Origin of the sequence: Candidatus Pelagibacter sp. HIMB1587 (assembly GCF_052047775.1) — a bacterium.
In the GTDB taxonomy this organism is placed as follows: domain Bacteria; phylum Pseudomonadota; class Alphaproteobacteria; order Pelagibacterales; family Pelagibacteraceae; genus Pelagibacter.
The window spans coordinates 183,388-240,274 of the sequence record NZ_JBNAJJ010000002.1 but is presented as its reverse complement, the minus strand read 5'-3'; the positions used below and the strand labels follow the sequence as shown (position 1 = coordinate 240,274).

Genomic DNA, 56,887 nt, shown 5'->3' with positions numbered 1-56,887 from the left:
GGTTGAAAAAACTTTATTTTTTTTTTCTCTATAATCTTTATCAATTAATTTTTCTTTACTTTTAAGAAAATTTTCCCAATCAATTTTATCTTTATTTGAAATTTTGTCGTTCAATTATGTTAAAATACTAACTAATTGCCAATTTGGATTTTGTGATGTTATGTCTCGTGAAAAAACCCAAGTATCATAAATTTTTTTAATTTTTTCTGGATCTCCAGAAATAATTTTTTTATCTTTATCCCTGATACAAGTAATTACTTCTCCAATAAAGTTTACTGTAACATTTAAAATATTGCCTGATTTTTTATGCTCTTTTATCTCAGCTTTATTAACACCAATAAAAGTGATTTCAGCATAGTGGCCCCTACTGTCTCTTTCTTTAAGTGCTTCACTAAATTGTTTGTATACTTCATTATCAAGTAAAGGCTTACTATTTGTAATTTTATTATCATTATCACTAAAATCAGTAATTATAGTTTCATAAGCTATTTTAGCACCCTTGATAAATTCTTTCTGAGCCTGTTCATCAAAAATATTGTTGGATTTCTTTTGTGGCTCGATTTTTATGTTTTTTAATACTTCTTTAAATTGCTCTGGTGCTTTACCCTCAAATCCAGTCCTTTTACCTAATATTCCCCTAAGTCTTAAGAAAATGAATCCTGCTATCATTGCAAGTAAAATTATATCGATATACTCAAAACTGTAATTCATGTGTTGATAGTAATTACTCTGTTGATTAATTTCAACTGGCAATTTAGATTAAAGACAAATGAACCCAATATTTTTAACAATTATCTTCGTTCCGGTAATTGAAATATATCTTCTAATAAAGATAGGATCTGAAATAGGAGCAATAACAACAATATTTCTAATTTTTATCACAGCTATATTAGGGATATATTATGCAAAATATGAAGGCCTAAATACCCTCAGATCTGGTTTCAACCAATTAAAACGTAACGAAACTCCTACTTATGAAATGTTATCTGGTGCAGCTATTGCTTTTGCGGCAGTCTTATTAATAATTCCCGGATTTGCTACTGACCTATTAGGCTTTTTGTTAATTTTCCCATTAACTAGAAAATTCATATTTAATGGTTTGTTTAAAAAATTTAATAATGTAAATACCAGAAAAAATGATTTTATTGATGGTGAATACGAAGATTTAGACGAAAAAGATGACAGATAAATTTAAAATTTTAGGAAAATACATTAAGGATATGTCGAGCGAAACAAGGGACGCTGAAACATACATATATGTAAGAGACAATATTTTAAAATATCAGCTTAATATTGATATTAAATCAAAACCTTTAAAAAATAAAATGGTTGAAGTAAACACCATTCTAAAATTTGAAGATAAAAATGAAACAAAACACAAATCTCATTTCGAAATGAACTATGCAACAATTTTAAAAATAGATGACACTGTCAGTGAAAAAAAAGAATTAGAAAAAATAATTTTGTGTGATGCACAGATAAAAATATACCCTGAACTTGAAAAATCTTTTTTAAGCATGTTACATAATTCCGGTTATCCTGATATTAAGTTTGAAAAAAAAATAGATTTTGAAAATCTTTACATGCAAAGATTTAATTAATAATAATTTTTTTTTAAATAATTTTTTAAATATTCTTTATGCTTAGATACCTCATCTTTTGAAGGGGTAATAATTTTTTTATAATATGAAATTTCTGAATTTAATTTATTTAATTCAGAACTTTGTTCATTTTTAAAGTTAAGAGTGGGCTCTTTTTGATCAATTAAATTTATATAAACCTTTGCTAAAAGATCACAATCAATTAAGGCCGTATGTTGAACTCTTCTAGAATTATCAATTCTATACCTTTTACACAATGCATCTAGACTTGATGATGACCCTGGAAATTTTAATCTGGCCAATTCAAGAGTATCTATTATTTTATTACTGATTTTGCTTTCTCCTATTAACGAAAGCTCATTATTTAAATGAGCAATATCAAATTCTGCATTATGAATAATTAAGTTTTTACCTTCAATAAAATTCAAAAAATCTTTTACTATTTCAGAAAATTTTTTTTGTTTAGATAAAAAATCATCAGAATACCCATGTACCTCAAATGCCTTATCAGAAACTTTTCTTTCAGGATTTAGATATGTATGAAACTTATTTACAGGTACCAAATCATCTAATTCAATACACCCTATTTCAACTATTCTATGACCGTCTTGAACTGATATTCCGGTTGTTTCTGTATCTAAAACAATTTCTTTCATTTATAAAATTTTATTTATAATTTTTATAATTTCATTCTTAACAGGTTTTTTTGTAAATGTGTTTTTAATTATAAAATGAGATATTTTCTTTTTATAGCTTGGGCTAAATTGAATTTTCTTAAAAATTTTTAAAAGTTTTAAATTATAGTTCGGCCTTTTTTTAATTTTTTTATCAATATTTTTTTTTTTAGAGTCAACAAAAACTAATAAATCTTTTTTATTAAAAAGTTTATTTTCAATTAGTAACGGAATATCTAAAATTACAATCTTTTTGTTTTTATTTTTCTTTAAAAAAACATTAAGTTTTTTTCTTATTTCTTTGTGAACAATTTTTATTATTTTATTTAAATTATTTTGATTGTTTAAAATCGCATTTGTAATTTCATTCTTATCTACAGGAAATCTACTTATGTATTTCGGTAATTTATTTTTTAATTTTAAAAAAATTTTTTTATCTTTTTTATAAATTTTTGCTACTTCAAGATCTGCACTAAATACTGGATATCCAAAATTATTTGCTACAAAAGTTTTTCCAGAACCAATATCACCAATTATACCTATTCTAATCATTATCTAATAATTTAAATATTTTTTCACTTACATCGGGCTCAACACCATGCCACAATCTAAATGCTTCAAACGCCTGATAAATAAACATTAATTTACCATTTTCTATTTGGTTTCCTAATTTTTTTCCTAATTTTAAAAAATTGGTTTCATTAGGATTATAAATAACGTCATAAAAAAACTTACCTTGACCAATATTAGAAGTGTTTAAATCGATGGTCTCATTATTTAAACCTAAACTAGTTGCATTTATAATCATATCAAAATCAGGCACCTCACCCCAACTTACAGTATTAATTTTGTTAAATTGCATTTTTAAATCTTCAGCTTTTTTACTAGTTCTGTTACTTATAGTTATTTCTGAAGCCTCCAATTTATTTAAAGCAACAATTAATGATGGAACTACTCCACCAGCTCCTAAAATTAAAATTTTTTTATCTTTAATCTCGTAGTTCAAACTATTTATAGCTTTCTGAAAACCACTTATATCTGTATTATGACCAACGAGGTCGCCATTATTAAAACAGATTGTATTTACTGATTGTGCCTGTTCTGCTTCCAAACTTAACTTGTCTAAAAAAGGAATCACTGTTTTTTTAAACGGAACAGTAACATTACAACCATTTATTTCTTGATTTTTAATTTTATGAATAAAATTTTCAATTTCGTTTTCTTCAAGTTTAATTTTTTCATAAACTGCATTAATATTATTTTGTTTTAACCAATGGTTATGTAGTTTTGGAGACAAGGAATGACCAATCGGGTTTCCAATTACAAAATATTTTTTCATTTTTGTAAACTTAAATATTCTTTGATTTTTTTTATAGGTAAACCCATTATTGTATCTTCATCTCCATCTATGCTGCTAAATAAATTTCTACCTTCCCCCTCGATTTGATAGACGTTGTAAGCGTAAAGATTTTCATCCGATATCTTAGATAAATATTCTGCTAATTCTGTTTCTGAAAAGTTTTTCATTGTTAATGTTGCTTTATCAGTATAGTTCCAAATCATTGAGCCATTTTTTGAGATACAGACAGAGCTTATTAAAAAGTGTCGTTTTCCGTTGAGTTTTCTTAAAATTCTCATTGCTTCTTCTCTGCTCTCAGGTTTTGAAATTAACTCTCCATTTAAATCAATAACACTATCTGCGCCCAGTACTATTTCGTTTTGCTTTTTTGCACTAATTTTGTTTGCTTTTAACTCAGCCAAATTTTTTGAAATTATTTCTGGAGTAGCCTTTTCTTTAAGTAAAGATAATTTTACAATATCTTCATCAACGTTTGATGGTTCGACAATATTTTGTATATTATTTTTATCTAAAATATCTTTCCTAACTTTACTTTTAGACGCTAGAATAATTTTATTTAGCATTGTTTGAATATATTTCGTGTATTTTAATTATAGAAGCAGCAGTTTCTTCAACAGATTTTCTAGTTACATCTATTAGCGGCCACTTATATTTTTGAAATGTTTTTTTTGCTTGTAGAACTTCTTTTTTTATACTCTCTAGGTTAGTATAATTTAAACTTTCTGTTTCTTTCAATGAATTCATTCGATTTTTTCTTAAGTCTGCAAGTCTCTCGGGCTCTGTGCTTAACCCAACAACGCAAGTTATTTGAGGATTTTGTTTTAGTTTTTCAGGTAAAGAGTTTTCATTTACCAAAGGAATATTTGAAGTTTTGAAGCCCTTGTTAGCAAGATAAATAGATGTTGGTGTTTTGCTAGTTCTGCTAACTCCAACTAGAATAATGTCAGATTTTTCAACTTCGCTTATTAAATTACCATCATCGTGATTCATAGTAAATTGAATTGCTTCAATTCTATCGTAGTATTCATCATTTAAAACGTGTTGTCCGCTTGGCTCATGAGAAGCCTTTTGATTTAAAATTTTAGAAAAATTTAAAATTAAATTACCTAATACTCCAAAACAAGGTATCTTCTTTTTTTCACTCTCATTAGCCAGGTATTTAGCAAGATTATTGTCAACAATGGTATATAAAATTATTGAACTTTTGTTTTTTTTTGCATCTTCTAAAATTTTTAAAATCTGATTTTCTGTTCTTGTAAATGAATAAGAATGAACTTTATATTCTATATTTAAAAATTGTGCCTTAAGAGCTAAGAAAATCCTATCTATAGTTTCTCCAGTCGAGTCAGAAATTAAATATATTTGATATGTATTACTCATAAATAAATTGTTAATAAACGTGTATTATTTTGATTAAATTATACAATTTTAAATTTCCCCAATAACATCTGTAAAACCTGATTTTTATTAACAATAATAATAAATAAGCTAAAACAATCCACAAAAATTGAAATAATCAAAAAAGCTTCATTTTAAACAATTTTAATCATCAAACTTGTTAGTAAATTGTGGGTATAATGTTTATAAAAAATAATCTTCTTTATTCACAAGATATAATAATACTACAATAATTTATAAGACTTTTATATGAAACCTTTAAACAAAGTAATTATTAACAAAGACACCTCATTTAATCCTTTATGGATAATGAGACAAGCAGGTCGATATTTACCTGAGTTTAGAGAAATAAGGAAAAAAAATCCTGATTTTATTAATTTATGTTTAAATGATGACTTATCAGCAGAAATAACATTACAACCATTAAAAAGATTTGATATTGACGCTGCAATAATCTTTTCAGATATTTTAATGTTACCTTACGGCCTAGGTCAAAAAGTAAAATTTGAGAAAAATTTTGGTCCCAAGTTAGAAAATCTAGATTTAAAAAAGATAGCTAAGTTGGATGAGATAGATTTTGTTCAAAAAATATATCCTGTTTATAAAGCAATTAAAAAAGTAAGCTCTGATTCAATTGTAGAAAATAAAAATACTATTGGGTTTGTCGGAGCACCTTGGACTCTTTTGGTTTATATGATTAATTTAAAATCTCCAAAAAAAGATTTGAATAAAAATTTTTTTAAAGATGAATTTTTAATAAATAGAATTTTATTACTTATAGAAAAATTTTTGAAAGTTCATATTAAAAATCAAATAGATAATGGAGCAAATGTTATTCAAATTTTTGATAGCTGGGCTGGTTTATTAGAAGAAAAAGATCTTCCAAATTATATTTACTCCCCTACTTTGAATTTAGTAGATTATGTTAAATCTTTAAAAGTACCAGTAATATGCTTTCCAAGAGAAATTAAAAATTACAAAGAATTTTGTGAAATTGTAAAACCTGACGCAATAAGCATTGATTACAATGTTGATCCAAAGAAAATACTAAAAGATGTTAAAATCCCCATACAGGGAGGTCTAGATCCTAAGGTTTTATTAACTGATTATGACAATTTGAAAAAAGAAACAAATAAGTATTTAGAAATTTTTAAAGATCATCCATATATATTTAATCTAGGGCATGGTATTCTTCCGGAAACCAATCCAGAAATGGTCGAAAATTTAATTAAAATAGTAAAAAATAGTTAAAATATGGATAAAAACCATCCACCAGTAAATTATGGAAAAACAGGCGTGCTCATAATTAATTTGGGCACACCAGATTCAACAAACTGGTTTGATATTAGGAAATATTTAAAAGAATTTTTGTCAGATAGAAGAGTGATCGAAGTAAATCCTATAATTTGGCAAATAATTTTAAATTTATTTATTCTAACTTTTAGACCTTCAAAAACCGCTAAGGCTTATAAAGAAATTTGGATGAAAAATGAAAACATGTCTCCACTTCTTTATTATACAAAAAAACAAAGTGAAAAAACCTCTCAGTCATTAAAAAAAGAAAATATCATTTTAGATTTTGCGATGAGGTATGGAAATCCAAGTATTAAAAAAAAGATACATAAATTACATGAGATGGGATGTGAAAATTTAGTAATACTACCTCTTTATCCTCAATATGCAGCAGCAACAACGGCAACAGTTTGTGATGAAGTTTATAGAACACTAATTAAAATGAGATGGCAACCTTCCCTAAAAATAATACCACATTATGAATCTAATCCATTATATATCGATGCACTAGTTAATTCGATTAATAAAAAAATTAATGAAATTAATTGGAAGCCAGATCTAATCATAGCCTCATACCACGGGATACCAAAAAAATATTTTGATAAAGGAGACCCTTATCATTGCTATTGTCATAAAACAACGAGACTTATTTCAGAAAAATTTAATTCTATAAAAATTAAGACTACTTTTCAGTCAAGATTTGGTCCACAAGAATGGTTGCAACCATATACTGATAAAACTCTAGAAAATTTACCCAGAGAGGGAACTAAGAATGTTCTAACAATTTGTCCAGGTTTTTCATCTGACTGTGTAGAAACATTAGAAGAAATATTAATTCAAGGAAAAGAAAGTTTTTTAAATGCTGGAGGATCAAATTTTGATATGGTTCCATGCTTAAATGACAATGACGATCATATATTCATGATAAAGTCTTTAATTGAAAACAATCTTTGATCAATGAATACATATTTACTATTTAAATCTCTACATTTAATAGCAGTCGTTTCTTGGATGGCTGGTCTCTTATATTTACCAAGAATTTTTGTTTATCATGTTGAGAATAAAGAAAAAAAAGAAGCCACTAATATATTTGAAGTAATGGAGAGAAAATTGTTTTTTTATATTATGCGTCCCGCAATGATATTTACTTGGTTGTTTGGATTGGTTTTGATTTATTTAAATGGAATAGAAATTTTTTTTCAGCTTTGGTTTCAAATAAAGATCGTTTTGATAGTTTTACTATCAGCCTATAATGACTTTTTAGGCAAATGTCTTGTTAGCATAAAAAATTCTACAAACACAAGATCTGCTAAATTTTTTAGAATTATTAATGAAATTCCAACTGTAATTTTAATTATTGTTGTATTTTTGGCTATTTTTAAGCCAATCTAGGGTTGAAATACTAAAATCAGTATATATATTAAACTTATTGATAAGTCCTTATCAAAAAATTAATCATGAACATTCAAGAATTAAAACTTAAATCATCTGAACAGCTTATCACTCAAGCAGAAGAACTTGGAATTGAGAATGCTAGCACATTAAGAAAACAAGAAATTCTTTTTGCTATACTTAAAAAAGTTGCAGAAAAAGAGGAAATTACTGGTGTAGGTGTTTTGCAGTTACTTCAAGATGGCTTTGGTTTTCTTAGAGCGATGGAGTCTAATTATCTTCCAGGCCCAGATGACATATATGTAAGTCCAAGTCAGATTAGAAAATTTGGTTTAAGAACCGGAGATACTGTTGAAGGGCCAGTGAGAGCCCCTAAAGAAGGTGAAAGATATTTTGCATTATTACAAGTTAGTAAAATAAATTTTGAGGAGCCAGAAAAGGCAAGACATAAAATTGCATTTGATAACTTAACCCCATTATATCCAGATAAGCAATTGGTAATGGAAATCGAAACAACTAAGGTAGAAAAAAAACCAGATCTTACTCCAAGATTAATTGATTTAGTTAGCCCAATTGGAAAAGGGCAAAGATCAATAATTATTTCACCACCAAAAGCTGGAAAGACTATGATTTTACAAAGTATTGCAAACTCAATAGCTAAAAATTATCCAGAGTGTTATTTGATAGTTTTATTAATAGATGAGCGTCCAGAGGAAGTTACAGACATGCAAAGGACTGTAAAAGGTGAAGTAATTAGCTCTACTTTTGATGAACCAGCACAAAGGCATGTGGCTGTTGCTGAAATGGTCATAGAAAAGGCTAAAAGATTAACAGAACATAAAAAAGACGTTGTAATTTTATTAGATTCTATAACAAGATTAGGAAGGGCTTATAACGCTGTAATACCAAGTTCAGGAAAAGTTTTAACAGGAGGTGTAGATGCAAACGCACTTCAGAGACCAAAAAGATTTTTTGGTGCTGCAAGGAACATCGAAGAAGGCGGCTCATTAACAATTATTTCTACAGCTTTAATCGATACGGGAAGTAGAATGGATGAGGTTATTTTTGAAGAATTTAAAGGAACAGGTAATAGTGAAACTGTTTTAGACAGAAAGATTGCTGATAAGAGAATTTATCCTGCGATTGACATAACAAAGTCGGGAACAAGAAGAGAAGAACTTTTATTTGATAAAAATGACCTTCAAAAGATGAATGTATTAAGAAGAATAATTGCTCCAATGGGTACTATGGATGCTATTGAATTTATTAATTCAAAATTAAAAGATACAAAAAATAATGCCGAGTTCTTTAATTCGATGAACAAGCCCGCTTAATTTTTAAATATATCCAAGTTCTTTCATTTCTAAACCAAGTTTATCTCTGATAAATTCTTGATCTTCACTGTTCAGATATTTCTCCCATTTGTTTTCTTTTCCTAAATTGAAAAAATTTACTTTATTTTCACCCGTATTATCCATTACGCTTTCATGAAAACCTACCTCAGTTTCTTTCTTCTTCATAACATCAAACGATGTAGAATTTATAATGTTGTTAATTTTTTTTTCATTGTAAGAAAAATCAATTAAGTTTGCTAAAAATTTTATTATTTTATTTATCTCATTTAAAGGATTTTTAATAAGATCTTCGTATTTAATTAGCAATAAATTTTGGTTCATGTTTGTCCATGATTTTAAATGATCGTTCCATGATCCTAAAATAGTAAAAATGTTGTTATCTTTTTTCATTTTCCCTAATGCACCAGTAACTGATTGTCGAGAAGTGATAAAATTTTTTGCTGTATTTTTGTCAATACTATAATGATTAGTGAATGAATTTATTAAGTTCCTTGGATCTCTAACAACATAAATCGTACCCAATGTATTGTTTTTATTTGTAAAAGCATGCTCGCCAATCTTACAATTAATGTGATGAGTTTTAAAAAACTTAACTTCTTTGTCTAAATTTATAAAGTTTTGTGATTCAATCCAATATTTTTTTATTTCATTTATATTATGAAAATCATTTGTAAAATTTTCGAAATATTTTTTATTTGGAAATTGTCGAATTTTTTTTAGTAAGTCGAAATCGAAATTACCATCATTAGAGTAAATCAATGAAGAAATTATTGATCTAACCCAAGTATTCCCACTTTTGGGATATGAAGCAATCCAAATTATCATAATTAAGTTTTACACAATTAGCCTTTTTGAAGATATAATATTTTTATGACAATCTATGCTTTATCTACTGGGCCGGGTATTTCAGGTATTGCCGTGATAAGAATTTCAGGACCAGAAACATCCAAAGTGATTGAAATATTAACAAACAAAAAATTACCTAAGCCAAGGATAGCATCGCTAAGAAAAATCAATAAAATCAATACTTCTGAGCTTATAGACGAAGGATTAATACTATGGTTTCCTGGACCTGAGAGCTACACAGGAGAAGATATGGCCGAAATACAAGTACATGGTAGCAAAGCTGTAATAGATGCCCTGCACTCCTCTATTTCTCAAATTGAAAATTGTAGATTGGCAGAACCAGGAGAATTTACAAAGCTTGCTTTTCAAAATGGAAAAATAAATTTGCTAAAAGCAGAGAGTATTGCTGATTTAATTTCATCTGAAACAGAAATTCAAAGACAACAAGCAATTAAAATTATGGACGGAAAGTCTGCTGATCTATTTAATTTTTTAAGAGAAAAGCTTTTAAAAATTTTGTCTCATGTTGAAGCTAAAATCGATTTTCCAGATGAAGATTTGCCAAAAAATATTTTGGATGAAATTAAAAATGATTCAAACGAAGTTATTAAAAAAATTGAAAAGATTTTAAATGATCAAAAAGTTGGAGAAAGAATTCGAGAAGGTTTTAAGATTGCAATTTTAGGACCCACTAATGCAGGTAAATCTAGTTTAATAAATCATTTGTCAAATAGAGATGTTGCGATTGTTTCTGAAATAGCTGGTACTACGAGAGATGTTATTGAAACTCATCTTAATATAGATGGTTATCCAGTAATAATATCTGACACCGCAGGAATAAGAGATTCTAAAGATGAGATAGAAAAAAAAGGTATTAAATTATCTTTAAATAGAGCTGAGGAAGCAGATTTAAAGCTTGTAGTGGTAGACGTAAAAAGGCCTGATTTTACTGATGTTTTGAAGGGTTTGTTAGATGAAAATGCAATTTTAGTTATAAACAAGTCTGATCTTTTAGAAAAAGAAATTGTTTCAGAAATAAAAAATATAAATCATGTTTTAATCTCAATTAAAGATAACAAAAATATTGATGAACTTATTTCAAAAATAAAAAATAATTTAAAAAATAAATTTATAACTAGTGATGATATTTTAATTACCAGAGAAAGACATAGACAACATTTAGAACAGTGTTTAGATCATTTAAATAATTTTAATCAAAAAAAAGAAATAGAAGATTTTGATAAAGCAGCAGAAGATTTAAGATTAGCTACTAGACATTTGGGAATGATAGTTGGAAAAGTTGATGTAGAGGAGATATTAGGTAGTATCTTCAACGATTTTTGTATCGGCAAGTAATCCCCTTTTTTCCTAGTTTTTAGACATTTTTTAACAAAAACTGTTGATAAATAATGCTTATTTACAAAAAATTAAGCCTGTCTTGTAAATTATGTATTCACATATAAATTCACCCCATGAAAAATGATTTGTTATTTGATGTAGTTGTAATTGGTGGAGGCCACGCTGGTTGTGAGGCAGCCGCAGCTTCTGCTCGACTAGGAGTTAACACTGCTCTATTCACCCACAAAATAGAAACTATTGGAGAGATGTCATGCAACCCAGCAATTGGTGGTTTGGGTAAAGGTCACTTAGTTCGAGAAATAGATGCACTAGATGGTGTTATGGGAGATGTTGCAGATAAGTCAGGTATACAATTTAGATTATTAAATAGAAGTAGAGGGCCAGCTGTTCGTGGACCAAGAACTCAATCAGATAGGGCATTATATCGTAAATTTATGCAAGAAAAACTGATAAACTACTGTAATTTAAGTATTTTTTCTGATCCTGTAATAAAGTTTATTTTTGATAATAATGCTATAAACGGTTTTGAAACAAAAGAAGGTAAAAAGGTTTCATGTAACAAGTTAATACTTACAACAGGAACTTTTTTAAATGGTTTGATACATATAGGTGAAGAAAGAATACCAGCAGGAAGGTATGATGAAAAACCTTCAACAGGTTTAAGTGAACAATTAGCAAAACATGATTTTAAAATTGGAAGATTAAAAACTGGAACACCTCCCAGGTTAGATGCAAGAACGATTAATTTTGAAAACCTTGAAGAACAATTTGCAGATGATGATCCTTATTATTTTTCTTTCCTGACTAAAAAAAATTTAAACAAACAAGTGTCATGTCGTATGACTTATACTAATGAGAAGGTACATAAAATTATAGAAAAAAATTTATCTAAAAGTGCAATGTACTCAGGTAATATAAAAGGAGTAGGTCCAAGATATTGTCCATCTATAGAAGATAAGATAGTAAAATTTGCAGATAAAATTCGTCATCAGATTTTTTTAGAGCCAGAAGGGCTTAATGACCACACAATTTACCCAAATGGGATCTCCACATCACTTCCAGCTGAAGTACAAGAAGAAATATGTAATAATATCAATGGTTTAGATAATGTTACTATTATAAGGCCAGGATATGCTATAGAATATGATTATATAGATCCACGTGAACTATTTTTGACTCTTGAAACAAAGAAGATCAGCAATCTTTATCTTGCTGGGCAGATTAACGGAACAACAGGATATGAAGAAGCAGCTGCGCAAGGCCTTATAGCTGGTATTAATGCAGCTTTATCCATTAAAAATTCTGAGCCTTTTATCCTTGATAGATCCGATGCCTATATTGGTGTAATGATTGATGATTTAGTTACCAAAGGAGTTGCGGAGCCATACCGTATGTTTACATCAAGAGCAGAATATCGATTAAGTTTGAGAGCAGATAATGCAGATCAAAGATTAACAGCTAAGGGAATAAAAATTGGGTTAATTGGAGAGGAAAGAAAAGCTTTATATTTGGATAAATTTGAAAAAATTGAAAAAATTAATTTAAAAATGAATAAATCTAGTATTTCACCATCTAAAGCAGAAAAATTTGGGATTAAAATAGCAAAAGACGGAATATTGAGGACTTCAAATGAAGTGCTAACTCAAAAAGACGTAAATATGAGTAAAATTAGAGAAATATGGCCTGAAATACCCTATTTTAGTAAAGAAATTGATGAACAAGTAGAAATTAATGCTCATTACAGGGGATATTTAAAAAAGCAAAAAGCAGATATTTTAGCATTTAAGAGAGATGAGAACTTAATTATTCCAGATAAAATTAATTATGATCGGCTTTCGGGTTTGTCTAATGAGGTTAAAGCTAAATTTAAAAAAATAAAGCCTAAAACTATGGGACAAGCTTTAAGAATTGATGGAATAACCCCAGCAGCTGTATATATTTTGTTGTCACACGTAAAAAGAAAGTCTATTAAGCATATAGCTTAATGGATCAAGAAATTTTAAATTCTTACTCTAGACTTAATGATCTAAATGTTTCACGTGAAACATTTTTAGACTTTGAAAACTATATATCTCTGATTCTGGAAAAAAATAAAAAAATCAACATAATTGGTCAAAATACAGCATCAAAAAATGCAATAATTGAGCGACATATTATAGATTCAGCGCAAATTATTGATTTTGTTGATTTAAATTGCAGTACAACTACAGATTTAGGCTCTGGAGCTGGTTTACCAGGAATTATAGTGGCAATTATACTAAAAAATATGAAAAATAAAATGAATGTGCATCTTTATGAAAAAAGCTACCATAAAAGCCATTTTTTGAAAGAAGTTTCAGAAAAATTAAATTTAAATACAAAAGTTTTTCAAAAAAATATTTTTGAGATAAAAAATTTAGAGACAGGAACAATTATGTCGAGAGCATTTAAACCTATGCCTGTTGTTTTAGATTTAGTTTATGAAAATTTTTCGAAATATAAAAATTTAATTTTCTTTATGGGTAAAAGTGGAAAAAAAATTTTTGAAAATTCAAAAAAAAAATGGAATTTGGAATACATAGAAAAGAAAAGTTTAACAAGTAAGGATTCATTTTTGATAAATATAAAAAAAATTAAAAAAAAAATTAAAAGGGAAATTGAAAAAAATTAAATGCAAATTATTTCAGTCATAAATCAAAAGGGTGGGGTAGGAAAAACTACAACAGTAATAAATCTTGCAGCTGGACTATCACAACATAATAAAAAAATTTTAGTTATTGATCTAGATCCCCAGGGAAATGCAACTACAGGACTTGGATTATCTAATATGGATATCTCAAGTGATACAATTTATGGAGTATTGAATGGAACTAAAGAAATTTATCAAGTAATCAAGAAGACCCAGTTCGAAAATTTAGATTTGATAACTTCTAATGTAGACTTATCAGGTCTAGAGGTTGAAACAGCTGATGATACAAACAGAGCTTTTATTTTAAAGCGTAAATTAGCCGCTTATTTAAAAGATTCTAGAGGATCATATGATTATATACTTATAGACTGCCCACCTTCACTTAGCCTGTTGACTGTTATGGCCCTTGTATGCTCAGGCTCACTTTTGGTCCCCTTGCAGACAGAATTTTTTGCTCTTGAAGGTCTAACGCAGCTTATGAAGACAATTGAAAGAATAAAAGTAAGTTTAAACCCGGAATTAAAAATAAGGGGCATACTTTTAACAATGTATGACAAAAGAAATAAATTATCTTCACAAGTTGAAAAAGAAGCAAGAGATTATTTTAGTGAAAAAGTTTACTCAACAGTAATACCAAGGAATGTTAGATTATCAGAAGCACCTTCACACGGAATGCCAGTTTTAATTTATGATAAATCATGCCCAGGTAGTAAATCTTATTTTAGTTTCACAGATGAATTTATAAATCAAGAAACATCAATAGGGAGTGCTGCTTAATGGACAAAATTAAAAAAGGTTTAGGAAGAGGTTTGTCCTCATTGATTGGTGAATCAAAAGTGGAACCCCAAACTAATCAATTGCAAGTAAGCGATCTTGTTCCAAATAAGTATCAGCCAAGAAAAATATTTGATGAAAATAATTTAATTGATCTGACAAATTCAATTAAAGAAAGGGGAATGATACAACCAATCATTGTTCGAAAATCAAATGATAGTAAAGGAAAATTTGAAATAATAGCGGGTGAGCGGAGATGGCTTGCAGCTCAAAAAGCAGGTCTTCATAATGTACCTGTTGTTATTACCGAAGCTGATGATTTAAAATCTTTAGAATTTGCAATTGTTGAAAATGTTCAAAGACATGATCTGAATCCTCTTGAAGAGGCTCAAGGTTATAAAAGATTAATTAATGAGTTTTACTATGATCAAGAAAAAGTATCAAAATTTATAGGAAAAAGCAGAAGTCATATTACAAATTCTTTAAGGCTTCTAACTCTTCCTAATGATGTGATCAAATTAATTGAAACTCAAAAATTAACTGCTGGTCATGCTAAGATTTTAGTTGGTCTTGAAAATGCTAGTTTTGTTGCATCAAAAATTCTTGAAAAAAAATTATCAGTAAGGCAAGCAGAGAATTTTGTTAAAATTTTTAAAAACAAAAAACAAAAGCCAAATAATTCTAAGGACACAAATATAATTGCTCTTGAACTATCTATTTCAAATAAAATAGGTTTAAATGTGGATATACAAAATAATAAAAGAAATAAGGGAAAAATAAGTTTTGAGTATAAAGATTTAGATCAGTTAAATAAAATAATTGATATAATTAAATCTAATTATTAGTTTTCGAACCAGATTGTGCTAATAAAAAATCAGTAAGTAAATTTAGTGAATTGTTAAAGTTTTTTTTAATTATTAATTCTAATTCATTGATTTTATAAATTAATAATTTTAATTTTTGTGGCTTCCAACTTTTAATTTGACGTTTTGTAGTTTCTTTCTCTTTCCAAAAAATTGGAGGTTTTGAAGTTGAAATTGTTAGATCAATATTTTTATTTTTTTCATATTCTTTTGAAAGTATTAATAATTTTTTTGATTTAGTTAACAAAGTTCTCAAAATAATTATACAATCATCATTTGAGTAAATATTTTCGTTTAAAATTTTTATTAATTTAATTTTGTTTTTTTCCAAACAATTATCAATTAATTCAGATATGCTGTGATTTTCAGATAAATTGATTAATTTTTTTATTATTTCATCTGTAAGTTTTTTTCCACTTTTTGAAAAATTTTCAATTTTTAATAATTCATTGTATAAAATTCCTCTATCGCCAAGGCTTTTTGTAACAATTTGATTGATATTTAATTGTGAAATAAAAATATTTCTTTTTTTAAAAAATTCGATTGCTATTTTAGAAAGTGTTTGATCATTATCTGGATAAAATGGAATACAAATCAGCTGTTTATCTTTCTCAAAATAAGATCTTAGCTTTGATTTTTTTTCAAGATTATCTGAATGAACAATAATTGTATCTGATATTCCTTTTAAATTAATTTCCTCTAAGATTTTATGAATTTTATCTGTGGCTCTTCTAATTATAAACATTTGTTTATTTGAAAATAAAGATTTATTTAAAATATTTTCTATAAATTTGTTTGAATTATCTAAGATTTCCTTTTCTTCGTATATTTCAATATCATTAAAATTCGAGCTTAATTCTTCAGTTAGTTGTCTTTTTAAACCCTCATTTCTTCCATACATTAAAATTATATTATTTTTACTTGTTTTAATTTTGTTTGCTTCAAATGACTTAATTATCATCTAGGTTCAGTAAATATAAAACTAATTTATCTTTAACAATTTCAGAAAAATTTCTTTTGATTTCTTTCTCATAATTGGATTGTTCAAATTTTTGGTCATTTTTTTTAATTTTAAAGCTCTCTTTGTAGGATACTTCTTTATTTTCTGAGATTATTATAAATTTAACAGTAAAATCTAATCTATAATCTGTAGCATCACCAGTAGCATCTTTTGTTAAAATGATTTTTTCAAATTTTGTTTCTGCGTTAATGTCAAAAACATTTTTTGAATTATTGTCAGACGCAATTTTAAAATCATTTTTAATATAATTGTTTAATTCAAAATCTCCTTCAATTTTTTTTAAATTCAAGAGCAAATCATTTTTTCCAGCAAGATATAAAGGTGAATACCCGCAGCTATAAATAAAAATTATACTTATCAGTAAAAATAACTTTTTCATTTTTAGATAATTATATTTAAAAGCTTATTTTTTATATAGATACTTTTTTTAATTTGATTTTCTTGGAGATATTTGACAATTTGCTTATCTTTTTTTGTAATATCTAAAATCTCTTCTTCAGTTTTATCAGGATCAAGTGGGATTAATCCTCTTTTCTTTCCATTAATTTGAATGACCAAATTTATTTTATCCTCTTTTGTTAATTTTTCATCATAATCTGGCCATTTAAAATTTTTTATACCCATTAACTCTAAACATTCATTTGAAAAATGTGGCAATACTGGTTGCATAGATATTAAAATTTTTTGATAATTTTCTCTAAGAGTTTCTTGCTTATAATCATTGTTAATTAGTTTTGCTACGTGAGTATACATTTCATGTAAGTTAGCTACAATTTTGTTGTAACTAAAATTTTCAAGATTTTTGGTAACTTTTTTTAAATACTTATTAGTGTATTTGGTTAACTCTTCATCAGTATCTTCTTTGTAATTTTTATTTATTTGCTCCATCATTTTTTCATTTAAATTCCATAGTTTTTGTACAAACTTGAAGGATGATGATATTCCTTCCTCTGACCATTGTACGTCTTTTTCAGGAGGGCTATCAGATAAAATAAATAATCTAGCAGCATCTGCTCCATAAATCGCAATTATATTTTCTGGATCTATTGTATTTTTTTTTGATTTTGACATTGACTCCGATGCCCCAACTTTCACAGGTTTTGTGTTGTCGGTTTTTAAATATTTTTTACCATCAATGGTTTCAATTTCTTCAGGACTAACCCAGTTATTATCTGGATCTTTATAAGTTTCATGACAAACCATTCCTTGAGTAAACAAACCATCAAAAGGCTCTTTGATATTTATTTTGTTATTATCTTTAGATATCGCTCTCATAAAAAATCTTGAATAAAGCAAATGCAAAATAGCATGTTCTACACCCCCTATATATTGGTCTACAGGCATCCAATATTTTATATCATCTTCTTTAAAACCATAATCATTCTCTTTAGGAGAACAAAATCTTAAAAAATACCAAGAGGAACAAACAAATGTATCTAGAGTATCGGTTTCACGCATCATTTTTTTTCCATCAATTATTATCTCTTTCCAATCCTTCTGATGATCTAATGGATTACCCTTTGCGTTTAGATTTATATTTTGTGGTAATTTAACAGGCAACATTGAATCTGGGATTTTATGAATTTCTCCATTTTCATCATATGCTACTGGTATTGGACATCCCCAATATCTTTGTCTTGAAACTCCCCAATCTTTTAATCTAAAATTTACTGTTTTTGACCCTAAGTTTTTTTCTTCTAAAATTTCTATTGTCTTGAGTACAGATTTGTTTGGTGCCTCTATACCATTTAAAAAATCTGAGTTTATTAAAATTCCTTCCCCAGGATATGCTTCAGTAATAACCTTATAATCGTCTTCCTTATCATGCGGTCTTACTACTGTTTTGATATCTAGATCATATTTTTTTGCAAAATCAAAATCCCTTTGGTCATGTCCAGGACAACCAAATACTGCGCCAAAGCCATAATCCATAAGTACAAAGTTCGCAAAGTATACAGGAACTTTTTGTTCTGGGTTCAGAGGATTAATTGCTTTTAAATTAGTTTTAAAACCAATCTTTTCTCCCACAGCTATAGCTTCTTCTGTTGTTCCTGTTTTTGAACACTCTTCCTTAAATTTTATAAAATCATCGTTCTTTTCATAAAATTTGGAAATTTCATGATCAGTCGAAACCGCTAAAAATGAAAATCCAAATAACGTGTCGGGTCTTGTGGTGAAACATTTTATGTTTTTAACAGGTAAATCACCCTCTATTTTGAAGTCTATTTCGCATCCAAAGGATTTACCTATCCAATTCTTTTGCATAGTCTTTACTTTTTTTGGCCAATTATCTAGTTTTTCTAAACCGTCCAATAAATCTTGAGAAAATTTTGAGATATTAAAAAACCACTGACTTAGTTTTTTTCTTTCAACAGTAGCCCCTGATCTCCATCCCTTACCATCTATCACTTGTTCATTTGCAAGTACAGTTTCATCGACTGGGTCCCAGTTAACATAGTTTTCTTTTCTATAGACTAATTTTTTATCTAGCAGCTCTAAGAAAAATTTTTGTTGATGTTTATAATAATCCTCCGAACATGTTGAAATTTCCCTGTCCCAATCAATCGATAGCCCAAGCTTTTTTAGTTGAGACTTCATTTTTGAAATATTTGATTCTGTCCAATCTTTAGGATCTAAATTGTTTTGTTTTGCTGCATTTTCTGCCGGCATCCCAAAAGAATCCCATCCCATTGGATGAAGTACATTATAACCTTGAAGTGCTTTATAACGAGCAAGCACATCCCCAATAGTATAGTTTCGTACATGACCCATGTGTATTTTCCCTGAAGGGTAGGGAAACATTTCTAAACAATAAAATTTTTTTTTATTTTTATCTACCTTGACAGAAAAACTTTTACTTTTCTCCCAGATATCTTGCCATTTTGTCTCAACTAGTTTGAAGTTGTATCTATTTACCACCTAAATTTCCAAAATTTTTAGGAAGTTTATAATCTCTTTTCGGACTCTTCTCATCAAATTCTTTTTTATAAATTGCAGCTTTTTTTAGAATTTCTTTTTTTATTTCGTTAGATAATTCGCCACTTGTTTCAGAAAATTTACAATTCAATAAAGAGTCGGTACATTCTCTATTAAAAATTTTTACATCCAAAGCGTCTGATCTTAATTCGTTAGTCAAAAATCTTATTGAAATTTTTATACTTTCATTTGGACTATTATTTTCTGAGTACCAATCTGTAACTATTATACCACCACTATAATTAACCGAGGATAAAGGCATAAAATCAATTACATCCAATGAAGCTTTCCATAAACCATTTGAGCTAGCAAATTCAAATACACCGCTTCCTTTGCTTTTCATTGAGTCTGCTAATCTGAAACCTTTACCTTCTCGAATATTTTGCTCAACCCTTTTTGCAGGATCTGCAGGTGTTTTTCTTGCATCACCTCCAGGAAGTTTGAATTTACCATCCGGCCCTTTACAGGAAATAAAGAGTAATGGTAAAACAAAAACGATAATTAAAAATTTAAAGATATTAGATAATTTCATTATATTTTTTGTGATATATCTACTATAAATCTTTAAAATATCTAATGATTTCATTAATCAAGAGTAGTATGTTGTATAAATGTTACACTTATAATTTTTTTAAATAAAATGAGGGTAAATTTAAATAAATTTAAATTTTTGAAGTTATAAATTCGATGTTTATTATTAATAATAACAACAATTAAAGGAGTAATTAATATGAACATGAAAAAAGTAGGTTTAACTGCTTTGGCAGCTTCACTTGTTTCTTTCTCAGCAAATGCTGGTGAATTAACAGTAAGTGGTGCAGCGTCTTTGAACGTAAGCCAATACAGTGGTGAAAAAGCTAATACACCAAAAACATTCAGTATGGGTGACCAAATCACTTTCTCTGGTGGTGGTGAATTAGACAATGGTATGAACGTAAGTCTATCATTTACAATAGACGATGGTGATAATGGAACAGCTGGAAGTGAATTTGATGCACATTCAATTACTGTATCAAGTGAAACTATGGGTACATTAACATTAGCTGGTGAAGGTGGAAGCTCTGCTACTACTTCAGTCGACGGATCTGTAGCTGGAGATATATGGGATGGATTTGACGGTGCAGGTACTGTTTCAACAGGTATTACTGGTGCAGCTCTAGCAGACAGTGATCCAGGGAATGAATCAATTTTCTACACTTTACCATCTATGATGGACGGTTTAAGTGTATTTGCTTCATTAAACCCACAAGAAAGTGCTGTTAACGAAACAGAAACTGGATACGGTGCAACGTACACTGGTGTTGATGGTTTATCAATTAGCTATGCTACAACTGATATCGAGTCTGGTACAACAGCTACATCAGGTGATAACACGGCCCTAAAAGCAACTTATGCTTATGGTCCAGTAACTGTAGGTTACTCTAAAGCTGATCATGACACAGGTACAAGTTCAAGTGATACTGAGTTAACAGCTTGGAATGTAGCATACACAGTAAGTGATGAACTTTCTATTTCTTACGGTGCTGAAGAATTATCAGTAGGTGGAACAACTACAGATGCAGAATATTCTGCTTTAGTAGTTGCTTACACATCTGGTGGTATGACTCTTACAGGAAAAATGGAAGAAGCTGAGAACGTAGATAATACTACATCTTCAGCAGCTGACCAAGAGTTCTGGGGTCTAACTGCAGCGTTTGCATTCTAATTTAATTTAGAACTATAATTTAAAAAAGAGGCCCCTTTAGGGGCCTTTTTTTTTATTCAAAATAAGATATTCCAGCAAACTTAGATTGATTTAATATTTTCAATTTTCTTAAGTTTTTTTTAGAAATACCACCTAGGACCACAACTTTTTTTCGTGTTAATTTTGAAAGCAGTCTAAATTTATTTATACCTAAATAATTTTTATTTTTTTTGAATAAAGAGGATAAAAATATTTCATCAACTTTTTGTAGTTCTTTAATTTTAATTTCTTTTAGATTATGTGCTGATCCAACAATTTTAAATTTTTTTTTAAATGAATAGGATAAATGTTTAATATTTTTGTTAAATGATGGGATATATGCTCCATCTAAATCTAGTCTTATTGCAAGTTTAATGTTGTTAGACAGATAAAATTTTATCTTTTTTTTCTTACAATAGTTTTTAATTTTTGAAACAAGTTTTTCATCCACCATTTTTGATGAATAGTTTCTGTAGATAATGATTGTTTGTTTGTCTTGTTTATAAATATTGTTTGTTTCAAATTTATTTATGAAGTAATATTTAGTATTTTTATGCATAACACTGTTAAAAATTTATTAGATATTGATAATAATATTCAAATTTCTCTCGATAGATTAAATATTAAAAGTAGTCCTAAAATTATAGCAGTATCTAAAACTTTTAGTATTGATAAAATTTTACCACTTATAGAACATGGACATATTGATTTTGGTGAAAATAAAGTCCAAGAAGCAAGTGAAAAATGGACAAATATTAAAAAAAACAATAATCATATAAAACTCCATATGATTGGAAAATTACAGACAAACAAAGTAAAAAATGCAGTAAGAATATTTGATTATATCCATTCCGTTGATAGTGCAAAACTTGCAAAAAAAATTGTTGATGAACAAAATAAAATAAATAAAAAAATGAAAGTTTTTTTACAGATAAACATAGGTGAAGAAGACCAAAAATCAGGTATTAAAGGAGCAGAAACAAATCAATTGGTTTCTTATTGTAAAGAAATTGGATTAGATTTAATTGGTTTAATGTGTATTCCTCCAGCAAACGTTGATCCTACTAAATATTTTGAAGAGATGAATAAACTTAATAAATCTTTTGGTTTCAGTGAGTTAAGCATGGGCATGTCGTCTGATTATCTTATTGCTGCTAAACATTTTGCTACGTACGTTAGAGTTGGATCTAGTATTTTTGGTAATAGAAATTAAAAAATTTTAATCTTAGAATTTTTTTTGATTAATTTAAGTAAAATTAAAAAATCCTTTTTTTTTAAAGCAACACATCCAGCGGTGGGTCTAAAATCTTTTGTTAAGTGGATAAAAATGCAACTTCCTAGACCTTTAATAGGTGTTTCGAAGTTATATTTAATTGGTATCATTAAATCATATTTGTGATCTTTTCTCATTAATTTTTCATGTCTAATTTTTTTTTCAATTTTGATAAGCTTGTTATATTTTTTAGGAAAACCAATATCATCACACCAACCCATATTTTTTTTTATTTCAACACATTCTAGAGAAGTTGATGGTTTTTTTATACGGTCTCTTCTGAAGTAAAGGTGTTCAAGTTTAAAGGTTCCTTTTGGTGTTTTTTTGTCTCCCTCTTTCTTATTCTTTGTTGATCCTTTTTTTCCTATACAACAGTTAAATTTAAACTCATCTATCTGAAGAGTATGTTTATTTTTTACCAAAATTGTCATATTCTATAATAGTGTTAGCTCAGAATTTAATAATTTATAAATTTCCAGTATTATATCATATTCTTGAAGAACTTTGCTTAGATTTAAATTTTAATATTTTATATGCAGATAATGAAAATATTTTAAATGATAAATTAAAAAATCTTGATAATTATTTGGTTATAACAAAAGAAGAAAAACCAAACATTAATCGTCAGTTTGTTTTAAAACAAACACCCGCTAGTGTTTATAAATTAGTAGAAAAAATCAACATTGAATTTCTAAAAGTGCAGTTTAATAACCAATCAGAAGTAAAAGTAAAAAATTATATTATCGATTTAAATTCTAGAGAAATGTTATTAAAAAACACCAAGCTTAGATTGACTGAAAAAGAAATTAATACAATTATATTTTTATCAAAATCAAATAAACCAGTTAGTATTGATGATTTACAAGAAAAAGTTTGGAGTTATCAATCTGATATAGAAACACATACTGTAGAAACCCACATATATCGATTAAGAAAAAAAATTTTAAACACTTTTGAGGACAATGAATTTATAATAAGTAAAAAAAATGGATATCAAATTAAATAAAAAAAATCCAATTGCTAAAAATTTATTTTCTAAAAAGTATAAATCAAAAACAATAAAGCCTAAAAAAGGTAAGGGGAGTTTTAAAAGAAAGAAAAGTTAAATCTAAAGCCTTGCCCCAATTTGTTGGATTACTTTTGATGACATTTCTGTACCTTTTTTTAGACATTCTTTTGTTGATAGCTTGTTTATGTGACCATGTAAAAATCCTGCTGCAAACAGATCGCCTGCGCCTGTAAGATCAACTATTTTTAAATTTTTTTGTATACCATTCTCAACAACTTCATCTCCATTAACTGCAACTGCACCTTTTTCACCTCTGGTTATAACAACCAAGCTATTAAGTTTTTTTGAAAAATTTATAACTTCTTCAAAATTTTTTGCGTCAATTAATGAGGTAATTTCTTGTTCGTTAGCAAAAGTTATATTGAGTTTGTTTTGAACTAAGTTTAAAAAATGAGGTTTGTGTCTATCGACACAAAATAGATCTGAAAGAGACATTGCTACTTTATTTGCATTATTTATAGCTTTATCAAATGCTTTTTTGGGTTCTCCTTCATCCCATAAATAACCTTCTAAAAATATCATCTCACTTTTTTTAATAGCATCAGAACTAATATCATTTTCATTAATTTTTCCTGCTGTACCTAAGAAGGTGCACATTGTTCTTTCTGAATCTGGAGTTACTAATATTAAACAAGTCCCTGTTGGTAATTTTTCCTTCTTTTTTGAATACAAATACTTTACGTTTTCTTTTTTTAATCCTTCTTCATAATTACTACCAAATTCATCATCTGATATTTTTCCTATAAAACCAACCTCATCACCAAGCTGAGATATACCAACGATTGAGTTTGCAACCGATCCCCCAGAAACTGTTTTTTCAATCTTTAGATTCGTTAATAAGTTTTTGAATTCATTTTCATCAAAAAATAATTTCATTGTACTTTTTGTAAGGTTATTTTGATCAATAAAATTGTCATCAACTTTACAAATGACATCCACAATAGCGTTTCCTATTCCTAAAATTTTCATGTTAAGCTTTTTTGGTAATAACAGGTTTTTTTCTATTTGGGTAGCAAGTAGTACATATTTTGCAGCTCATTCCATAACAATCTCTTGCTTTACAATATTCTCTACCATAAAAGATTATTTGGAGATGAAGTTTAGACCAGTTTTTTTTAGGAAATATTCTCTTTAAATCTTTTTCAGTTTGAACTACATTTTTTCCATTTGTTAAACCCCAACGTTGTGCAAGTCTGTGAATATGAGTGTCAACAGCAAAAGCTGGATATCCAAAACCTTGGGACATCACAACACTCGCTGTTTTGTGTCCCACACCAGGTAATTTTTCCAGTTCTTCAAAAGTTTTAGGCACTTTACCTTTGTGCCTTTCCAGCACTTGTTTTGACATTAAGTAAATACTTTTGGCTTTGACTCTAAAAATCCCAATTTTTTTTATTAATTTTTCAATTTTTTTTCTCCCTAACTTTACAAAATGCTCAGGCTTATAGTATTTTGGATATATATCTTTCGTTACATTGTTGACGTTTACATCAGTACATTGTGCAGACAGTAAAACTGAAATTAAAAGAGTGAAAGTATTTTTACTTTTTAAAGGAACTGGTGCTTTAGGGTAAATTTTATTTAAAGTTTTAATAATTACTTTTGCTTTTTGTTTTTCATTCATTATGAAAAGTTAAGCAAATCTCTCATTGAATATAATCCTGGTTTTTTTTTCATTAACCATTTAGAAGCAGTTAAAGCTCCATCCGAGTAAAGTGCTCTGTCAAAAGCTTCATGGTTTAATGTAATTATCTCTTTTCCACTTGAGAATTTTACTTCATGTTCACCAATAATTTCACCTTTTCTAATTGAGTTAAAATTAATTTTTTTTCCATAAGGAAAAGATTTATTATTTAAGAATTTCTTACCAATCAAATTATATAAATTTTTATTTTTTCCATCAGCAATTCCTTTCCCAAGCATTAATGCTGTTCCAGATGGGTAGTCTTTTTTATGTTTGTGGTGTACTTCAAATATTTTGCTTAAGTATTCTTCATTTAGTGATTTAGAGGCAATTTCAGTTAGATACATTAATAAATTTACACCTAAACTCATGTTACCAGCTTTTAAAATAGGAATTTTTTTTGAATATTTTTTAATTTGATTTTCTTGGGCTCTAGTAAATCCAGTAGTTCCAATTACTACTTTCTTTTTTAATTTTGATGCTATTTTTAATATTTCAAGCGTACAATTTGGTACCGTAAAATCAATAATTACATCTGTTTTCTTAAATGCTTTATCTGAATTTAGTTCAGGTTTAATTCTATCAAATTTTTTATTTATCATTCTATTTTCTGTAAGTGTAACTAACTTGAAATTTTTATTTTTCTTAGAGGACTTAATGAGTTGTTGACCCATTCTTCCCATACATCCTGAAATAGCTAAATTAATTTTTTTCATTAAGTGATAAAATATAGAATTATCATAAGAATAATTATAATGACACCCCAAATACTTAAATTTTTAAAAAATATCTTTTTCTTAAAGTTTAATTTTATGAAGCTAGGTAAAATTAGAATTAGTATTAATATTAAAGCTATTGATGGAATTATTTCCTTTATACCCATAATTTAATTTTTCCAAAAATCTTTTGCTTTTTGGAAAAATTTTTTAATACTTGGATTTGACTTGTCGTTTTCTATTTCTCTAAATTGTTCTAATAATTCTTTCTGTTTTTTGTTTAAATATACTGGCACTTCTGTTTTTACTTGAACATATAGATCACCAAAATCACCTCTTCTCATAAATGGCATTCCTTTGCCTTTTAATCTAAATTGTTTACCGTTTTGAGTTCCATCTGGAATTTTTATTTTTGCTCGTCCACCATCAATTGTTGGGATTTCAATTGTAGTCCCAAGAGCCGCATCAGCAAGTGATAGTGGAAATTCAAAAAATAGGTTTTCATCTGATCTTTTAAATAATTCGTGAGAATAAACATTGATAAATAAATATAAATCACCTGTAGCCCCACCTCTGCTACCAGCTTCACCCTTTCCGGCAAGCCTTATTCTTGTTCCATCGTCCACTCCTTTAGGAATTGTTACAGATATTTTTTTGGAAGCTTGTTTTTTGCCCTGACCATTACAATCATTGCATGGATTAGTGATTTCCTCGCCATTACCATTACATTGTGGACATGTTTGTTGAACTGTAAAGAAACCTTGGTTAGATCTTATTCTTCCATTTCCTCCACAATATGAACACCTGTCTGGAGAATAGCCTGGTTCTGAACCATTGCCTTTGCAAGTTCCACATTGTTCAGTAGTTGCAAATTTTATATCTTGTTTTTTTCCGTGATAAGCTTCTTCTAATGAAATAGATAAATCGTACCTTAAATCTGAACCTCTGTTATTAGACCTTCTGTTTCTTGACCTTCCTCCACTACCAAAATCTCCAAAGAAATCCTCAAAAATATCTGAAAAATCAGCTCCACTAAAACCACCAAAACCTCCACCTGGTCTACCACCACCATTTTCAAATGCAGCATGTCCAAAGTTATCGTAGTTTTGTTTTTTTTCTTTGTCTGAAAGTATTCCGTAAGCTTCACTAGCCTCTTTAAACTTTTCTTCAGCCTTTGAATCACCTGGATTTTTATCTGGATGATATTTAACTGCTAGCTTTCTATACGCAGATTTTAGTTCATCAGGACTTGCGCTCTTATTAACGCCTAGGACATCATAATAGTCTTTTTTAGCCATCAAATTACCCCAGACAATTAAATGTCAGTTTATGCGCTTTTTTCTTTATTCTCGTCTTTTACTTCTTCGAAATCAGCATCAACAACATTTTCGTCTTTTTTACCTGTATCATCTCCACCATCATCTTTTCCTGATTCTGGTTTAGCACTTTGTTGTGATTTGTAGATTGCTTCTCCAAGCTTCATTGAAGCTTGAACTAGAGCTTCTGTTTTTTTCTTGATATCTTCAATGTCTTCACCTTTCAGAGCTTCTTTTACAGCAGATGATGCATCTTCAATTGCTTTTTTCTCAGCATCTGAGATTTTTGATCCATGTTCTTTTAAGTTCTTCTCAGTTGAATGAATTAAAGTGTCCGCCTGGTTTCTAACATCAACCGACTCTCTTTTCTTTTTGTCAGCTTCTTTATTAGCTTCAGCATCTTTCACCATTTTTTCAATTTCTTCATCACTTAATCCACCAGAAGCTTGAATTTGTATTTTTTGTTCTTTACCAGTTCCTTTATCTTTTGCCGAAACATTTACAATACCGTTGGCGTCAATATCAAATGTAACTTCAATTTGAGGAACTCCTCTTGGAGCTGGAGCAATACCTACCAATTCAAAATTACCTAATAACTTATTATCAGTAGCCATCTCTCTTTCGCCTTGTAAAACTCTAATAGAAACAGCTGGCTGATTATCTTCAGCAGTTGAGAAAACTTGGCTTTTTTTAGTTGGAATCGTTGTATTCTTATCAATTAGTTTTGTTGAAACACCACCAAGCGTTTCAATACCTAATGATAGTGGTGTAACATCCAATAAAAGAACGTCCTTAACGTCCCCTTGCAAAACACCTGCTTGAATAGCGGCACCCATTGCAACTACTTCATCTGGGTTTACACTCTTATTAGGGTCTTTTCCAAAAAAGTTTTTAACTTCTGCTATAACTTTTGGCATTCTAGTCATACCACCAACCATAACCACTTCATCTATCTCACTTGCAGTAATTCCTGCATCTTTTAAAGCAGTCTTACATGGAGGCATTGTTCTAGCAATTAAGTCCTCAACTAAAGCCTCAAGTTTTGCTCTAGTCATCTTTAAATTAATGTGTTTTGGACCAGTTTTATCTGCAGTTATAAATGGCAAGTTTATGTCTGTTTGTTCTGCAGATGATAATTCTATTTTTGCTTTTTCAGCCGCTTCCTTTAATCTTTGTAAAGCAAGTTTATCTGATTTAAGATCAATACCATTATCTTTCTTAAATTCAGAAATTAAATAATCAACGATAGCATTATCAAAATCTTCACCACCTAAAAAAGTATCACCATTAGTTGATTTAACTTCAAATACACCGTCACCTAACTCAAGTATAGAAACATCAAATGTCCCTCCACCTAAATCGTATACAGCAATTTTTTTATTTTGTTTTTTATCTAAACCATAAGCTAGCGATGCAGCAGTTGGTTCATTTATAATTCTCAAAACTTCTAGTCCTGCAATTTTACCTGCATCTTTTGTAGCTTGTCTTTGTGCATCATTAAAATATGCTGGTACAGTAATTACAGCTTTTGTTACTTCTGATCCTAAATATTTTTCAGCTGTCTCTTTCATCTTTTGTAATATGAATGCAGAGATTTGTGAGGGAGAATACTTTTCCCCTTTAGCTTCAATCCAAGCGTCTCCTTTTTCAGAGTTAACTATCTTAAATGGTGCAGCTTCAACATCTTTTTTTACTGTTGGATCATCAAAATTTCTTCCAATTAATCTTTTAACTGCAAAAATTGTGTTTTCAGGATTTGTTACTGCCTGTCTTTTAGCAGGTTGGCCTATTAATTTTTCATTTTCATCAGTAAATGCAACTACCGAAGGTGTTGTTCTTGCTCCCTCTGCATTTTCTAAAACCTTAGCTTGTGTTCCTTCCATTACCGCAACACAAGAGTTGGTTGTTCCTAAGTCTATTCCAATTATTTTGCTCATAATATTATTGTCTCTCTTTCGTCATATAGGGTTTAAATTTGAAACTACAAGTTGATCTCATCATTATTTATCTTCTGAATTTTCCTAATTTTGTTCAGTTTTTTCCTCTTTTTTGACAATTTTTTTTGAGACCCCAACTAATGAAGGTCTTAAAAGTCTATCTTTAATAGTGAAGCCTTTTTGAATTTCTTGAACAATTGTTCCAGCTTCTTTAGTGTCATCTTCAATCTCCATCATTGCTTGATGAAAGTTAGGATCTAGTTTTTTGTTGATACAATCAATTGGTTTAATATTGTTTTTTTCAAAAATAGAAATTAAATCTTTCTTTATTATTTCTAAATGCTCCAGTGTCTTCTTTAAAGAGTCTGTTTCTTTTAACTTGTCATCACTTTCTAAAACATGTTTAGAACGATCTAAGTTATCAATTAAATTTAATGCTTCCTTAGCAAAGCTAAAACCTCCATACTCAAAGGCATCCTCTTTTTCTTTTTCAAACCTTCTTCTTTGATTTTCCATTTCAGCAAAAGTTCGTGCCAATTTATCCTCTAGTTCGGCAATTTTTTCTTCTGGAGTTGGTTCTTTAATCTCTTCTTTGGTTTCCTGAGGTGTTTCTTGTTTATTTTCACCTGCTGAACTTTCCTCAAGTTTTTCTGTTTCTTTTTCTAAATTCTGATTCTGGTCTTCTGGAGTATTGTTTTGGTTTTCTTCTTTTTCCATGAGGACATATATGGTAAGGAATTTAATTATTTCTAGATGTCTAAGCAAAAAATTAAACAATTACTCATAGGTACTAACAACAAGGGAAAATTGAGAGAAATTAAGAGTTTATTACCAAATTATATCAAAATTTACTCTACATCTAATTTTAAACTTAAAAGTCCTGCTGAAAATGGAAAAACTTTTGAGGAAAATTCCTTAATTAAATCAAAACATTTCTCTAAAAAGACCGGTCTGACATGTTTGGCTGATGACTCTGGTTTGGAGATAGATCATTTAGATAAAAGACCTGGAATTTATTCTGCACGATGGGGAGGAAAATCTGGGGATTTTAATAAAGCTATTAAAAAAGTATTTAGAGAGTTATCCAAAAAAGATAAGAATTGGAAAAATAAAAAAATTAAAGCAAGATTTGTTTGTGCTCTATCAATTTCATATTTAAATAAAAAAATTGCCTGTGTAGTAGGCAAAGTTGAGGGTCGAATATCAAATGAGCCAAAGGGGAAAAAAGGATTTGGTTATGATCCGATTTTTATCCCACTTAAAAAAACTAAAACATTTGGCGAAATGAAACCATCTCAAAAATACAAAATGGACCATCGCTATCAAGCTTTTAAAAAGCTTAAAAGATTTCTGTAAGTTTTTTATCTTCTATTTTATAAAAATTTAATCTGTGATTAATTTTGTTATCCTTAATATCAAAAATTCCTATCTTACCTTTAAATGAATTTTTTTTCTTAAATAATTTATCCATTTTCGAAAGATCTGATTTCAATGAAAGGTAATATACTAAACCAACCAAATCATAACTTAACAGCGAGAGATGGGATGGGTTTTGATTAAAAGCATTAAAATATTTAATTTTATAATCATCAAAATTTTCTTTATTAATTGATGGATAATAAATTGGTTGAATATTTATTTCTTCCATTAAACTTTCATCAAACCATTGGTTAAGGGTTATAAAGTATTTATTTTTTGGAGACACATCAGTGTAAAGTAAAGAGGTTGCAACACTTTTAAGGCTTTCATCAAAATCAGATATAACAACTGCATCAAAATTTACATTTCCAATCGTGTATCTTTTTTCCAAGCTTTTAATTTTTCTTTCTTTATTTGGTTCATTTAACTCTTGAATTCTTCTTATTTCATCCGCTAGATTTTGTTTTCTAATTTTGTATTTAGTTATTTCCTCAATTTGTTTTGTAAGTTTTGTCGGTTCAGTATTATATTCAAAATTTTTAAAAACTTTTATTTTGGAATTTTTAACACCATCTTTGACTTCAAACTCAAAATTCTGAATTGGTGTTAAAAAAAGAGTTTTTTGTAAATTATTATTATCTAAAAATTTTTTTATAGTATTAAACTGTGATGTGGAATTTATTCCAGCAGAAATTACATTTTCAGGTAAATCTAAAGTTTTATTTGTTAATGATAAAAAAGTTAAATCTTTCATCTCATCTAAATAAGTTAAACTTTCATGAAATATTGGTCCAATAACAATTTTTATTCCCATTTGTTTTAATTCAAAAGCAGACTTAAGAGTTTGGTTAGCTCTTGTTGCGGTATCTTTTGGATAAATTTCTATTAAATCATTATTAATATCTTTGACTGCTAAACTTACGGCCTTAATAATAGATGACCCTAGGTCTTTATTTTCTCCAGTCATCGGAACTAAGAGTCCAATTCTTATTTTTTCATTTGCATTAACTAAACTTAAGAAGTTTAAAAATAAGAGAAGTAAAGAAATAGAAATAATTTTGATAATCTTTTTCATTTTGATGTTATTATATAATTTTTAAGCTGAATTATGATCACAAAACCACAATTTAAATCAAATGACTATAAAAATGGGCTTTATTTAGTAGCAACACCAATAGGCAATTTAAAAGATATATCATTTAGATCATTAGAGGTTTTGGAAAAATCAGATTATATACTTTGTGAAGATACTCGTGTTTCTAAGAATTTATTAGACAGGTATAAAATTAAATCAAAATTGATTTCAAATCATAAATTTAATGAAAAAAAAAATACATTACAGATAATTGAATATTTAAAATCAGGTAAATTAGTTTCACTTATATCTGATGCAGGAACACCAGGTATCTCTGATCCAGGTTTAATAATAGTGAATGAATGTATAAAAAATAATCTTAATATATTTTCAATACCTGGACCATCAGCAGTTACAGCTGCTGTTGTAGCAAGTGGATTTTCTGACAAATATTTTTTTTACGGTTTCTTACCAGAAAAAAAAAATCAAATAGAGGATGAATTAAAAAAACTATCAAACTTTAATCACAGTTTAGTTTTCTTTTCATCATCAAAAAAAGTAAACAAAATAATTCCAGGATTTAAAAATTTTTTTGCTGGAAGAAAAGTAGTGTTTTGTAGGGAGATATCCAAATTATATGAGGAGTATATTAGAAAGAATATTGATGAATTAGAATTATTTAATAATGAATTAAAAGGCGAATTAACAATAGTAATTTCTGAAAAAAAAGAAGAAAATACTTCGCAAAAGCTAAGTGAATCAGATATTAATTTGATTAAGAAAATGATCAACAAATTAACTACGAAAGAAATTACAGATTTAATTACCAGTAATAAAAATATTTCAAAAAAAGTAGTTTATAATTTTTGCTTAAAATTAAAAAATGAGAATTAAAAATTTAATAATAATTCTTTTATCAATTGTTTTGACTGGTTGCGCTGCAGGAGTTGGTTCATCTGGTTTATTTGGAACTGGTGTATCAGTTGCGATGGATCCAAGAACAGTTGGAACTCAAATAGATGATTCTATTATGCAAAAAACTATTTCAACTAAAATACTTGCTTTGGACAAAAAACATTTCTTACAAGTTAAAACAAAAGTTTTAGATGGGAGAATTTTTATAACTGGAAAAGTAGATGAACCCGAGGAAAAATTAAAAATCACCAAAATTGCTTGGGAAACAAAAGGAGCTAGATCTGTTAGAAATGATATTAAAATAAAAGAAGAATTTAATTTTAAGCAATCAGCAAAAGATTTGCTTATCACTTCTCAATTAAGAACAGCTTTAATAGTTAATAAAAATATCAAAGCAACCAACTATCAAATAGATACTTATAAAAAGAAAATTTATGTTTATGGAATAGCTTTAACTGATGAAGAAAAAGAAATGGTTATCAGTGAAGCAAAAGAAATCCTAGATGTTGAAGATGTTGTGGCCAGTATTTTGCTACTTGAAGATTTGAGAATTCAAAAAAATTAATCTATTTGATATTTAATAACCTCCGATGAATAAGCTGCAATAGAAGCTAAATTAATAATTTCAGATGTTGAAGATCTAAGCGGAGCAATTTCAATTGGTAAACCAAGTCCAATCAATAATGGCCCTATAACTTTAGTATCACCTAAAGTTTTCATTAGTTTATAAGATATTGCTGCACTATGTTGTCCAGGCATAATTAAGATATTGGCTTTACCTACTATTTTTGCAAAAGGATAGAGTTCTTCGTAATCAGGATTTAGAGCAACATCAGGCTGCATATCACCGTCAAATTCAAAATTAACTTGTTTATCTTTTAAAATATCCACTGCCGTACGAATATGTTTTGTTCTACTTGTCAAAGGTTGTCCGAATGTGGAGTGTGAAACAAATGCTATTTTTGGATCAATTCCAAAAAGTCTTACTACTCTTGCAGCTGAAATTGCAATCTCAGCCATTTCTTCTGATGTAGGGTATTCATGAACGCTTGTATCTGCAATGAAAATAGTTTTTCCCTTATTGACAACCATGTTTAGTCCAAACATTATTTCACCTTTTCTAACATCAACAACTTGTTTAATTTTTTCAAGAGATGCTCCAAAACGTCTAGTATTTCCTGTAACTGCACCATCCGCATCTCCACAAGCGACCATGCTAGTAGCCCAGACAACTCTATCGTTTCTGACCATTCTATCACAATCTCGTTCTAATAAACCTTGTTCTCTTTGAAGTTTTTTGAATAGATGATTTACATATTTTTTTCTTTTTTCTTCGTCTTTTGAGTTAGTAATTTCAATATCAAAATTTTCGCTGTAACCTATATTTTTAATCTGCTCTTTAATTTTACTCTCTTTACCAACTAAAATTGGAATACCAAGCTTTGAATTTTTAAATGCTATTGCAGCTTTTAAAGTATTTTCATCTTCACCATCTGCAAAAACAATTCTTTTTTGATTTTTTTTAATGAAAGAGTTTATACCTTGCATAATTGTAACTGTTGGGTCTAATCTTTGTTTAAGTCGTTCTTTATAGTTTTCAAAGTCATCAATTTTTTTTCTAGCAACTCCACTTTCAATTGCTGCTCTGGCCACAGCAGCTGGAATAACACTAATTAATCTTGGATCAAAAGTTGATGGGATTATATAATCTTTACCATAATGAGGTCTTTCGCCACCCATGGCTGCAACAACTTCATCTGGCACATCTTCCCTAGCAAGTTTTGCTATAGCTTCAGCAGCAGCAACTTTCATTTCCTCATTGATTGTTTTCGATCTTACATCTAGTGCACCTCTAAATATGTAAGGAAATCCAATTAAATTATTTACTTGATTGGGATAATCTGATCTTCCAGTTGCAATAATTGCATCATTTCTTACTTCGTTTATTTCTTCAGGTGTAATCTCTGGATCAGGATTTGCACATGCAAATATAATTGGATTTTTAGACATACTTTTAACCATATCTTTTTTTAAAACACCTTTTGACGATAATCCTAAGAATACATCAGCTCCTTTAATTGCATCACTTAAAGTTCTTAAATCTGTATTAATTGCAAATCTTGATTTCCATTGGTCTATTCCTTCTGCTCTTCCTTTATAAATTACACCTTTTCGATCTAGCATTATTACATTTTCAGATTTAACACCCGAGTTAATAAATAACTCCGTACAAGCCTGAGCAGAAGCACCAGCACCATTAACAACGACTTTTATATCCTTAATAGATTTTCCACTTATGTCGAGTGCATTAAGCAAAGCAGCGGTTGTGATAATTGCTGTTCCATGTTGATCATCATGAAATACTGGAATATCTAATATTTCTTTGAGCTTTTGTTCAATAATAAAACAATCTGGCGCAGCTATATCTTCTAAATTTATTCCTCCAAAACTTGGAGCAAAGTTTTTAATTGAATTGATAATTTCCTCAGCATCTTTACAGTCTATTTCTAAATCAATCGAATCTATATCTGCAAACCTCTTAAATAGTACTGCCTTTCCTTCCATAACCGGTTTAGAGGCTAATGCACCTAAGTTGCCCAACCCTAAAATTGCAGAACCATTACTAATTACTGCTACTAAATTTCCTTTACTCGTATAATCATAAGCTGCCTCTGGATTCTCACTTATTTTTTTAACTGGGGCAGCAACCCCTGGAGAATAAGCAAGAGCAAGGTCTCTTTTGGTAGTCATGTTCTTTGAAGAAACTATTTCAATCTTGCCAGGTTTTTTATCCTTATGAAAATCCAAAGCTTCTTTATCTGTGTAATGATCAATCTTTGTTTTTTTCATTTTTGTTTAATTATCTAAACTTAATTCTATTTGTATTTTTTTTAAAAATTTTTATTAATCTTAATATTTGATCTATATATTCTGATAATAAGTATACAATTAGGGTAAAATTAAGACTAATATGATTTATGAACTTAATTAAGTCAACAGGCACATTTGGCTTTTATACCATCATTAGCAGACTGCTTGGATATATTAGAGACATATTAATTGCAATATTTCTTGGAACAGGTTTGTTGGCAGATGCTTTTTTTGTAGCATTTCGAATTCCAAATACATTTAGAAGATTATTCTCAGAAGGAGCTTTCAATGCCGCCTTTGTACCTAGCTATACTTCTGAAATGAACAAAGGAAAAAAATCTGCAAACGATTTTGCAAATAATATTTTTAATCTTTTATTTTTAGGTCTCTTAATTTTAACAATAGTTGTTCAAATTTTTATGCCTGGATTTGTATCAATTATTGCCCCAGGTTTTGTAAATGATTTAGAAAAAATGGATTTAGCTATCAGTTTAACAAGGATTACTTTTCCTTTTTTATTATTTATTAGTTTAGCATCTTTTTTTTCTGCAATATTAAATTCTTATAACAAATTTGCTGCAGCTTCAGCAGCACCAATTCTATTAAATGTTATTTTAATTATTGTTTTATTATTTTCAAAAGCTTTAGGAGATGAGCTTGTTTACTATTTATCTTATGGTGTATCTTTAGCAGGATTATTACAGTTAATTTTTTTAAATTATTTTGTTAAAAGATTTTTTTCATTTAAATTTAATTTTAAGTTAGCAAGAGATGAAAAGGTAAAGTTTTTTTTTAGAAAACTACTCCCGAGTATTTTTTCATCAGGCGTAACGCAAATCAATATTTTGGTTGGAACAATTATCGCTTCTTTTCAAGCTAGCGCAGTTTCTTATCTTTATTACGCAGACAGAATTTATCAGATCAATTTAGCCATAGCTGGTATTGCCATTGGAGTTGTGATTCTGCCACAACTTTCAAAGTTTATAAACTCTAAAAATCATGAAAAAATTTCTCTTATTCAAAACAAAGCTTTAGAGTTGAGTTTATTTTTAAGTATTCCAGCAACGATTGCTTTAGTGATTGCCTCAGAGGAAATAATTTCAGCATTGTTTGGTTATGGTAACTTTAATAAAGAATCTGTTGTTAACTCAAGTCTTGCTTTATTTTATTTTGCTTTAGGTTTACCTGCTTTTGCTTTGATAAAAGTTTTTTCAAGTTTTTTATTTGCTAATCATAATACAAAAATACCATTTTATATTTCGTTAATTTCGGTCCTTTTAAATATTTTGATTAGTATTTATTATTTTAACAAAATAGGTTTTATTATAATTCCAATCGCAACTTCAATTTCATCGTGGTTTAATTCAGCACTATTATTTATATACTTAAAAAATAATAATTTATTCTATTTTCAAAGTAACTTTATTTTAAATTTCTTTAAAATAATTTTTGCATCAATTTTAATGGGATTATTTTTTAATTTTCTATTAAACTTTTTTGAAAATCAACTTTCATTTTATTATAGTTTTAAATCAATTTATTTAATCTTAAGCGTATTATTTGCACTGTTCTTTTACATATTTATTTGTTATTTCATCAAAGCTTTTAAAATTAGTGATATTAAAATAAACTATTAAAAATATGGGTAAAAAAATATTTTCTGGCGTTCAGCCAACAGGTAATCTTCACCTCGGTAATTATTTGGGTGCAATCAAAAACTTTGTAGACCTTAATAATGACATTGATAATGATTGTATATTCTGTGTAGTTGATCTGCACGCAATTACAGTTAAACAAGACCCAAAAGAGCTAAAAAACAATATTCGAGAGACAGTAGCTACTTTTATAGCAAGTGGAATTGATCCTAAAAAAAGTATTATTTTTAATCAATCTGGTGTAGCGGCTCATTCAGAGGGAGCTTGGATTTTGAGCTGTGTTGCTCGAATGGGTTGGTTAAATAGAATGACACAATTCAAGGAAAAAGCGGGTAAAGATAAAGAAAAAGCAAGCGTTGGACTGTACTCATATCCTGTTTTAATGGCAGCAGATATTCTTTTGTACGATGCGACTCATGTCCCTGTTGGTGATGATCAAAAACAACATCTTGAGCTATGTAGAGATATTGCTCAAAAGTTTAATAATGATTTTGATAAAGATAATTTTTTGCAAGTACCTGAACCTTTAATTCAAAAAGAATTTTCTAGAATTATGAGTTTAAAAGATGGATCAAAAAAGATGAGTAAATCTGAATTATCAGATTTAAGCAGAATTAATTTAACAGATGACAAAGATGCAATAGCAAATAAGATAAAAAAAGCAAAAACTGATCCATTACCAATGCCAAGTAGTATTGAAGAATTAAAAGAGAGGTTAGAAGCAAAAAACCTTCTTGGCATATATTCTAGTTTAAACAATTCAACTTTACAGAATACAGTCGAAAACTTTTCAGGTAAAAATTTTTCTGAATTTAAAAATCAACTTTCTGATTTATTGGTTAAAAAGATTGAACCTATATCTTTGGAAATTAAAAAACTTTTAAATGATCAACCTTATTTAGATAAAATCCTTCTAGAAGGAGTTGAAAAAGCAAACTCAATTGCATCAAAAAAGATAGATAGAATTAAAGAAATACTAGGATTTTAATATAATTTAAATATCAAGTTTAAATTTTAGAAATAAGCTCTATATATATTTACAAAATGTTCGTACAAACTGAAATAACACCAAATCCTAATTCTTTGAAATTTCTTCCTGGCAAGAAAGTATCAAACAGTGGTCCTTATGAAATAACAAGTAAAGATCAAATAAATAATGATTTGGTTAGAAATATCTTATCAGTCAATGGGGTTGAGGGTATTTTTTTAGGACAGGATTTTATTTCAGTAAATAAAAATGACCAAATTAAATGGGACGAAATTAAACATATTGTTATTTCATTAATAAATGACTTTTATTTAGATGGTAAAGAATACGTAATTGATGAAAATGAAGAAGAAAAAAATAATAATCTAAGTGAAATTGAGGAAAAAATTGTAAAAATTTTAGATCAAAAAATTAGACCTGCAGTTTCAAGAGATGGTGGTGATATAAAATTTAAAGAATTTAAAGACGGAATAGTAAAAGTGCAACTACAGGGAAGTTGCTCAGGCTGTCCAAGCTCGACAATGACTTTAAAGCAGGGAGTACAAAATCTTCTCTGTCACTATCTTCCAGAGGTAAAAGAAGTTGTTGCGATATAATAATTTATGAAAAAAAATTTAATCAAATTTCAATTTATTAAAAATAAAAGCATTAATTCTATTTCTAGATTTATGTTAAGTGGAATTTTTTTAATCTCATTTTTTTATGTAACTCCAATGTTTATTAACTTTGCTGAAAAAAACTTTAATCATAAGGAATTTACAAATAATTCTAAAAATCTCTTATTAAAAAAACTTAATACAAATGGTTTAATTGAAGAAGATATCTCAGATGAAGTAGATGAAATGGATTTACTTTATGATATTTTAGAGGAAAATAATTCAGAGATTAATTTAGTCAGGTATACAACCTCAGAAATCAATTCATTATTTAAAGAGGTAAACTATAACTTAAAAGATGTGAGAAAAAATAAACTCGTAAAGCCTATAGATATAGGACTTCTTCCAAACGAAATAAATGACATCTCTAGTTCAAAGAAAAAAAAGGATATGTTTATTAAAATAATCCTCCCATTGATTGTTAAAGAAAACACTAAAATTAGAATAGATAGAAAAAGACTCTTTACGATTTTAAATAAAAGTAGCAATACTGATATCGAAAAAAAATGGCTTGAGAAAAAATTTAAACAATATGGTGTTAGGCAAAATGATTTTTCATCATTAAAGGTAAGGATGGATGAAATTCCAGCTTCGTTAGCAATTGCACAAGCAGCAAAAGAAACAGGTTGGGGAACTTCAAGATTTGCAAGAAAAGGAAATGCTTTATTTGGTCAATGGACATGGTCAGGTGAAGGTTTAAAACCTAAAGAAGCTGACAAAGGTGAGACTCATAAAGTCATGAAATTTAATAGTTTACAATTATCTGTGAGAGCATATTTAAGAAATTTAAATACTCATAAATCTTACATAAATTTAAGAAAAGCTAGGAGTGAGTTGAGAAGTAATGATAAACCAATTGATAGTATAGTTTTATCTAAACATTTAGATAAATATGCTGAAACAGGAAATCAGTACATCGAAGTTCTTCAAAAAATAATTAATCAAAATAAATTGAAAGATTTTGATGAGGCAAGATTATTGCCATCTAGTAAGGATTTGGAAAGCTTAATTTAATTTTTTTTGATTGGAAATTGAACTCCAAACCATCTCCATTTCCCATTATCGTTTAAAGAACAGTTTATCCTCCCCCTTCTAGGCTTAAAAGGTTCTCTAAATTCAATAGTTAAGATTTGATTAGATAAATTAGTTTTAGATTTATCCCACTTGTCTCCTTCGTTGGAATAACATGTAATATTTCTTAAATTTTTTTGTTCTTTAAAAAATTCAACTTCAAAATTTGGTGGATTATCATTTATTGTAAGCTGTTTTTCACTTGGAGATAAACTTTTATATTCTAAAGGATAATAATTAATTATGGATTTAAATCTTTTAAGTTCTCCATATTTTTCATTTATTGGAAATCTTGGTAATTCAAATTTATTTTTATTAAGATCAATAACTCCAGAATGTTGACCAAATGCGTATTTAAAGTTTTGAGAAATATAATCTCTCATAAATTTAGAGTATTCACCAAATGGATAAGAGAATAGATCAGGAATATAATTAAGTTCCTGTTTAAAAATTTTGTTTGCAGTTTCAATATCTAAAATGAAATTTTCTTCAGTTTCTTCAATTAGGTATTCGTGGCTATGTGAATGATGTCCAATTAGTGAAAAATCTACCGCATCAATTTCTCTAATTTGATCCCAGGTCATATAACCCTTGTTTCCAACTGGTTCTGTTGAAACAAAAAGTATAAATGGAATTTTGTTATCTCTTAAATGTGGCCAAGCTTCATTGTAAAATGATTCAAAAGCATCATCAATTGTTATCAAAACTTCTTTTTCTGATTTTGAAGTTTTAAATTTTGAATCAAATTCATTAGGATTAAGAAAATTGTATTTAGAATTTTTAACAATTTCTAAGTGCTTCTTAAATACCTCCATATTAATATTAGTTGATGGGTATTTATGTTCATTAAATCGATGGTACATTATTGATAAAATCCCATTATCTTCTGAATAAAATTTGATATTATATTCATCTGATTTAGAACTAAAACTAAGAAACAAAGATAAAATGAATAAACTTATAATTGATGTAGCTGGAGATAAAATTTTTTTAATGATCATAGCTAATGATCATATTTACAATATTACTCATGAGAATACTAAAATAAATTATGAAAAATTAACTTTGTTAATAAAAGAATTTTTAGAATCAAATAAATTTGAATTGAAAGATATTAAAAAAATATACATTAACAGAGGCCCAGGAAGTTTTGCGGGGATTAGAAATTCTATTTCTGTTGTAAAGGCTCTCAAATTAGCAAAAAATATTGATTATTATTGCTATAGTTTACAAGATTTTAAAGGTGAAAAAGATGTAAAGTATGAAAATGTCCCTTATTTTTGCGATAAATTTAAAATTAAAAAAAATTTGATTAACCCTATTTATATAAGTTAAAATTAAATTATGTCTGAAACAATTGAACAAAAATGTTCAGCAAAAGGTGTGAAATTGACAGATCAGAGAAAAATAATTGCTCAGGTCATGTCCGAGTCCACTGATCATCCTGATGTTGACGAACTTTATAATAGAGTTTCAAAGATAGATAATAAAATAAGTATTGCTACCGTCTACAGAACAGTAAAATTATTTGAAGAATCTGGAATACTTACTAAGCACGAGTTTAAAGGTGGAAAAGCCAGGTATGAAGAGCTCAATGAAGGACATCATGACCATTTAATAGATGTGAAGTCAGGTGAAATAATAGAATTTGTTGATGAAGAAATCGAAAAACTTCAAAAAAAGGTAGCAGATAAATATGGTTACACTTTAGTTGATCATAAGCTTGAACTTTATGGGATAAAAAAAAAATCCTAAATTAAAATGCAAAAAATTTTCATTAAAACATTTGGTTGTCAAATGAACGAATATGATTCAAATAGAATTTTTGATTCAGTAAAGAAAATTGGTTATCAAAAAAGTGAAAACTTAGAAGAAGCTGACTGTTATTTATTGAACACTTGTCACATCAGAGATAAAGCAAAAGAAAAAGTTTATTCTGAAATAGGAAGAGTTAAAAAAAGCTTTAGAGCTAAAAAAAAACCATTAGTAATAATTGCAGGGTGTGTTGCCCAAGCAGAAAACCAAGAGATGCTTAAACGTGAACCTTATATAGATTTAGTAATTGGCCCTCAAGCTTATCATAAGATTAACGAAACAATTTTGAATCATATTGAAAAAAGAAAAAAAATTGAACAAACAGATTTTGATGCTGTTTCAAAATTTAAATATTTTAGTAAAATAAAGAATGAGGCAGGTAAGATTTCATCTTTTTTAACTATTCAAGAAGGATGTGATAAGTTTTGTCATTTTTGTGTGGTTCCATATACTCGTGGACCAGAATATTCTAGACCATTCAATCAAATAATTGAGGAGGCAAATTATTTGTCAGATAATGGAGCAAAAGAAATCATACTTTTGGGACAAAATGTAAATGCTTACACTGATAATAGTAAAAGACTATCTGATTTGGTTTTAGAAATTGAAAAGATTCAAGACGTAAAAAGAATTAGATACACAACTTCGCATCCAAAAGATATGACTGATGATTTAATTGAAGTATATAAAGTCTCTAAAAAATTAATGCCTTTAGTTCATCTTCCAGTTCAGAGTGGATCCGATAGGATTTTAAAGTTGATGAATAGAAAACATAAAATAGATCATTATTTAAAAGTTTATGACGAATTGAAAAAAATTAATAAATCAATTGAATTTTCAAGTGATTTTATTATTGGTTATCCTGGTGAAACTGAAGAAGATTTTCAAAGTACAGTCGATTTAATTAAAAAAGTTAATTTTATAAATTCTTACTCATTTATTTTTAGTCCAAGGCCTGGGACAAAGGCAGAAGCTTTAGATTTAATTGATAAAAAAATTTCAATGGAAAGGTTAGAATTTATTCAAAATTTATTATCTGAAAATCAAACCCAAATGAACAAAAAATTAAAAAATAGAACAATTGATGTGTTGGTTGAAAATTTAACCGAAGATAAATCCAAAGCTTTTGGTAGAACTGAATATATGACATCAGTAATTTTTAATGGTAAAAGAGAACATATTGGAAAAATTGTGAAAGTAAAAATTACAAATAGTAATAGAACTACATTGTTTGGAGAATTGCTAAGCAACCCAGATCAAAAGGTGGCATAATCTTTGAATAATACAATTAAAAAAAAAATCGATACCACTCTAAAATTTGTTTACTCAGATAACAATTCATTAAGTGTAATATTTCACAACAACGAATTACTCATGGGTGTTGCCGGAGAATTTAATAAAAATTTAAAAGAATTAGAAAAGATGACTAACTCTAGTTTGTATTCTAGGGGAAATTCAATAATGATAAAATCAGATCCACAAAAAAATGAATTAATAAAAAATGCAATTCAATTTTTAACTAATCAATTTATAAATAATGGTTCAATCGAAAATAAAGATCTTATTTCATCAGTTGATCAATTTATGATTAAAGAGAAAGTTAAAAATAATAATGTAACTGACATTATAAAAACACCAAAAAAATCAATTATTCCCAGATCCGAAAAACAAAAAAGCTATGTCAGAGCTCTAAGACAAAGTGATATTGTAATCTCAGCAGGACCAGCTGGAACAGGAAAAACTTTTTTAGCTGTAGCAGTTGGTTTAACTATGTTGTTAGAAAAAAAAATTGAAAGAATTATTCTATCTAGGCCTGCTGTTGAAGCAGGAGAGAGACTTGGCTTTTTACCTGGAGATATGAAAGAAAAAGTAGATCCGTATTTAAGACCTTTATATGATTCCTTGTACGACTTATTTGATTTTGAAAAAATACAAAGAATGATCGAAATTGGTGATATCGAAATTGCTCCTTTGGCATTTATGAGAGGTAGAACACTAAAAAATTCTTTTGCTATATTAGATGAAGCGCAAAATGCAACAGATACACAAATAAAAATGTTTCTAACAAGAATCGGTGAAAATTCAAAAATTGTAGTCAATGGAGATCCTACTCAGATAGATCTTCCTAACAAAAGTATGTCAGGATTAGTTAGATCAAAAGAATTATTGGGGCATCTAAATGAAATTTCAGTTGTAGACTTTGATCATTCAGATGTAGTTAGACATCCATTGGTTTCTAAAATTGTAAAAGCCTACTCTAAAAATGATTAATTTAAACGTCTTCTCAGAAGAGAAGGCTTGGTCTAAAAAAATAAAAAAAAAAGATTTTTTTTTTAAAAGCATTTGCAATGCTTTTCCAAAAAAATATAAATTTTTAAATAAAAAAATAAGTTTATCTTTACTTCTTTCAAACAATAAAAAAATTAAAATTTTAAATAAAAAATTTAGAAATAAAAATAAATCTACTGATATTTTATCTTTCCCATCTAGCAAAATATTAAAAATATCAAAGCAAACTTACTTAGGAGATATAACTATTAGTTTTAATTTTATGAATAAACCAAAATCACAAACAGATAAACAATTTAAAGAAAAAATAATTAAAACTTTTATTCATGGTTTTTTACACTTGTTAGGATTTGATCATGTAAAAAATAAAGATTATTTAAAAATGTTAAAAGAAGAAGAAAAAATATTTAAATCAGTTATCTCAAAAATTAAGTAAATTGAAAAAAAATTTATATATTGATGTAGTTTATTTATTGTTTCTTGGAGCAATAACTTCATTAAGTTTACCACCTTTCAATTTGTTAATAATTAATTTTCTATCCTTTAGCTTATTCTTTATTTTTTTAATAAAAAAAAAGGATAGCAAACATAAATTATTTTTTTTCTATGGTTGGTTATTTGGATTTGGATATTTTCTAACAAATATATATTGGATCTCTATTTCATTAACATTTGATGAAAATTTTAAAGTTTTAATTCCATTTGCTTTAATTTTAGTTCCTTCTTTTATTGCGTTATTTTACGGTTTTGTTTGTTATTTATTTATTTTTTTTAAACCAAATAAGACTTTGAGTTCAATTTTATTATTTTCTGTAATCTTTGGTTTTCTAGAATTCATTAGAGGTTCAATTTTATCAGGTTTTCCTTGGAATTTAATTGCATATAGTTTTTCAAATCATTTAGAAATTTTAAGCATAACATCTTTAATAGGCACATATTCTTTCAACTTATTTTGTATAACTTTGTTTTTAAGTCCTGCACTCTTTATTTTACGGAATGACAAAAAAGATTTAATTTTTTGCTTAATTTTACCTTTAATATTTTTACTATTTTATTTCTTTGGATATTCAAATAAGCAGGATTTTTACAATGGTGATGTAGAAAAACTTGATTATAAAATAAGATTAGTTGGTACAGATATTTCTTTAGATAGGTTTTATTCAGGAGAGGGGCCTTTATCAACTATAGAAGATCTTATAAATATTAGTTCACCAAATAAGAAAGAGAAAACAATTTTCATTTGGCCAGAGGGTATATTGCCTGGAATTTCTCAGGATCAAATTCAAAGTTATGATTATTTATTTAATGAAAGTTTTAACGAAAATCATTTACTTATTTTAGGTATAAACAATAAATTAAAAGTTAATGATCAGGTTAAGTATTATAATACTTTATCTGTTTATGATCATAATCTTAATTTATTAAATTATTATAATAAAATAAATCTTGTACCGTTTGGCGAATTTTTACCTATGGAAAATTTATTAAAAAAAGTAGGTTTCAAATCTTTAACTAACAATTATCAATCCTACTCAAAAGGTCAAAAAAGGGAAATTATAGAGTTAAATAAAAATAATTTCTCTATAAAATTTTTACCATTAATTTGTTATGAGATAATTTATTCTGGAAAATTATATAAAAATCATGACTTTGATATAATAGTAAATATTTCAGAGGATGGATGGTTTGGTCAATCAATAGGACCAGAACAACACTTTGTTCATAGTATATTTCGAGCTATTGAAAGTGGAAAATATGTAATTAGGTCAGCTAATAATGGAATAGCTGCGATAGTAAATCCTATCGGTATCGTTGAGGAAAAAATAAACTTTAATGAAGTTGGATATATTGATTTTACGAAAATGATAAAAATTCAACCAACAGTCTTTGCTAAATATGGGAATAAAATTTTTGGTTTAATAATTTTATTGTATATTTTTTTAATATTTTCATTTAATAGAATTAAAAATGAGTAATTTAAAAAATTTCCTATTTACAAGCGAGTCTGTTTCAGAGGGACATCCAGATAAAGTATCAGATAGAATTTCTGATATGGTTGTTGATAGTTACATTTCTGGAGATCCTTATTCAAGAGTTGCCTGTGAAACTTTAACGACAACAAACAAAGTTGTGCTTGCAGGTGAAGTAAGAGGACCTGAGATTAAAAAAGATGATTTAATCGAAAGAGTAAGGAATTGCATAAAAGATATTGGATATGATCAGGAAGGATTTACCTGGAAAGAAGCAACAAAAATAGAAAGTCATTTGCATTCTCAATCTGCTGATATTGCAATGGGTGTGGATTCATCTGGAAATAAAGATGAGGGTGCTGGAGACCAAGGTATAATGTTTGGTTACGCATGCAATGAAACAGATGTATTTATGCCTGCACCAATTCATTATTCGCACAAAATTTTAAGACATATGGCTGAGGATAGAAAATCTGGTAAATTAAAAGAAATCGAACCAGATTCAAAAAGCCAAGTTACATTTGAATATGTAGATGGTAAACCGACTAAAGTAAAATCTGTTGTTATATCATCTCAACATTCTTCTGATGTTAATCAAGCTCAGGTAAGAGAATTATTAAGACCGTATATGTTGAAATCAATTCCAGAAAAATTTCTTAAAGACTTTAACGAGGAAGAGTTTTATGTAAACCCAACTGGTAATTTTGTAATAGGTGGTCCAGATGGGGACTGTGGTTTAACAGGAAGAAAAATTATTGTGGATACCTATGGTGGAGCAGCACCTCATGGAGGAGGAGCATTTTCAGGTAAGGATCCTACAAAAGTAGATAGATCTGCTGCTTATGCGGCAAGATACATTGCTAAAAATGTTATTGCTTCAAAAATAGCAGATAAATGTTTAATACAGTTAGCTTATGCAATAGGAGTTTCAAAACCTTTATCAATTTATGTTGATTTGTTTGATAATGATTTAGATAAAAACAAATTTGTTGTTGAAAAGATTAATGAAAATTTTGATCTCAGTCCTAGAGGAATTAGAGAGATGTTAAACCTTAATAGACCTATATATGAAAAAACAGCAGCCTATGGTCACTTTGGTAGAACTCCAGGAGATGATGGATCATTTTCGTGGGAAAAAACTGATAAAATCAACGTTTTTTCTAAATAGTTTCAGTTGAATTAAAAAAAAACTTTACTATATTGCCCTTACATTGTTGAATTATCAAAATGGGCTCTGGCCCATTTTTTTTTGGAGCAGATAAAAAATGTTAAATAAAAGAGCAGATAAATTAGAATTATTAAGAATTGCTGAGGCAGTAGCTTTAGAAAAATCGATAGATAAAGAACTTATAATTAGTTCTATGGAAACAGGAATAGCTAAAGCGGCTAAATCTAAGTTTGGTCAAGAAAATGAAATTAAAGTTTCAATCAATAGAGACAATGGAGACATAGAATTGTTCAGAAAACTTATTATTTCTGAAAATCCTGAAAATGCAAATACAGAAATAAAATTAGAAGATGCAATAAGTCTTAATGAAAATAATAAAGATAAATCAATCGGTGATGAAGTTCTTCAGCCACTACCATCTTTTGATTTTGGTAGAATAGCTGCTCAAACTGCAAAACAGGTAATAAGCCTTAATGTTAGAGAAGCAGAGAGAGAGAGACAATTTAATGACTTTATTGATAAAAAAGATACAATTTTAAGTGGTATTGTTAAGAGATTAGAATTTGGAAGTGTTATTGTTGATCTAGGTAGAACAGAAGCAATCATTCAAAAAAATGAATTAATTCCTAGAGAAAATATTAAAGCTGGTGATAGAGTAAAAGCTTATTGTTATGATGTAAGAAGAGAGCCAAGAGGTCAACAAATCTTCTTGTCTAGAGCTCACCCAAAATTTATGGAAAAACTTTTTGTTCAAGAAGTGCCAGAAATATATGATGGATTAATCGAAATTAAATCTTCTTCAAGAGATCCTGGAAGTAGAGCAAAGATTTGTGTTAAAGCAGTTGATACATCATTAGACCCTGTTGGAGCTTGTGTTGGTATGAGAGGTTCTAGAGTTCAGGCAGTTGTAAATGAACTCCAAGGAGAAAAAATTGATATTGTGAATTGGTCAGAGGATGCTGCAATACTAGTATCAAATGCTTTGTCGCCCGCAGAAGTTCAAAGAGTTAATGTTGATGCAGAAAGAAAAAAACTTGATGTGATTTTAACTGAAGAAAATTTGAGTAAAGCGATTGGCCGAAGAGGTCAAAATGTAAGATTGGCAACTAAGTTGTTAAATTATGAAATTAATATTATGACTGATGCGGAAGACTCCGAGAGAAGACAGTTAGAATTCAAAGAAAAAACAGATAATTTTGTTAAAAACTTAGAATTGGATGAGACTTTAGGTCAGTTATTAGTTGCCGAAGGTTTTTCAACAATAGACGATATTAAAGATAGCTTGCCAGAAAACTTAACTAAAATAGAGGGAATTGAAGAAGAAACAGCTATTGCGTTAATTGATAGAGCAAAAGAGTTTCACCAAAAAGATCAAGAAGATATATCGGAGAGAATTAAAGAGCTTGGTCTACAAGATGCTCTTATAAACCTTAAAGGTCTAACACCAGGAATGTTAGTTACATTGGGTGAACAAAAAATATTAACATTAGAAGATTTTGCAGATCTTGCATCTGATGAACTTACTGGTGGCTACGATGTAGTTAAAGGAGAGAGAGTTAAAATTCAGGGTTATTTAGAGGATTTTGCTTTATCTAAAGAAGAGGCAGATGAATTAATTATGTCTGCTAGAAATATAATTTATAAAGATTGAGAGATGAGCAATGGAGAAAAAAACAAAATTAACAATATCCGGCTCTGCAAAGAAATCCATAAGAAATATTGAGATAGCTAAAACTCAGGGAAAAAATTCAAGAGTAATTGAAAAACAAAGCGGAAAATTCACTAATAGAGGTGGATCGTTTAGACTTGGTGCAGGTAAACCAAAATTTACTACTTCATTTAATAGAGGTGCACCATTAAAACCGTCTTTTGCACCAAAATCTCCTCCAATTACAAGCGATTTTGAAAGAAGAAAACTGGCAGAACAAAGAGCTACCAAAAGACTTAAGGGAGATAGTGAAAAAGACAAAAAAACATTAAAAGCTGGAACAAAAAAAAGAGAATTAAAATTAACTGTTTCAAGAGCTTTAAGTGATGAAATAGAAGCAAGAGAAAGAAGTTTAGCATCAGTTAAAAGAGCTCGACAAAAAGAAATGAAAAACTCTTCCAAAGAAGAGACGCAAGAAAATTCAAAATCAGTAAAAAGAGACATCAATATTCCAGAAGCAATAACTGTTCGAGAGCTAGCTAATAGAATGGCGGAGCAATCTAGCAATGTAATTAAATATTTATTTGGGATGGGAGTAACTGTAACAATCAATCAAACTTTAGCTGCTGACACAGCTGAATTTTTAGTTAAAGAATTTGGACATAATCCAATAAGAGAAGAAAAAGCAGAAGAAATTATTCAAAAAATAAAAGCTACTAGAGTAGAAAATTTAAAAAATAGACCACCTATTGTTACGGTTATGGGTCATGTTGATCATGGTAAAACTTCTGTTTTAGATGTTTTAAGAAGTGCAAATGTAGTTTCAGGAGAGTTTGGTGGAATTACCCAACATATCGGAGCATACCAAATTGAAAGTCAAAGTAATAAATTAACTTTCATTGATACTCCAGGTCACGCAGCTTTTACTGAAATGAGAGCTAGAGGTTCTAAATTAACAGATGTGGTTGTTTTGGTTGTTGCAGCTGATGACGGAGTGAAGCCACAAACAGTTGAGTCTATTAAACACGCAAAAGCAGCAAATGTTCCAATAGTAGTTGCAATAAATAAGTGTGATCTTCCTGAAGCTGATCCGCAAAAAATTAAAAACCAACTACTTGAACATGAGTTAATAGCAGAAGATTTATCTGGTGATACGTTAATGGTTGAGGTTTCTACAAAAACAAAACAAAACTTAGATAAGTTAGTTGAGTCTATAATTTTACAAGCTGAAATTTTAGATCTTAAAACAGATTTTGAATCTAAAGCTACAGGGATTGTATTAGAGTCAAAAATAGATGTTGGAAGAGGACCGGTTGCAAATATTATTGTAACGACAGGCACTCTCAAAAAAGGTGACTTTTTTGTAAGTGGTTTAAAATGGGGAAAGGTTAGAGCAATTATTAATGATAAAGGTCAAAATATTAGCGAAGCTCCACCATCAACTCCTATAGAAGTTTTAGGTATAAATGGTGCCGCTAAAGCTGGAGATGATTTTATTGTTTTAGACACCGAAAAAGAAGCTAAAACTTTGAGTGAAAATAGAGCCCAAGAGAGCAAAGATGGAAGGAACCCATTAACCTTTGCAACACAAGATTCTGCTTTTTCGGATAAATCTTCTGAGGAATTAAATTTAATTATTAAATCCGATGTACAAGGATCATCAGAGGCTATCAAAAATGCAATTGCTCAAATTAAACATGAAGAAGTGAAACCAAAAATAATTTTAGCAGACATTGGAATGGTAACGGAGACGGATGTTACATTGGCCAAAGCATCTAATGCTGTTCTAATAGCCTTTAATGTTAAACCAAGCAAAGAGGCTAAAAAACTTGCTGAAAATGAAAAAATAAAAATTTCTTCTTATAATATCATTTATGAAGTGTTGGATTATGTTAAACAAAAAATGTCTGGGCTATTATCTCCTGATGTTCAAGAAACAATTACTGGTACAGCACAAATTCTTGAGATATTCAAAGTTTCAGGTGCTGGAAAAGTTGCAGGCTCAAAAATTACAGAAGGTGAAATAAATAGCAATTCCGATGTAAGAATTATTAGAGATGGAGCAATAATTTACACAGGAAAAGTTTCAACAATTTTCAGAGAAAAAAACCAAGTAAAACAAGTTAGTGATGGTCAAGAATGTGGAATTACAGTTAAAGATTACATGGATTTCCAAAAAAATGACACAATAGAGGCATTTAGTGTTACATCTACAGAGAGATCGATTTAATGGCTGATAGAACAGGAAAACCAGTATCACAAAGACAGCTTAGAGTTGGAGAGATGATTAAGCAGTCATTAAGCATGATTTTTATAAGAAATGAGGCTAAGGTTCCGAATTTAGAAACAAATACTGTAACAGTTACTGAGGTTAGAATGAGTCCTGATTTAAAAATTGCTAAAGCATATGTTCTTCCATTAGGAGGAAAAGATGCCGAGGAAACAATTAATGTTTTGAAGGAATACTCATTTTTAATAAGAAAAATTTTATCACAAAAAGTGGTTATGAAATTTTTACCAAAATTACTTTTTAGAAAAGATGAATCTTTTGAGTATGCGGAAAAAATAGAAAACTTAATAAAACAAACAAATAAATAGGAAGAAAGAGGCATGAACAAAAAGGCACAAGAATTAGCAATGCATGATAAGGATACTGGATCTTCAGAAATCCAAATTGCTTTGCTAACAGAGAAAATTGAAACTCTCTCTAAGCATATTAAGCAATTCAAGAAGGATAAACATTCATCTGTAGGATTGTTGAGAGCGGTAAATAGAAGAAAGAAATTGTTAGAATACCTAAAGAAAAACAAAATGGATTCTTACAAAAATGTACTGTCGAAATTGAATTTAAGAAAATAGGAAGTCAAGATAGATAGAACGGAATGGCACGAAATGAACGAAACGAAATGGAAATGAAATGTTTAAAGTATATAAGAAGGAAATTGAAGTAGCAGGAAAGAAGATAAGTTTAGAAACAGGTAAAGTAGCAAGACAGGCAGACGGTGCAATAATCGCAACATGTGGAGAGACAGTCGTACTAGCAACAGTAGTGGGGGCAAAAAAAGTAAATCCTGACATGGATTACTTTCCATTATCTGTAAATTACCAAGAGAAATATTATGCAGCTGGAAAAATTCCAGGTGGATATTTTAAAAGAGAAGCAAGACCAACTGAGAGTGAAACATTAATATCTAGATTAATTGATAGACCAATCAGACCTTTGTTTCCTGATGAATTTAAAAATGAAGTACAGTTATTACCAACTGTAATTTCATACGACAAAGAAAACGAACCAGATATTTTATCAATCACTGCTTCATCAGCAGCATTAGCTATATCAGGAATGCCATTCATGGGACCTGTAGGGGCTTCAAGGGTTGGATTTATTGATGGAAAATATGTTTTAAATCCATCTAAAGCAGAGTTAGAAAAATCGAAATTAGATTTAGTTGTAGCAGGTACAAAAGATGCTGTGCTTATGGTTGAGTCAGAAGCAAGCGGTTTAACTGAAGAAGAAATGCTAAATGCAGTTAAATTTGGTCATGAAGGCTTTGTTCCAGTGATTGAAATGATTGAGGAGCTTGCAAAAGAATGTAGAAAACCTGAATGGACAGTTGAGAAAAAAGATTTAACTGAAGTTAAGAAAAAACTTGAGGAAACTTTTACTGAAGATCTTAAAAAAGCTTTTGCTACAAGAGATAAACAAGATAGATCAAATCAAATTTCTGAAATTACTGATAAAGCTAAAAAACTTTATGAGGAAGATGAAAACTACACAGATCTTGATGTTAACAGTCAGCTAAAAAGTCTAGAAAAATCAATTGTTAGAACTGATATCCTAAAAAATAAAAATAGAATTGATGGAAGAGGTTTGTCTGATGTAAGACCTATCGAGTGTGAAGTGGGTATTTTACCTAGAGCTCATGGTTCTGCATTATTTACCAGAGGTGAGACTCAAGCAATTGTTGTTGCAACTCTAGGAACTTCTGATGACGAACAAAGAATTGAAAGTTTAGATGGGCTTCAGAGAGAACGATTTATGCTTCATTATAATTTTCCTCCTTTTTCAGTTGGAGAAACTGGAAGAATTGGAACTGGTAGAAGAGAAATCGGACACGGTAAATTAGCTTGGAGAGCGATTAACTCCTCATTACCAACAAAAGAGGCATTTCCATATACTTTTAGAGTAGTTTCAGAAATAACGGAGTCTAATGGTTCTTCTTCTATGGCTACTGTTTGCGGAACGTCTTTAGCGTTAATGGACGCTGGAGTGCCAATTAAAGAGCCAGTCGCAGGTATTGCAATGGGTTTAATTAAAGAGGGTGATGATTTTAGTGTCTTATCTGATATTTTAGGTGACGAAGATCATCTAGGCGATATGGACTTTAAAGTTGCTGGAACCAAAGATGGCATTACTTCTCTTCAAATGGATATCAAAATCACAGGTATTACATTTGAAATCATGGAACAAGCATTAAGCCAAGCTAAAGATGGAAGAGTTCATATCTTAGGAGAAATGAATAAAGCATTATCAGCTTCAAGATCTGATGTTGGAAAACATACTCCAAAAATGGAGCAAGTTAACGTTGATAAAAAAGACATTGCTGCTGTCATTGGAAAAGGTGGTGCAACAATCAGAGAGATAGTTGAAAAATCAGGTGCGAAAGTAGATGTAAATGATGAAGGTGTGGTAACAGTTGCTGCTCCAGACGAAGAGTCTAGAAACATCGCAATGCAGATGATTAAAGACATAACTGCAAAAGCTGAACTGAATAAAATTTATTCAGGTAAAGTAATGAAGATTATGGAATTTGGTGCATTTGTTAATTTCTTAGGAAAACAAGACGGGCTTGTTCATATCTCAGAACTTGCAGATAAAAGAGTTGCTAAAGTAACTGATGTTGTCAAAGAAGGTGATGAGGTAAAAGTTAAAGTAATTGGTTTCGATAGAGGTAAAGTTAAACTCTCTATGAAACAAGCTGCTGAATAATCAATAAGTTAAATTAAAATTTTAAACCCCTGGAATGAGAGTTCTGGGGGTTTTTTATATTGAAGATAAATTTATTTTTTTTGAGTATTTTTTATTTGGAACATTTTTGATAACTGCTTGGCCACAACGCATTATTCCTCGTTTTTTATCAAATGTCATTTTGGGTTCACCATATAATTTCCATCCATTCGATAATGCCTCAGTTACTCGATTACAAAATCTTGCTGTATCATCATCAGTAATAAATCTGTATCCCTTCATATATTTTTAACCAAATTTAACTAAATCTTAGGTTATATTTTTAGGATCTGGCATTCCAACCTTGTTATATCCAGCATCTACATAGTGAATTTCACCTGTAACACCATTTGCAAGGTCACTTAGTAGATATAATGCTGAATTTCCAACATCATGGATATCTACATTTCTCTTAAGGAAAGAATGGTCTTCATTCCATTTATACAGGAATTTTGCATCTCCAATGGCTGATGCAGCCAATGTTTTAATAGGACCTGCACTTATTGCATTTACTCTCATGCCCCTAGCACCCAGATCCCTTGCAAGATACTTAACACTAGATTCTAAAGCAGCCTTACAGACACCCATTACATTATAATTTGGAATAGCTTTATTTGCCTCGTAGCTTAAGGTAATTAAACTTCCACCTTCTTTCATTACTTTAGAGGCTTCTTTTGCAACTTCTGTAAATGAGAAACATGAAATTAACATGCTTCTTAAAAAGTTTTCTCTAGTTGTATCTAAATACTCACCAGATAATTCTGATTTATCTGAAAATGCAATTGCATGAACTACAAAATCAATTTCACCCCATTGTGATTTAACATCTTCAAATAATTTTATTACGTCCTCTTTTTTTTCAACATCGCAGCTGAATGTTACTTTTGAATTTAACTTTTCAGCTAAAGGAACAACTCTTTTCTTCAAGGCATCACCTAAATAAGTGAACGCAAGTTCAGCTCCAGCTTCTGCAAGTTTTTGTGAGATGCCCCAAGCAATAGATCTTTCATTGGCAACTCCCATGATTAATCCTTTTTTACCTTTCATCAAACTCATAGTTTAAACCTTTTCAAAAATTAAAGCAGCATTAGTTCCACCGAAACCAAAACTATTAGACATTACTGTATTTAAAGTTGCACCAGTTTCAGTTTTTGAAACTATTGGAAATTTTTTAGCTTCTTCATCCATCTCACTTATGTTTGCAGAGCCAGCTATGAAATTATTCTTCATCATTATCAAACAGTAAATTGCTTCATGAACTGAAGCCGCACCAAGTGGATGTCCCGATAAAGATTTTGTCGAACTAATCTTTGGGATATTGTCTCCAAAAGTATTTTTAACTGCATTTAGCTCCGTGATATCTCCAACTGGAGTAGAAGTTCCATGAGTATTGATATAATCAATTTTATTTTTAGCAGTAGACATTGCCATTTGCATACATCTGACAGCACCTTCTCCTGATGGAGCTACCATATCGTATCCATCTGAAGTTGCTCCATAACCAGTTAATTCTGCGTATATTTTAGCACCTCTTGCTTTAGCGTGTTCATATTCCTCTAGCACTAACACACCTGCACCACCTGCAATTACAAAACCATCTCTTGTTTTGTCATATGCTCTTGATGCTGTTTCGGGTGCATCATTATATTTTGATGATAAAGCAGTCATCGCATCAAACATTGCCGTCATTGCCCAATGAACTTCTTCACTTCCACCTGCAAAAACAACATCTTGTTTTCCCATTTGAATTAATTCCATTGAATTACCAATACAGTGGCCACTTGTTGCACAAGCAGAACTCATTGTGTAGTTGGTTCCTTTAATTTTAAATGGAACAGCAAGTGTTGCAGAAGCTGTACTTGCCATTGTTCTTGGAACAATGAATGGTCCCATTAATTTTGGAGTTTTAGCCCTTGTTTTATCCGCAGCCAAAATAACATTTTCAATTGATGGACCACCAGAACCCATCACGATTCCAGTTTTAAAATTGCTAACTTCAGTTTCTTCTAATCCCGAATCCTCAATAGCTTCTTTCATTGCAATATAATTATAAGCTGAACCTGAACCCATAAATCTAATTGTTTTTCGATCGATATGATCTTCTAATTTTATATTTGGTTTGCCATGAACATGACTTTTAAGATTATGTTCTTTATATTCCTCAGCATAAGAAATTCCTGATTTTGAATTAATTAATGATTGATGAACTTCCTCTTGGTTGTTTCCCAAACAAGAGACAATTCCTAATCCTGTAATTACTACTCTTCTCATTATTTAAATAACCCCACTTTCAAACTTTCTGCTGAATATATTTTTTTGTCATCAGCAAGTACAATTCCATTGGCAAGACCAACAGTTGTTCCACCTGGCGACATAATTTTTTTCATATCTATTTCGTACCTTACATTTTTAACATTTTGTAAAACTTCACCAGTAAATTTTACAGTACCAACTCCTAGAGCTCTACCTTTGCCAGGATTTCCTAACCAGCCCAGAAAAAATCCAACTAGTTGCCACATAGCATCTAAACCTAGACACCCAGGCATGACTGGATCCTCTTTAAAATGACAGTCAAAAAACCATAGATCGTTTTTTATATCTAATTCAGCCTTTAAAGAGCCTTTATTGAAAGCTCCATTATTCTCGTTGATTTCAGTTATTCTATCAAACATCAGCATTGGAGGAAGTGGTAATTTTGCATTACCTGGTCCAAAAAGATTACCATTTCCACAACTTATTAGATCGTCATATGAGTAGGAATTTTTTTTCATATTTTTTGAGAAACCTTATTACTTGATTTAATACCAATATAATATAATAAAACTGTATATTTTTATTCATACATTAGAATAATTATAAAATACAATGGTAAAAAACTGTAATTTTGTTGAAAAATTAAGAGATTTAGGACTTAGACCCACTAAACAAAGGGTTAAAATGTGTGAAGTTCTATTTAATAGAGAAAAAACTTTTCATTTTACAATCAATGATCTCGTAAAAATGATTTCTGAAGAGATGAATGAAAAAATTTCTTTAGCAAC

At 29.0% G+C, this 56,887-nt stretch carries 61 protein-coding genes (2 of these 61 running past the window's edge); 34 read left to right on the top strand and 27 right to left on the bottom strand.

Annotated elements, in window-relative coordinates:
- Together ACTTBE_RS05750 and ACTTBE_RS05745 are read right to left on the bottom strand one after the other, a co-directional pair.
- On the bottom strand, positions 1–114 hold the start of the coding sequence (locus ACTTBE_RS05750) for a Smr/MutS family protein (protein WP_440677554.1). It extends 306 nt beyond the left edge of the window; only the first 114 of its 420 coding nucleotides appear in the window; it begins with the start codon at positions 112–114; its stop codon lies off the left edge, out of view.
- A complete protein-coding gene (locus tag ACTTBE_RS05745; protein ID WP_440677553.1) occupies positions 115–711 on the bottom strand; it encodes a Tim44/TimA family putative adaptor protein in 597 nt (198 codons plus the stop codon). It abuts the gene before it with no gap.
- A gap of 58 nt (positions 712–769) precedes the next feature.
- On the opposite strand from ACTTBE_RS05745, the gene ACTTBE_RS05740 reads away from it, so the two are divergent.
- Positions 770–1,189 (top strand): FxsA family protein, encoded by a 420-nt coding sequence (locus ACTTBE_RS05740; RefSeq protein WP_440677552.1) that lies wholly within the window; start codon positions 770–772, stop codon positions 1,187–1,189.
- Complete coding sequence (locus ACTTBE_RS05735) at positions 1,179–1,601, top strand: protein-export chaperone SecB (protein ID WP_440677551.1); 423 nt, start codon at positions 1,179–1,181, stop codon at positions 1,599–1,601. The genes ACTTBE_RS05740 and ACTTBE_RS05735 overlap by 11 nt, the downstream gene beginning before the upstream one ends.
- Here ACTTBE_RS05735 and dnaQ read toward each other — a convergent pair.
- Genes dnaQ through ACTTBE_RS05710 form a run of 5 tightly spaced genes read right to left on the bottom strand, consistent with a single transcriptional unit; the run spans position 1,598 to position 5,015 of the window.
- Positions 1,598–2,257, bottom strand: a complete 660-nt coding sequence (dnaQ, locus tag ACTTBE_RS05730) for a DNA polymerase III subunit epsilon (RefSeq protein WP_440677550.1) — start codon at positions 2,255–2,257, stop codon at positions 1,598–1,600. The two genes, ACTTBE_RS05735 and dnaQ, sit on opposite strands and share 4 nt — an antisense overlap.
- Positions 2,258–2,827, bottom strand: coding sequence for a dephospho-CoA kinase (locus ACTTBE_RS05725; protein WP_440677549.1), 570 nt, complete (start codon positions 2,825–2,827; stop codon positions 2,258–2,260).
- Positions 2,820–3,614: a shikimate dehydrogenase gene (gene aroE / locus ACTTBE_RS05720; protein WP_440677548.1), complete on the bottom strand. Its 795-nt coding sequence runs from the start codon at positions 3,612–3,614 to the stop codon at positions 2,820–2,822. Before aroE ends, ACTTBE_RS05725 begins: the two co-directional genes overlap by 8 nt.
- On the bottom strand, positions 3,611–4,198 hold the full coding sequence (locus ACTTBE_RS05715; protein ID WP_440677547.1) for a Maf family protein: 588 nt from the start codon (positions 4,196–4,198) through the stop codon (positions 3,611–3,613). The genes aroE and ACTTBE_RS05715 overlap by 4 nt, the downstream gene beginning before the upstream one ends.
- Entirely contained in the window at positions 4,188–5,015 is an 828-nt protein-coding gene (locus ACTTBE_RS05710; RefSeq protein ID WP_440677546.1) for a pyruvate, water dikinase regulatory protein, read from the bottom strand. Before ACTTBE_RS05710 ends, ACTTBE_RS05715 begins: the two co-directional genes overlap by 11 nt.
- A 267-nt stretch (positions 5,016–5,282) precedes the next feature.
- Between ACTTBE_RS05710 and hemE the strand changes: the two genes are divergently transcribed.
- The 4 genes from hemE to rho all read left to right on the top strand — a co-directional run bounded on the left by hemE (position 5,283) and on the right by rho (position 9,052).
- Positions 5,283–6,284, top strand: coding sequence for a uroporphyrinogen decarboxylase (gene hemE, locus ACTTBE_RS05705; RefSeq protein ID WP_440677545.1), 1,002 nt, complete (start codon positions 5,283–5,285; stop codon positions 6,282–6,284).
- 3 nt (positions 6,285–6,287) lie between these two features.
- A complete protein-coding gene (hemH, locus tag ACTTBE_RS05700) occupies positions 6,288–7,280 on the top strand; it encodes a ferrochelatase (protein WP_440677544.1) in 993 nt (330 codons plus the stop codon).
- 3 nt (positions 7,281–7,283) lie between these two features.
- Positions 7,284–7,718: a protoporphyrinogen oxidase HemJ gene (hemJ, locus tag ACTTBE_RS05695; protein ID WP_440677543.1), complete on the top strand. Its 435-nt coding sequence runs from the start codon at positions 7,284–7,286 to the stop codon at positions 7,716–7,718.
- A gap of 65 nt (positions 7,719–7,783) precedes the next feature.
- Positions 7,784–9,052, top strand: a complete 1,269-nt coding sequence (gene rho / locus ACTTBE_RS05690) for a transcription termination factor Rho (protein ID WP_440677542.1) — start codon at positions 7,784–7,786, stop codon at positions 9,050–9,052.
- 3 nt (positions 9,053–9,055) lie between these two features.
- On the opposite strand, the gene ACTTBE_RS05685 is transcribed toward rho, so the two are convergent.
- On the bottom strand, positions 9,056–9,898 hold the full coding sequence (locus ACTTBE_RS05685) for a sulfotransferase domain-containing protein (RefSeq protein WP_440677541.1): 843 nt from the start codon (positions 9,896–9,898) through the stop codon (positions 9,056–9,058).
- 45 nt (positions 9,899–9,943) lie between these two features.
- On the opposite strand from ACTTBE_RS05685, the gene mnmE reads away from it, so the two are divergent.
- The 5 genes from mnmE to ACTTBE_RS05660 all read left to right on the top strand — a co-directional run bounded on the left by mnmE (position 9,944) and on the right by ACTTBE_RS05660 (position 15,565).
- The gene (gene mnmE / locus ACTTBE_RS05680) at positions 9,944–11,275 is read left to right on the top strand and encodes a tRNA uridine-5-carboxymethylaminomethyl(34) synthesis GTPase MnmE (protein ID WP_440677540.1); all 1,332 of its coding nucleotides are present in this window, start codon (positions 9,944–9,946) and stop codon (positions 11,273–11,275) included.
- A 116-nt stretch (positions 11,276–11,391) separates the two neighbouring features.
- Complete coding sequence (gene mnmG, locus ACTTBE_RS05675) at positions 11,392–13,263, top strand: tRNA uridine-5-carboxymethylaminomethyl(34) synthesis enzyme MnmG (protein WP_440677539.1); 1,872 nt, start codon at positions 11,392–11,394, stop codon at positions 13,261–13,263.
- Entirely contained in the window at positions 13,263–13,928 is a 666-nt protein-coding gene (locus ACTTBE_RS05670) for a 16S rRNA (guanine(527)-N(7))-methyltransferase RsmG (protein ID WP_440677538.1), read from the top strand. The genes mnmG and ACTTBE_RS05670 overlap by 1 nt, the downstream gene beginning before the upstream one ends.
- Positions 13,929–14,723 carry a ParA family protein gene (locus ACTTBE_RS05665; RefSeq protein WP_440677537.1) on the top strand — a complete coding sequence of 265 codons (795 nt, stop codon included), beginning with the start codon at positions 13,929–13,931 and terminating at the stop codon, positions 14,721–14,723. It abuts the gene before it with no gap.
- Positions 14,723–15,565 (top strand): ParB/RepB/Spo0J family partition protein, encoded by an 843-nt coding sequence (locus ACTTBE_RS05660; RefSeq protein ID WP_440677536.1) that lies wholly within the window; start codon positions 14,723–14,725, stop codon positions 15,563–15,565. Before ACTTBE_RS05665 ends, ACTTBE_RS05660 begins: the two co-directional genes overlap by 1 nt.
- On the opposite strand, the gene holA is transcribed toward ACTTBE_RS05660, so the two are convergent.
- From holA to ACTTBE_RS05640, 4 genes are read right to left on the bottom strand one after another with little or no spacing between them, the layout of a single operon-like run.
- Entirely contained in the window at positions 15,555–16,544 is a 990-nt protein-coding gene (holA, locus tag ACTTBE_RS05655) for a DNA polymerase III subunit delta (RefSeq protein ID WP_440677535.1), read from the bottom strand. The genes ACTTBE_RS05660 and holA overlap by 11 nt on opposite strands.
- Positions 16,534–16,983 (bottom strand): hypothetical protein, encoded by a 450-nt coding sequence (locus tag ACTTBE_RS05650; RefSeq protein ID WP_440677534.1) that lies wholly within the window; start codon positions 16,981–16,983, stop codon positions 16,534–16,536. Before ACTTBE_RS05650 ends, holA begins: the two co-directional genes overlap by 11 nt.
- A 2-nt stretch (positions 16,984–16,985) precedes the next feature.
- Positions 16,986–19,523, bottom strand: a complete 2,538-nt coding sequence (gene leuS / locus ACTTBE_RS05645; protein WP_440677533.1) for a leucine--tRNA ligase — start codon at positions 19,521–19,523, stop codon at positions 16,986–16,988.
- Positions 19,513–20,112, bottom strand: coding sequence for a DUF3576 domain-containing protein (locus ACTTBE_RS05640; RefSeq protein ID WP_440677532.1), 600 nt, complete (start codon positions 20,110–20,112; stop codon positions 19,513–19,515). The genes leuS and ACTTBE_RS05640 overlap by 11 nt, the downstream gene beginning before the upstream one ends.
- A gap of 204 nt (positions 20,113–20,316) precedes the next feature.
- Between ACTTBE_RS05640 and ACTTBE_RS05635 the strand changes: the two genes are divergently transcribed.
- Complete coding sequence (locus ACTTBE_RS05635) at positions 20,317–21,285, top strand: porin (RefSeq protein WP_440677531.1); 969 nt, start codon at positions 20,317–20,319, stop codon at positions 21,283–21,285.
- A gap of 52 nt (positions 21,286–21,337) precedes the next feature.
- Here the strand turns inward: ACTTBE_RS05635 and ACTTBE_RS05630 are convergent, their stop codons facing one another.
- Positions 21,338–21,862, bottom strand: coding sequence for a thiamine phosphate synthase (locus ACTTBE_RS05630; protein WP_440677530.1), 525 nt, complete (start codon positions 21,860–21,862; stop codon positions 21,338–21,340).
- Between ACTTBE_RS05630 and ACTTBE_RS05625 the strand changes: the two genes are divergently transcribed.
- On the top strand, positions 21,857–22,516 hold the full coding sequence (locus tag ACTTBE_RS05625) for a YggS family pyridoxal phosphate-dependent enzyme (protein WP_440677529.1): 660 nt from the start codon (positions 21,857–21,859) through the stop codon (positions 22,514–22,516). The genes ACTTBE_RS05630 and ACTTBE_RS05625 overlap by 6 nt on opposite strands.
- On the opposite strand, the gene ACTTBE_RS05620 is transcribed toward ACTTBE_RS05625, so the two are convergent.
- Positions 22,513–23,007, bottom strand: coding sequence for a L,D-transpeptidase family protein (locus ACTTBE_RS05620; RefSeq protein ID WP_440677528.1), 495 nt, complete (start codon positions 23,005–23,007; stop codon positions 22,513–22,515). The two genes, ACTTBE_RS05625 and ACTTBE_RS05620, sit on opposite strands and share 4 nt — an antisense overlap.
- A gap of 11 nt (positions 23,008–23,018) precedes the next feature.
- Between ACTTBE_RS05620 and ACTTBE_RS05615 the strand changes: the two genes are divergently transcribed.
- A complete protein-coding gene (locus tag ACTTBE_RS05615) occupies positions 23,019–23,582 on the top strand; it encodes a winged helix-turn-helix domain-containing protein (RefSeq protein WP_440677527.1) in 564 nt (187 codons plus the stop codon).
- 102 nt (positions 23,583–23,684) lie between these two features.
- Here the strand turns inward: ACTTBE_RS05615 and ACTTBE_RS05610 are convergent, their stop codons facing one another.
- From ACTTBE_RS05610 to ACTTBE_RS05585, 6 genes are all read right to left on the bottom strand, one after another.
- A complete protein-coding gene (locus ACTTBE_RS05610) occupies positions 23,685–24,614 on the bottom strand; it encodes an adenosine kinase (protein WP_440677526.1) in 930 nt (309 codons plus the stop codon).
- Position 24,615: 1 nt separating this feature from the next.
- On the bottom strand, positions 24,616–25,269 hold the full coding sequence (gene nth, locus ACTTBE_RS05605) for an endonuclease III (protein ID WP_440677525.1): 654 nt from the start codon (positions 25,267–25,269) through the stop codon (positions 24,616–24,618).
- A complete protein-coding gene (gene dapB, locus ACTTBE_RS05600; protein ID WP_440677524.1) occupies positions 25,269–26,045 on the bottom strand; it encodes a 4-hydroxy-tetrahydrodipicolinate reductase in 777 nt (258 codons plus the stop codon). Before dapB ends, nth begins: the two co-directional genes overlap by 1 nt.
- 170 nt (positions 26,046–26,215) lie before the next feature.
- Positions 26,216–27,343, bottom strand: coding sequence for a molecular chaperone DnaJ (dnaJ, locus tag ACTTBE_RS05595; protein WP_440677523.1), 1,128 nt, complete (start codon positions 27,341–27,343; stop codon positions 26,216–26,218).
- Positions 27,344–27,372: 29 nt separating this feature from the next.
- On the bottom strand, positions 27,373–29,298 hold the full coding sequence (dnaK, locus tag ACTTBE_RS05590) for a molecular chaperone DnaK (protein WP_440677522.1): 1,926 nt from the start codon (positions 29,296–29,298) through the stop codon (positions 27,373–27,375).
- Between the two features lie 84 nt (positions 29,299–29,382).
- Positions 29,383–30,015 carry a nucleotide exchange factor GrpE gene (locus ACTTBE_RS05585; protein ID WP_440677521.1) on the bottom strand — a complete coding sequence of 211 codons (633 nt, stop codon included), beginning with the start codon at positions 30,013–30,015 and terminating at the stop codon, positions 29,383–29,385.
- Between the two features lie 36 nt (positions 30,016–30,051).
- Between ACTTBE_RS05585 and rdgB the strand changes: the two genes are divergently transcribed.
- Positions 30,052–30,654, top strand: a complete 603-nt coding sequence (rdgB, locus tag ACTTBE_RS05580) for an RdgB/HAM1 family non-canonical purine NTP pyrophosphatase (protein WP_440677520.1) — start codon at positions 30,052–30,054, stop codon at positions 30,652–30,654.
- Here rdgB and ACTTBE_RS05575 read toward each other — a convergent pair.
- Positions 30,638–31,792: an ABC transporter substrate-binding protein gene (locus tag ACTTBE_RS05575; RefSeq protein WP_440677519.1), complete on the bottom strand. Its 1,155-nt coding sequence runs from the start codon at positions 31,790–31,792 to the stop codon at positions 30,638–30,640. The genes rdgB and ACTTBE_RS05575 overlap by 17 nt on opposite strands.
- A 33-nt stretch (positions 31,793–31,825) precedes the next feature.
- Between ACTTBE_RS05575 and rsmI the strand changes: the two genes are divergently transcribed.
- Together rsmI and ACTTBE_RS05565 are read left to right on the top strand one after the other, a co-directional pair.
- The gene (rsmI, locus tag ACTTBE_RS05570; protein ID WP_440677518.1) at positions 31,826–32,686 is read left to right on the top strand and encodes a 16S rRNA (cytidine(1402)-2'-O)-methyltransferase; all 861 of its coding nucleotides are present in this window, start codon (positions 31,826–31,828) and stop codon (positions 32,684–32,686) included.
- Positions 32,676–33,272, top strand: a complete 597-nt coding sequence (locus ACTTBE_RS05565) for a BON domain-containing protein (protein ID WP_440677517.1) — start codon at positions 32,676–32,678, stop codon at positions 33,270–33,272. The genes rsmI and ACTTBE_RS05565 overlap by 11 nt, the downstream gene beginning before the upstream one ends.
- Here ACTTBE_RS05565 and ACTTBE_RS05560 read toward each other — a convergent pair.
- Positions 33,269–35,557 (bottom strand): NADP-dependent malic enzyme, encoded by a 2,289-nt coding sequence (locus ACTTBE_RS05560; protein WP_440677516.1) that lies wholly within the window; start codon positions 35,555–35,557, stop codon positions 33,269–33,271. The two genes, ACTTBE_RS05565 and ACTTBE_RS05560, sit on opposite strands and share 4 nt — an antisense overlap.
- A 128-nt stretch (positions 35,558–35,685) precedes the next feature.
- Here ACTTBE_RS05560 and murJ point away from each other — a divergent pair, with 128 nt between their 5' ends.
- The 4 genes from murJ to ACTTBE_RS05540 are packed head-to-tail and all read left to right on the top strand — an operon-like array spanning position 35,686 to position 39,891.
- Complete coding sequence (gene murJ / locus ACTTBE_RS05555; RefSeq protein ID WP_440677515.1) at positions 35,686–37,215, top strand: murein biosynthesis integral membrane protein MurJ; 1,530 nt, start codon at positions 35,686–35,688, stop codon at positions 37,213–37,215.
- 4 nt (positions 37,216–37,219) lie between these two features.
- A complete protein-coding gene (gene trpS, locus ACTTBE_RS05550) occupies positions 37,220–38,221 on the top strand; it encodes a tryptophan--tRNA ligase (protein ID WP_440677514.1) in 1,002 nt (333 codons plus the stop codon).
- A gap of 56 nt (positions 38,222–38,277) precedes the next feature.
- On the top strand, positions 38,278–38,817 hold the full coding sequence (locus tag ACTTBE_RS05545) for a NifU family protein (protein ID WP_440677513.1): 540 nt from the start codon (positions 38,278–38,280) through the stop codon (positions 38,815–38,817).
- Positions 38,818–38,823: 6 nt separating this feature from the next.
- On the top strand, positions 38,824–39,891 hold the full coding sequence (locus ACTTBE_RS05540; RefSeq protein WP_440677512.1) for a glucosaminidase domain-containing protein: 1,068 nt from the start codon (positions 38,824–38,826) through the stop codon (positions 39,889–39,891).
- Here ACTTBE_RS05540 and ACTTBE_RS05535 read toward each other — a convergent pair.
- Positions 39,888–40,889, bottom strand: coding sequence for a polysaccharide deacetylase family protein (locus tag ACTTBE_RS05535; protein WP_440677511.1), 1,002 nt, complete (start codon positions 40,887–40,889; stop codon positions 39,888–39,890). The genes ACTTBE_RS05540 and ACTTBE_RS05535 overlap by 4 nt on opposite strands.
- 7 nt (positions 40,890–40,896) lie before the next feature.
- On the opposite strand from ACTTBE_RS05535, the gene ACTTBE_RS05530 reads away from it, so the two are divergent.
- The 12 genes from ACTTBE_RS05530 (at position 40,897) to pnp (ending at position 53,828) form a co-directional block, all read left to right on the top strand.
- Positions 40,897–41,283 carry a peptidase M22 gene (locus ACTTBE_RS05530; protein ID WP_440677510.1) on the top strand — a complete coding sequence of 129 codons (387 nt, stop codon included), beginning with the start codon at positions 40,897–40,899 and terminating at the stop codon, positions 41,281–41,283.
- A gap of 9 nt (positions 41,284–41,292) precedes the next feature.
- Entirely contained in the window at positions 41,293–41,703 is a 411-nt protein-coding gene (locus tag ACTTBE_RS05525; protein WP_440677509.1) for a Fur family transcriptional regulator, read from the top strand.
- Between the two features lie 6 nt (positions 41,704–41,709).
- Positions 41,710–43,035, top strand: a complete 1,326-nt coding sequence (miaB, locus tag ACTTBE_RS05520; protein ID WP_440677508.1) for a tRNA (N6-isopentenyl adenosine(37)-C2)-methylthiotransferase MiaB — start codon at positions 41,710–41,712, stop codon at positions 43,033–43,035.
- Positions 43,036–43,038: 3 nt separating this feature from the next.
- On the top strand, positions 43,039–44,034 hold the full coding sequence (locus tag ACTTBE_RS05515) for a PhoH family protein (RefSeq protein ID WP_262590057.1): 996 nt from the start codon (positions 43,039–43,041) through the stop codon (positions 44,032–44,034).
- On the top strand, positions 44,027–44,488 hold the full coding sequence (ybeY, locus tag ACTTBE_RS05510) for an rRNA maturation RNase YbeY (RefSeq protein ID WP_440677507.1): 462 nt from the start codon (positions 44,027–44,029) through the stop codon (positions 44,486–44,488). The genes ACTTBE_RS05515 and ybeY overlap by 8 nt, the downstream gene beginning before the upstream one ends.
- 1 nt (position 44,489) lies before the next feature.
- Complete coding sequence (gene lnt / locus ACTTBE_RS05505; protein ID WP_440677506.1) at positions 44,490–46,028, top strand: apolipoprotein N-acyltransferase; 1,539 nt, start codon at positions 44,490–44,492, stop codon at positions 46,026–46,028.
- Positions 46,021–47,190: a methionine adenosyltransferase gene (metK, locus tag ACTTBE_RS05500; protein ID WP_440677505.1), complete on the top strand. Its 1,170-nt coding sequence runs from the start codon at positions 46,021–46,023 to the stop codon at positions 47,188–47,190. The genes lnt and metK overlap by 8 nt, the downstream gene beginning before the upstream one ends.
- A gap of 97 nt (positions 47,191–47,287) precedes the next feature.
- The gene (nusA, locus tag ACTTBE_RS05495) at positions 47,288–48,841 is read left to right on the top strand and encodes a transcription termination factor NusA (RefSeq protein WP_440677504.1); all 1,554 of its coding nucleotides are present in this window, start codon (positions 47,288–47,290) and stop codon (positions 48,839–48,841) included.
- Positions 48,842–48,851: 10 nt separating this feature from the next.
- On the top strand, positions 48,852–51,068 hold the full coding sequence (infB, locus tag ACTTBE_RS05490) for a translation initiation factor IF-2 (protein ID WP_440677503.1): 2,217 nt from the start codon (positions 48,852–48,854) through the stop codon (positions 51,066–51,068).
- Entirely contained in the window at positions 51,068–51,436 is a 369-nt protein-coding gene (rbfA, locus tag ACTTBE_RS05485; RefSeq protein WP_440677502.1) for a 30S ribosome-binding factor RbfA, read from the top strand. Before infB ends, rbfA begins: the two co-directional genes overlap by 1 nt.
- 12 nt (positions 51,437–51,448) lie before the next feature.
- On the top strand, positions 51,449–51,697 hold the full coding sequence (gene rpsO / locus ACTTBE_RS05480; RefSeq protein WP_075485648.1) for a 30S ribosomal protein S15: 249 nt from the start codon (positions 51,449–51,451) through the stop codon (positions 51,695–51,697).
- A gap of 58 nt (positions 51,698–51,755) precedes the next feature.
- Complete coding sequence (pnp, locus tag ACTTBE_RS05475; RefSeq protein WP_440677501.1) at positions 51,756–53,828, top strand: polyribonucleotide nucleotidyltransferase; 2,073 nt, start codon at positions 51,756–51,758, stop codon at positions 53,826–53,828.
- A 54-nt stretch (positions 53,829–53,882) separates the two neighbouring features.
- Here pnp and ACTTBE_RS05470 read toward each other — a convergent pair whose 3' ends face one another.
- From ACTTBE_RS05470 to fabA, 4 genes are read right to left on the bottom strand one after another with little or no spacing between them, the layout of a single operon-like run.
- Positions 53,883–54,089, bottom strand: a complete 207-nt coding sequence (locus ACTTBE_RS05470; protein WP_428079160.1) for a DUF1737 domain-containing protein — start codon at positions 54,087–54,089, stop codon at positions 53,883–53,885.
- Positions 54,090–54,116: 27 nt separating this feature from the next.
- Complete coding sequence (locus tag ACTTBE_RS05465; RefSeq protein WP_440677500.1) at positions 54,117–54,902, bottom strand: enoyl-ACP reductase FabI; 786 nt, start codon at positions 54,900–54,902, stop codon at positions 54,117–54,119.
- A 3-nt stretch (positions 54,903–54,905) separates the two neighbouring features.
- A complete protein-coding gene (gene fabB, locus ACTTBE_RS05460) occupies positions 54,906–56,117 on the bottom strand; it encodes a beta-ketoacyl-ACP synthase I (protein ID WP_440635117.1) in 1,212 nt (403 codons plus the stop codon).
- Positions 56,117–56,617, bottom strand: coding sequence for a bifunctional 3-hydroxydecanoyl-ACP dehydratase/trans-2-decenoyl-ACP isomerase (fabA, locus tag ACTTBE_RS05455; RefSeq protein ID WP_440655178.1), 501 nt, complete (start codon positions 56,615–56,617; stop codon positions 56,117–56,119). The genes fabB and fabA overlap by 1 nt, the downstream gene beginning before the upstream one ends.
- A 94-nt stretch (positions 56,618–56,711) precedes the next feature.
- On the opposite strand from fabA, the gene ACTTBE_RS05450 reads away from it, so the two are divergent.
- Positions 56,712–56,887, top strand: partial view of a Fur family transcriptional regulator gene (locus ACTTBE_RS05450; protein WP_262590069.1) — the 5' end (the start) only. The gene runs 253 nt beyond the window's last position; the window shows 176 of its 429 coding nt (coding positions 1–176); it begins with the start codon at positions 56,712–56,714; its stop codon lies off the right edge, out of view.

What these genes read in the sequence shown, in the direction of transcription:
- ACTTBE_RS05745 (WP_440677553.1), bottom strand. Translation starts at nt 711, where the DNA reads ATGAATTACAGTTTTGAGTATATCGATATAATTTTACTTGCAATGATA.
- ACTTBE_RS05740 (WP_440677552.1), top strand. Translation starts at nt 770, where the DNA reads ATGAACCCAATATTTTTAACAATTATCTTCGTTCCGGTAATTGAAATA.
- ACTTBE_RS05735 (WP_440677551.1), top strand. Translation starts at nt 1,179, where the DNA reads ATGACAGATAAATTTAAAATTTTAGGAAAATACATTAAGGATATGTCG.
- dnaQ (WP_440677550.1), bottom strand. Translation starts at nt 2,257, where the DNA reads ATGAAAGAAATTGTTTTAGATACAGAAACAACCGGAATATCAGTTCAA.
- ACTTBE_RS05725 (WP_440677549.1), bottom strand. Translation starts at nt 2,827, where the DNA reads ATGATTAGAATAGGTATAATTGGTGATATTGGTTCTGGAAAAACTTTT.
- aroE (WP_440677548.1), bottom strand. Translation starts at nt 3,614, where the DNA reads ATGAAAAAATATTTTGTAATTGGAAACCCGATTGGTCATTCCTTGTCT.
- ACTTBE_RS05715 (WP_440677547.1), bottom strand. Translation starts at nt 4,198, where the DNA reads ATGCTAAATAAAATTATTCTAGCGTCTAAAAGTAAAGTTAGGAAAGAT.
- ACTTBE_RS05710 (WP_440677546.1), bottom strand. Translation starts at nt 5,015, where the DNA reads ATGAGTAATACATATCAAATATATTTAATTTCTGACTCGACTGGAGAA.
- hemE (WP_440677545.1), top strand. Translation starts at nt 5,283, where the DNA reads ATGAAACCTTTAAACAAAGTAATTATTAACAAAGACACCTCATTTAAT.
- hemH (WP_440677544.1), top strand. Translation starts at nt 6,288, where the DNA reads ATGGATAAAAACCATCCACCAGTAAATTATGGAAAAACAGGCGTGCTC.
- hemJ (WP_440677543.1), top strand. Translation starts at nt 7,284, where the DNA reads ATGAATACATATTTACTATTTAAATCTCTACATTTAATAGCAGTCGTT.
- rho (WP_440677542.1), top strand. Translation starts at nt 7,784, where the DNA reads ATGAACATTCAAGAATTAAAACTTAAATCATCTGAACAGCTTATCACT.
- ACTTBE_RS05685 (WP_440677541.1), bottom strand. Translation starts at nt 9,898, where the DNA reads ATGATAATTTGGATTGCTTCATATCCCAAAAGTGGGAATACTTGGGTT.
- mnmE (WP_440677540.1), top strand. Translation starts at nt 9,944, where the DNA reads ATGACAATCTATGCTTTATCTACTGGGCCGGGTATTTCAGGTATTGCC.
- mnmG (WP_440677539.1), top strand. Translation starts at nt 11,392, where the DNA reads ATGAAAAATGATTTGTTATTTGATGTAGTTGTAATTGGTGGAGGCCAC.
- ACTTBE_RS05670 (WP_440677538.1), top strand. Translation starts at nt 13,263, where the DNA reads ATGGATCAAGAAATTTTAAATTCTTACTCTAGACTTAATGATCTAAAT.
- ACTTBE_RS05665 (WP_440677537.1), top strand. Translation starts at nt 13,929, where the DNA reads ATGCAAATTATTTCAGTCATAAATCAAAAGGGTGGGGTAGGAAAAACT.
- ACTTBE_RS05660 (WP_440677536.1), top strand. Translation starts at nt 14,723, where the DNA reads ATGGACAAAATTAAAAAAGGTTTAGGAAGAGGTTTGTCCTCATTGATT.
- holA (WP_440677535.1), bottom strand. Translation starts at nt 16,544, where the DNA reads ATGATAATTAAGTCATTTGAAGCAAACAAAATTAAAACAAGTAAAAAT.
- ACTTBE_RS05650 (WP_440677534.1), bottom strand. Translation starts at nt 16,983, where the DNA reads ATGAAAAAGTTATTTTTACTGATAAGTATAATTTTTATTTATAGCTGC.
- ACTTBE_RS05640 (WP_440677532.1), bottom strand. Translation starts at nt 20,112, where the DNA reads ATGAAATTATCTAATATCTTTAAATTTTTAATTATCGTTTTTGTTTTA.
- ACTTBE_RS05635 (WP_440677531.1), top strand. Translation starts at nt 20,317, where the DNA reads ATGAAAAAAGTAGGTTTAACTGCTTTGGCAGCTTCACTTGTTTCTTTC.
- ACTTBE_RS05625 (WP_440677529.1), top strand. Translation starts at nt 21,857, where the DNA reads ATGCATAACACTGTTAAAAATTTATTAGATATTGATAATAATATTCAA.
- ACTTBE_RS05630 (WP_440677530.1), bottom strand. Translation starts at nt 21,862, where the DNA reads ATGCATAAAAATACTAAATATTACTTCATAAATAAATTTGAAACAAAC.
- ACTTBE_RS05620 (WP_440677528.1), bottom strand. Translation starts at nt 23,007, where the DNA reads ATGACAATTTTGGTAAAAAATAAACATACTCTTCAGATAGATGAGTTT.
- ACTTBE_RS05610 (WP_440677526.1), bottom strand. Translation starts at nt 24,614, where the DNA reads ATGAAAATTTTAGGAATAGGAAACGCTATTGTGGATGTCATTTGTAAA.
- nth (WP_440677525.1), bottom strand. Translation starts at nt 25,269, where the DNA reads ATGAATGAAAAACAAAAAGCAAAAGTAATTATTAAAACTTTAAATAAA.
- dapB (WP_440677524.1), bottom strand. Translation starts at nt 26,045, where the DNA reads ATGAAAAAAATTAATTTAGCTATTTCAGGATGTATGGGAAGAATGGGT.
- dnaJ (WP_440677523.1), bottom strand. Translation starts at nt 27,343, where the DNA reads ATGGCTAAAAAAGACTATTATGATGTCCTAGGCGTTAATAAGAGCGCA.
- dnaK (WP_440677522.1), bottom strand. Translation starts at nt 29,298, where the DNA reads ATGAGCAAAATAATTGGAATAGACTTAGGAACAACCAACTCTTGTGTT.
- ACTTBE_RS05585 (WP_440677521.1), bottom strand. Translation starts at nt 30,015, where the DNA reads ATGGAAAAAGAAGAAAACCAAAACAATACTCCAGAAGACCAGAATCAG.
- rdgB (WP_440677520.1), top strand. Translation starts at nt 30,052, where the DNA reads ATGTCTAAGCAAAAAATTAAACAATTACTCATAGGTACTAACAACAAG.
- ACTTBE_RS05575 (WP_440677519.1), bottom strand. Translation starts at nt 31,792, where the DNA reads ATGAAAAAGATTATCAAAATTATTTCTATTTCTTTACTTCTCTTATTT.
- rsmI (WP_440677518.1), top strand. Translation starts at nt 31,826, where the DNA reads ATGATCACAAAACCACAATTTAAATCAAATGACTATAAAAATGGGCTT.
- ACTTBE_RS05565 (WP_440677517.1), top strand. Translation starts at nt 32,676, where the DNA reads ATGAGAATTAAAAATTTAATAATAATTCTTTTATCAATTGTTTTGACT.
- ACTTBE_RS05560 (WP_440677516.1), bottom strand. Translation starts at nt 35,557, where the DNA reads ATGAAAAAAACAAAGATTGATCATTACACAGATAAAGAAGCTTTGGAT.
- murJ (WP_440677515.1), top strand. Translation starts at nt 35,686, where the DNA reads ATGAACTTAATTAAGTCAACAGGCACATTTGGCTTTTATACCATCATT.
- trpS (WP_440677514.1), top strand. Translation starts at nt 37,220, where the DNA reads ATGGGTAAAAAAATATTTTCTGGCGTTCAGCCAACAGGTAATCTTCAC.
- ACTTBE_RS05545 (WP_440677513.1), top strand. Translation starts at nt 38,278, where the DNA reads ATGTTCGTACAAACTGAAATAACACCAAATCCTAATTCTTTGAAATTT.
- ACTTBE_RS05540 (WP_440677512.1), top strand. Translation starts at nt 38,824, where the DNA reads ATGAAAAAAAATTTAATCAAATTTCAATTTATTAAAAATAAAAGCATT.
- ACTTBE_RS05530 (WP_440677510.1), top strand. Translation starts at nt 40,897, where the DNA reads ATGAATAAACTTATAATTGATGTAGCTGGAGATAAAATTTTTTTAATG.
- ACTTBE_RS05525 (WP_440677509.1), top strand. Translation starts at nt 41,293, where the DNA reads ATGTCTGAAACAATTGAACAAAAATGTTCAGCAAAAGGTGTGAAATTG.
- miaB (WP_440677508.1), top strand. Translation starts at nt 41,710, where the DNA reads ATGCAAAAAATTTTCATTAAAACATTTGGTTGTCAAATGAACGAATAT.
- ybeY (WP_440677507.1), top strand. Translation starts at nt 44,027, where the DNA reads ATGATTAATTTAAACGTCTTCTCAGAAGAGAAGGCTTGGTCTAAAAAA.
- metK (WP_440677505.1), top strand. Translation starts at nt 46,021, where the DNA reads ATGAGTAATTTAAAAAATTTCCTATTTACAAGCGAGTCTGTTTCAGAG.
- nusA (WP_440677504.1), top strand. Translation starts at nt 47,288, where the DNA reads ATGTTAAATAAAAGAGCAGATAAATTAGAATTATTAAGAATTGCTGAG.
- infB (WP_440677503.1), top strand. Translation starts at nt 48,852, where the DNA reads ATGGAGAAAAAAACAAAATTAACAATATCCGGCTCTGCAAAGAAATCC.
- rbfA (WP_440677502.1), top strand. Translation starts at nt 51,068, where the DNA reads ATGGCTGATAGAACAGGAAAACCAGTATCACAAAGACAGCTTAGAGTT.
- rpsO (WP_075485648.1), top strand. Translation starts at nt 51,449, where the DNA reads ATGAACAAAAAGGCACAAGAATTAGCAATGCATGATAAGGATACTGGA.
- pnp (WP_440677501.1), top strand. Translation starts at nt 51,756, where the DNA reads ATGTTTAAAGTATATAAGAAGGAAATTGAAGTAGCAGGAAAGAAGATA.
- ACTTBE_RS05470 (WP_428079160.1), bottom strand. Translation starts at nt 54,089, where the DNA reads ATGAAGGGATACAGATTTATTACTGATGATGATACAGCAAGATTTTGT.
- ACTTBE_RS05465 (WP_440677500.1), bottom strand. Translation starts at nt 54,902, where the DNA reads ATGAGTTTGATGAAAGGTAAAAAAGGATTAATCATGGGAGTTGCCAAT.
- fabB (WP_440635117.1), bottom strand. Translation starts at nt 56,117, where the DNA reads ATGAGAAGAGTAGTAATTACAGGATTAGGAATTGTCTCTTGTTTGGGA.
- fabA (WP_440655178.1), bottom strand. Translation starts at nt 56,617, where the DNA reads ATGAAAAAAAATTCCTACTCATATGACGATCTAATAAGTTGTGGAAAT.